Source organism: Flavobacterium sp., from assembly GCF_024710485.1.
GTDB lineage: Bacteria > Bacteroidota > Bacteroidia > Flavobacteriales > Flavobacteriaceae > Flavobacterium.
The window spans coordinates 1-57,671 of the sequence record NZ_JANJUQ010000016.1 but is presented as its reverse complement, the minus strand read 5'-3'; the positions used below and the strand labels follow the sequence as shown (position 1 = coordinate 57,671).

The window sequence follows — 57,671 nt, the reverse complement described above, 5'->3', positions numbered from 1 at the left end:
TAGTTTAATTAAGCTATTGGAAATGTTACCAAATGAAAATTTGAATAGGAATGACGCTTTTCTGTTGGCAGAAAACTTAAATTTTAATAACAATAACGTTGTAATTGATTTGAATGGAAGACTAACCAGTTGTAATGTTTTATTTTTGTCCAGTATAACCGTAGATTTTAAGTATGCCGTTATTTGATTACAGCTTTTTGAGCAAAATTTTACCCAAAGCCAAAATCAAGAAAGGATTTCGAAAAGCGAAAAAATCCTATTTGAACCGTGTGCGTTTGGCGACCTCATTATTCTTCTTCGGAATGGGATTTTGCTTTGCTACTTGGGCTAGTCGGATTCCGGATATCAAATCGGCTCTACAATTGAGCGAAGCGGATTTAGGCACTTTACTTTTTGTTATGCCTATCGGACAATTGTTTGCCATGCCTTTCTCGGGAAAAATTGTAACCCGTTATGGCAGTCGAGCCATTACAATTTTGGGATTGATTTTGTATGCGGCTTGCTTACCCTTAATTGGTTTGGCGGCGGAAAAATGGCAGTTGGCCGTTGGCTTGTTTCTATTCGGACTGTTTGGCAATTTTTGCAATATTGCGGTGAATACACAAGGGGTTTACACCCAACAATTGTTCGACAAACCTATAATTGGTTCCTTTCACGGATCCTGGAGTTTGGCCGGATTTTGCGGTGCGCTCACCGGTTTGCTGATGCTGGCTTTGGAGTTGAGTGTGTTCCAACACTTCGGAATAGCTTTCGTATTGGTTTTAATTATCATCGCTACCAATCAAAAGTTCATGATTAAAGCTAAGGTAAAACAAGAAACAGAAAATACAACCTATTCATTTTGGAAAAATCCCGATAAAAACTTGCTCTTGTTAGGTGTGATTTGTTTTTGCGGGATGGCCAGCGAGGGTATTATGTTTGACTGGAGCGGTGTGTATTTTAAAGAAATCATCAAAGCTCCGGGTGCGTTGGTTGTTTTGGGTTACACTACCTTTATGATTAGTATGGCTTTGGGACGATTTTTAAGCGATTTTTTAGTGGCCCGATACGGTGCCAGAAAAGTTTTGATGGTAAGCGGATTAGTAATCTCAGCCGGATTGTACAGCGCCGTTTTATGGCCTTATTTGATTCCGTGTACGATAGCTTTTATGTTGGTAGGATTTGGTGTTTCTAATGTGGTGCCGATTATTTTTAACGTAGCCGGAAATAATGAAAATGTGCCTACAGGTATTGCGCTGACCATAGTCACCAGTATCAGTTTCTTGGGATTTTTGATGGGACCACCGCTGATTGGTTACATAGCCGAATTGACCAGCTTGAAGCACTCTTTTGCGATTATCGGAATATTTGGGGTTTTGGTGTCGCTGTTGGTTTGGCGATTGAAAGTCATTAAATAACTTAGATACTCATTCGGAACTCCTCAATCACCGGATTGGCTTTGTGGAAGTCGGTTTCATGAATAAACAATTCTACCGGTTTGTCGGCCGAGATACTCGGCAATACATTCGACTGATTGTTGTTCCGAACTACCACATTGATGTTGGCTGCTTCGAGTTTGTCTTTTAAAATAACGGCTAGAATTTCGTTGCCGGAAAATATTTTGATTAATCCCATTTTTTTGAATTACGAATTTCGAATTATGAATTATGACAATTATTCTTCCATTTCGAAGAAAGTTGGTTCTATCATTACTTTATCGGCTAACACCTCTACCCTTTCGGTGATTTGTGAACAGAAGAACAAGCGTTGGGTTTTCTCGATACTTTGAGACAAACGCAAAACAACGGCATCCAAACGGTTTCGGAACAAAATATCGGCATCGTCAACCACAAACATCCTGATGGTATTGCTATTGAAGCCGGCAGAAGAAAACATGGCGTTGATTTTATTAGGGGTTCCGATTAAAATGTCTAAGCCCATCGAGACAATATTTTTGTCGTAATCGATGTCGCCTTTGTCGTGCACGCCGTAAATGCTCAAATCGTGGTAGGTGCCGAGTTTCAGAAACAATTCTTCCATTTCTTGTACACGCTCTTTGTTTTCTACCAATATCAAGGCTCGGGTACTTTCGCCCACCGATTTTTCCAAACGCTGGATCACATTCAGCACGATAGTCGTTGTTTTCCCGGTTCCCGCAGGCGATTGAATTACCGCATCAGCACCACTTTTAATAGTTGAGAAGGTTTCCTGCTGGATCTCATTGGCTTCGGTCAAACCGTTTTCGATGAGTGCTTTTTGGAGATTGGGGTTTATTTTTTTTAGGTTCATCGTTTTAGTTCTAGGTTGTAAGTTCTAAGTTCTAAGTTAAAACAACCTACAACTTAGAACGTATAACTATATTATTTACTGGCAAACAAGGTCACATCGGTTTCCGAAATTTCGTTGCCACCAAGGATAATCAATCGTTCGACAACGTTTCTTAATTCACGGATATTTCCGGTCCAATCGTATTCTTGTAATAATTTGATGGCGTCTTTGGAGAAGACTTTAGGCGCATTGCCTTGCTCTTCAGCAATCTTTACGGCGAAGTGTTCGATTAACAACGGAATATCGTCACGTCGGTCATTTAAGGCCGGCACTTTAATTAAGATAACCGCCAAACGATGGTACAAATCCTCACGGAAACGACCTTCGGCGATTTCTTTTTTCAAGTCTTTATTGGTTGCCGCGATGACACGCACATTGATTTTAATGTCTTTATCGGCGCCGACTCTTTGAATCAAACTTTCCTGTAAAGCACGTAATACTTTGGCTTGGGCCGATAAACTCATGTCGCCTATTTCATCTAAGAAAATGGTTCCGCCATCGGCTGCTTCGAATTTACCGGCGCGGTCTTTTACGGCCGAAGTAAAGGCGCCTTTCACGTGACCGAACAATTCGCTTTCGATTAATTCAGAGGGAATGGCGGCGCAGTTCACCTCAATCATAGGGGCAGCGGCGCGTTCGCTTTTTTCGTGCAATTGATGCGCAACCAATTCTTTTCCGGTTCCGTTAGGTCCGGTGATTAGGACACGAGCGTCGGTTTGGGCGACTTTTTCAATCATTTGTTTGATTTGATTGATGGGCTCGCTTTCGCCAATGATTTCGTAGTTTTTGGAAACTTTTTTCTTGAGGATTTTATTTTCCACCACCAATTGTTTTTTGTCTAGGGCATTGCGAACGGTATTGAGTAAGCGATTCAAATCGGGTGGTTTGGAGATGTAATCGAAAGCACCTAAACGCATAGTGTTGACTGCGGTTTCTAAATCGCCGTGGCCGGAAATCATGACCATCGGTATTTCGGGTTTGATTTTTTTAACGGCTTCGAGCAATTCTTCGCCACTCATTTTGGGCATTTTGATGTCGCACAACACCAAATCGTAATCTTCGCTTTTGATTTTTTCAAAACCTTGTTTACCGTCTTCGGCTTCTTCAACGGTGTACGTGTCGCTTTCCTCGGTGAGTATTTTGGTCAATACCCTACGGATGGCAGCTTCGTCTTCGATGATTAGTATTTTGGGCATATTCTTTTTATTTCGAGTTTCGGGTTTCGAGTTTCGGGTTGGTTTGCACCAATTAACTCGAATGTTTTTAAGTGGATTACCTTCTAGCCCTGATTGGAGTGGAAATCCTTTTTTAAATGCCTAAGCGATTTAAAAAAGATTGCAACGGAAAGCAGGAATACGGTTTACTTTTAGCCCGATCTTTTCGCTCCTAATCAGTTTCGACAAAAATAAGATAATTTCACATTTGGCGCTTCATAAAAATAGATTTAATACTTTTACAACTTCAAATTGAAGCATTATGTCTACAGCTAAAAAAGATTACAAAAGAATTACGACCAAGTCCTTGTTTGATATGAAGGCCAACGGCGAAAAGATATCGATGTTAACGGCTTATGATTACACGATGGCGAAGATAGTTGATTCGGCCGGCGTGGATGTGATTTTGGTAGGTGATTCGGCCAGTAATGTGATGGCAGGTCATGAAACTACTTTGCCGATAACGTTAGACCAAATGATTTACCATGCCTCATCGGTGGTACGTGCCATTGATCGTGCGTTGGTGGTAGTAGATTTACCTTTTGGAAGTTACCAAAGTGACCCTAAAGAAGCCTTGCGCTCTGCCATCAGAATTATGAAAGAGAGTGGCGGTCACGCAGTAAAGTTGGAAGGCGGTAGCGAAATAAAAGAAAGCATCAAACGTATTTTAAACGCAGGTATTCCGGTGATGGGCCATTTGGGTTTGACACCGCAATCGATATACAAATTCGGAACTTACACTGTAAGAGCTAAGGAAGAAGCTGAAGCCGAAAAACTCATTGAAGATGCTAAATTGCTGGAAAGAATCGGTTGTTTTGCCTTGGTTTTGGAAAAAATTCCGGCCGCCTTGGCAGAAAAAGTGGCCAAAACAATTTCCATACCGGTTATTGGTATTGGTGCCGGTGGTGGTGTTGACGGGCAGGTGTTGGTGATTCACGATATGTTGGGTATGAACAATGAATTCAGCCCGAGATTTTTACGTCGTTACATGAACTTGTACGAAGGCATGACCCAAGCCATCGGACAATATGTGGATGATGTGAAGTCGCAGGATTTTCCGAATTCAAGCGAACAATACTAAGTCTAAGTCTTAACTCCATTTAGTCAGCCACAAATTACACCAATGAACACGAATTAATTTGTGGGAATCTGTGTAATTCGTGGCTAAATATTTTTAAATAACTGCGCTATAATAACCTCCAAATGAAAGTAGTTTCCACCAAAGATAACTTACAAGTTCTTCACGAAGACAACCATCTGATTGTGGTAAACAAACGTGTGGGCGATATTGTGCAAGGTGATAAAACCGGAGACAAACCTTTGTCGGACGTCGTTAAAGAATACATCAAAAAGAAATACAACAAACCGGGCGAAGTGTTCTTGGGTGTAGTGCATCGGTTGGACCGACCTACAACAGGTCTGGTTGTTTTTGCTAGAACCAGCAAAGCTCTAACTCGGTTAAACGAAATGTTCAGCAACAGAACCACTCAGAAAACCTATTGGGCTGTGGTGAAAAACAAACCACCAAAAGCCGAAGATACTTTGGTGCATTTTCTGAAGCGAAATCCGCAAAACAACACTTCCAAAGCGCACTTAAAAGAAGTAACCGACAGCAAAAAAGCGAGTTTGGATTATAAAATCATCAAAACACTGGACAATTACTTTGTCTTGGAAATCAACTTACATACCGGAAGACACCATCAAATCAGAGCGCAACTAGCTGCGATCGGTTGCCCTATTAAAGGCGATTTGAAATACGGTTTTGACCGCAGCAACCCGGACGGCGGGATTCATTTACATGCGCGTAAACTAGTGATTATACATCCTGTTACTAAAGAAACTTTAGTCCTTACTGCACCAACACCCAACGATGCGATTTGGAATGCAATATAAACTAAAATGCCTATTTTTACGTTTATGCTTGTATTAGGGTTTTTGGAAAACCAACTGTTATAACCTAAATCAATCTTACCTATGAAGAAAATCATTGTAATTACAGGTCTGCTTATCGGACTGAACACGGTAGCCCAAGAACATTATTCGGGCATCAGTACTTCTAATCGTGTTGGTATTTTGAATGCCAACATCAATCCGGCCGAATTGGCTAATTTGTCTAAAAAATTTGAAGTCAACATTTACGGCTTGAGTTTTAATTTGTCTAATAATAAAATTGCATTCAGTGATATTTCTTCAGATGCCGATTTTGAAACCCTAATCTTCCAGGGAAACAGCCCGGTAAATGCGCGAATTAATGCAGAAATCAATGGTCCAGGTTTAGCTGTTCGTTGGCAAAAATGGGGATTTGCCGTTAGTACCAAAGCATATGCAAAATTCGACATGGTTGATGTTGATCCAACCATTGGGAATGCCATTACCGGTGACAACATCATCTTAAATACTACCGCCTTGAATTTTTCAGGCAACCAACGCTTAAGCGGCACTTCGTATGGTGAAGTAGGATTATCAGCAGCTCGCACCTTTTTTGAAAATGAAAAACACCGATTTAGTGCGGGTGTAACCCTAAAACTATTATTTCCGGGATCGTATTCCAACTTCGGTTTGAGTGACCTGAACGGAACAGTTACTGAGAATGCTACCGGAGCTTACTTAACCACCAGTTCTCCGGCTACATTAAACATAGCTTACTCGGGAAATTTAGCGGATAGCTTTACCAATTTTGAAGACTACAGTAAATCCATCTTTGGCGGATTGAATGGTTTTGCCGGCGACATTGGACTGAATTACCAATGGAAAAAAGGCAAAGACTATCGAATAAACGCCGGTTTGGCTATTAGAAACATCGGAAGTATGACTTTTAAAGACAACAACAACTCCTCGACAAACTATGTTTTCTCTACACAAAATGCCGGACCTTTGGACTTGAGTTTGTTTGAAAATGTTGATAATTTAGGTGATGTAGAACAAGTACTTTTAGATGGAGACTATTTAACAAAAACCAGCGGTCAAAACGATTTCAAAGTCAAATTGCCGACTGTACTCTCTACTTACGCCGATTTCCGAATTGTCCCTAAGTTGTATGTAACGGCTTATTTGCAACAAAAAGTCAATGAAGATTCAGGGAACGATCAAATTAGTGTGCCGAATATTTTCAGTATTACACCAAGAGTAAATTTAGGGTTCTTTGAAACCTATGTTCCGGTAAGCTTTAACGAAATCTCCGGAACCAATATCGGTTTAGGCTTTAGATTGGGCGGATTTTACGTAGGCACCAGTTCGTTAGTGAGTGCTTTAGTAAGCGACAGTAAACAAGGTGATTTTTACACCGGATTCCGCTGGGCATTTTTGTAAAGAACAAACAATATTCTGTTTAAAAATCATATCTTAGCCTTGCTAATACTATTTAGTTATGATTTTTAAAACGGATTTGAATTACCGAAAACAAGCGTTACTGAAATTACTGCTTACCGTTCAAAAAAAAGAAACGGAAATCATTCAAGCCTTGTATGACGATTTTAAAAAACCGGCTTTTGAAGCGGTAGCAACGGAAACCAGTTATATTGTTTCCGAATTAAAATACACTATAAAAAATTTGAATAATTGGGCAAAACCTCAACGGGTTTTGCCTTCTTTTTTGAATTTTCCGTCATCTGACTTCATTTACAAAGAGCCTTACGGTAAGGTTTTGATTATGGCGCCTTGGAATTATCCTTACCAACTGGCATTGGCCCCTTTAATTGCGGCTATTGCTGCCGGAAATCAAGTCGTAGTGAAACCTTCGGAATTGGCCGTTAATACGTCGAGAGTGATTGCGGAAATCATCGCTGAAAGTTTTGAGGAGCAACATGTGCAGTGTGTTTTAGGCGGTGTTGAAGTATCCCAAAACTTATTGTCACAACGTTGGGATTATATCTTTTTCACCGGAAGTGTGGCCGTAGGAAAAATTGTGGCCAAAGCCGCTGCAGTACATTTAACACCGGTTACATTGGAATTAGGCGGCAAAAATCCTTGTATTATTGATGAGACAGCCGACTTGAAATTGGCTGCCAAAAGGATTGTTTGGGGCAAGTTTTTGAATGCCGGACAAACGTGTATAGCGCCGGATTATCTACTAGCCCATGAACATATCAAACCAAAACTGATTGCATATCTGAAAGCAGAAATCACATTGGCTTATGGCGAAAACCCGCAGGATTCACCTGATTTTCCGAGAATCATCAATGAAAAAAACTGGAAGCGACAGTTGCAACTTTTAGAAAACCAAACTGTAATTTTTGGCGGACAATCGGCTATAAGCGATTTTTATTTGGCACCGACTTTACTGGATGAACCGCCTTTAGACAGTTTGGTAATGCAGGAAGAAATCTTTGGCCCGATTTTACCGATTTTAAGCTATGATTCGGAAGCAGACTTAGATAAAATCATCTCGAGATATGAAAAACCCTTGTCGCTATATATCTTCACGCAACAAAATTCGTTTGCCGAAAAAATCATCGACCGATTTTCTTTTGGTGGCGGTTGTGTCAATGATACTGTAATTCATTTTGCCAATAAGCGACTGCCTTTTGGCGGCGTTGGCCACAGTGGCATTGGTGCGTATCACGGCAAGCTAAATTTTCAATTATTCTCTCACCAAAAAGCGATTGTAAAGAAAGCCAATTGGCTTGACATCCCTTTAAAGTACGCTCCATACCAGGGAAAATTACAATCGCTGAAAAAAATGTTAAAATGGTTTTCTTAATCTAGCCATTATTAAAAAATAAAGAGTATTTTTATTTTTGTTTTGTGGGAATCTCTTAGAGAAAAAACAACATCTCTTATTTGTTTAATTTTGGTTAAAACTTTACTGTAAGTGGAAAATTTATTTTCATTTGGCAATACTGTTAACAGCTATATTGTCATAGCGTTGTTATTGATTGTGATGTGCTTATTTTACTTGGCCATCCAAAAGACTTTACAGAAAAAGTTAACTTTAACCCATTCTAATGGGGATGACTTCGAACCGAGGGAAGAGCAATTCCGGATTTATTCCTTGTTTTTCGGCATCACTTTACCGCTTATTGAAACTATAGTCAATTTTTTTGAAGTCAGAGCCAATAATCATTTGGCCATAAACTTCTCGGTTGGAGCATTGTTGCTTGCACTCTTTTTTTTAACCAAAAAATCTTCTCTACTTTATAAAAAAATCAAAATTATTTTTCCAGTAATATACCTTACTTATTTTTGTTTTATAACATATGCCGTTTTCTTTCAATCTTTTGAAATGACTTCTTATGTAACGTTGATTATATGTTTATTCCTATCTTATTTTGTACTCAAAAACATCCAGCAATATTGGATTTTTGTTGGTGCTGTTTTACTGTTTTTAATCAGCTGCTACAAACTTGAATTGGCAGACACTAAATTAATAGTTCTTCTCTCTTGCGCCTTGATTGCCATTGTTGCCATACACATTTCAAGACATTTAGCATTAATAGAAACCAAAAACAAATTTATCTTCTCCAATATAGTGGTCAACAATGGAAATTCTTTAATTATGACCACCAATAAAAAGGGAGAGGTGTCTTTTTGCAGTGAATCCGTGGAGGCTATTTTGGGATATAAAGCCGAGGAAGTTTTGGGAATGCGTTTTTGGCAATTAACTGAAGATTCAGAATTCATAGGGGAAGCTTATCATCAATCTTTTGTGGATGATCGCTCTTACACTCGCAAGTTAAAATGTAAAAACGGTGAGTATAAGTTTATTCAGTGGAAAGATAAAAAATATTCGGATGACATCATTATCGGAATCGGTCAAGACGTAACCGAGCAAGTTAAAATCAAAGATCAATACAGAAGCTTGATTGAATCGGCAGCGGATTTAATTTATGAAATTGACTTGGCAGCAACCGTTACCTATGTCAATCAATTTACCGGAAAAACATTAGGTTATGAGCGGGAAGAGATTCTCGGCAAACACTTTTCCAACTTTGTGCGAAACGACTATTTAGAGTATGTGACAGCCTTTTATAATGATACCCCAAAAGAAGCGGAAGAATTCAGTGATTTAGTCTTTCCGCTAATTAAAAAAGACGGTGATACTATTTGGGTATCTCAAAAAGTTACCTTGAAGAAAGATGAAACCGGTAGTATTCAAGGTTACTCGGCAATTGCACGTGATATTACCTTGGTAAAAAATCTGGAAATAGAACACTATAATCGCAGCAAAAAAGTACGCATTCATAACGAAACACTAAAGGTTTTAACTTCTCAAAGTTATTCCAACAAAGATACTTTCTACGGTATCTTGAAAAATATATTGAAAGTAGCTTCTACCAATTGCGGTATTGACCGAGTTAGCTATTGGTCAAGTTTACCCGAAGGCATCAAATGCGAAAGCATGTATTATTTGCAAAGCGATCGTTTCGAAAAGAATTTTTTTGTTGAAAACACCAGATATCCGATTTACTTTTCTCATTTAAATTCGGGCTTGCAGATAGTTGCCTCAAATGTTTATAACAATTCTATAACCCAAGAACTTTGCGTTGAGTATTTGCCAAAACATAAAATTATGTCGTTGTTAGATACTCCGATTTTCATTAACGGAAAAATCATAGGTATTCTTTGTTTTGAGAAAACCGATACCCCTATTGAATGGGATAACGAAGACATTAACTTCTCCCGCTCGATAGCCGATTTGATTGCCATCGCTATTGAATCACAATTGCTTCTAGAATCCGATAAAAAATTGTCTTACAAGAGTGAAATACTGACGGTAATTAGTAAAAACATTGATAAATTTTTATTAAACAAAGATACTGATGAAATTCTGAAAGGCATTGTTAAAGAAATCGGAAAGGTACTTAAAGTAGATAAAATATCTTTCTTTGCCAAAAAAGACAATGATACCGGTTTTTATCAAAGACACCGATGGATTGCCTCAGAATTTGGTTTTACTACTCCGAATGATGCCTTACAAAACATCACTCATGAACTAATTTCTCATGTACTGAAGCAAATGGAGGAAAATTTCTATTATGCTGCCGTAGTCCGAAAAATTAAAAATGAACCTACCAGAAACCTACTGGAAAGTTTAAATGTTAAATCAGTCCTTTTCTTACCCATTTTTGTTAAAAACAAACTACAAGGTTTTTTAGTTTTTGATGATTCAACTATTGAAAGAGAATGGTCTATAGATGAAATTACAATTCTACAATCTCTGGCCAATAATATCTCTTCTGCTTTCGAAAGAAATATCAACGAAGCAATAATTCACGAAAGCGAAGAAAAGTTCCGATTACTGGCGAACAATATTCCGGGAACCGTTCATTTATCCAAATACGATGAAAAATGGTCAAAGGTTTACCTCAACGACGAAATTGAAAAACTAACCGGTTATACCAAAGAAGATTTCTTGCAAAATAAGGTTTTTTACATCGATTTGGTCCATCCTGATGATTTGGACATAGTTAGGAAAAAGGCTAATGAACTCTTCAAGGAAAAACAAAAAATCCATTTAATCTACCGAATTATCAATAAATCGGGGCAATCTATATGGGTGGAAGAATTTGGCGAACCAATCTTTAAAGACGGGGAAATCGTTTATATCGTTGGGATTTTCATCGACATTACTCAAAGAATGGAAGCCGAAGAAGCTATCAAAGCTAAGAATTATGCTGAAGCCGCTAACCGAGCCAAGTCGGAATTCCTGGCCAACATGAGTCACGAAATCCGCACACCATTAAACGGCATTATTGGTTTCACCGAATTATTGATGAACACCAACTTGGAAAGCATCCAAAAAAAATACATGGACACCATCAATCAGTCGGCCAACTCATTAATGGAAGTCATCAATAACATCCTGGATTTCTCAAAAATAGAATCAGGTAAACTCGAACTCAACATAGAAAAAATAAACTTGTCTGAGCTGTTACATCAAGTTGTTGATTTAATTCAATACGAAGCCGAACATAAAAATTTAACCCTTCGATTGACCATAGACAAAGAAGTCCCGCAATTCGTATGGTTGGATTACATCCGAATCAAGCAAATCTTAATTAATTTGTTAAGTAACGCCATTAAATTTACCGAGAAAGGCAGTGTCGATTTAACCGTAAAATTGATAAAAAAAATTGACGAACGTAAAGTACAATTGCTGTTTGCTGTTGTAGATACCGGAATCGGAATTCATGAAAATAACCAACAAAAAATATTTGAAGCTTTTTCCCAAGAAGACAATTCAACTTCTAAAAAATTCGGCGGAACAGGCCTGGGTCTTACCATTTCCAACCAACTTTTAAGTCTAATGCACAGCCATTTAGATTTAAAAAGCGAACTTGGAAAAGGCAGTGAATTCAGTTTTATTTTAGAAGTTAATTATTCCAACGAAGCTGATGATAACAATAAAACAGCAGATAAAATAACCGCAAATCATGATAACAATACCGTAATCACTAACGAAAATAAATTGGTTTACATTGTAGAAGACAATAAAATCAATATGTTACTGGCCAAGACATTGGTGAAACAAATATTGCCAAATGCCGAAATCATTGAACTCCAAAACGGTAAGGAAGCATTGGAAAAAACAGAAAGTTTACGACCGGATTTGATTTTAATGGACATCCAAATGCCTATTATGAATGGTTATGAATCAACAGTAGCCATTCGAAAATTACCTCAGGCAGAGAGAATTCCGATTATAGCTTTGACAGCCGGAACGGTTTTAGGTGAGAAGGAAAAATGCATAGAATACGGTATGAATGATTATATTCCGAAGCCAATCGACAAAGAGGTTTTGGAAAAAATCATCCGAGAAGTCATGAAACTCAATTAAACCCTTTGCTTATGAAATGGGATAAAAAAGAAAGCGGCAATTTTGAAGACCGCAGAGGCATGTCGGGCGGCGGTAAAGCAGTGCTGGGCGGCGGAATCATCGGTATTATTGTTTTATTGCTGAATATGTTCGGTGGAGAAACCGGTCAAACTATCGGTACCATTATCGAACAAACCCAAGGCAGTCAAACACAAACCGAAGCTACCCAAACCCGAGAACTTTCGGCAGAAGAAAAAGAATTAGGAGAGTTTGCCAAAGCTTGTTTTGTGTATAACAATGAAACTTGGGCCACAATTTTTCAGGAAAACAACATCGATTTTGAAGAGCCTGGCATGGTGCTTTTTGACGATGGCGTAAATACCGCTTGCGGAAGCGCTACTTCGGCTGCCGGACCTTTTTACTGTCCGAGCGACAAGAAAATATATATGGATTTGCGATTTTTTGAAGAACTGAAAAACCGTTTTGGCGCTAAAGGCGGTGATTTTGCCATTGCTTATGTCATTGCGCACGAAATGGGACATCATTTGCAAACCATTTTGGGAACTTCCGGAAAAGTGCGACAATTACAACAAAGAAAAAGTGAAAAAGAGGCCAATAGACTTTCCGTTGGATTAGAGTTACAAGCCGACTTTTATGCCGGTGTTTGGGCACATTACAACAAGAATCTCTTAGAAGCAGGCGATATTGAAGAAGCATTAAGCGCTGCCAATGCGGTTGGCGACGATGCTATACAAAGTAGAATGCAAGGCCGTGTAACACCCGACAGTTTTACACACGGTACTTCGGAACAGCGCATGTATTGGTTCAAAAAAGGCTATCAGTCGGGCGACATTAAACAAGGTGATACTTTCTCAGCAGTATTAGATTGAAAATAAGCAATTATTTTAGGTAAAAATCACAATTCAAAAAATAAAGCTTTTGTTTTTTGCAATAATCACAAATCGTGTTTATAGACTCAATTTTAAAGACAATTTCAAAGTATTTTGAGCTTGTCTTTTTTAATTTTGTTTGGCAAAAAATTGAATAAAATGAAAGTAGGCATCCACAGTATTGCATTTGACATTCCACAACTATATTTACCGATAACCGCCTTAGCCGAAGCTAGAAATATTGAGGCCGACAAACTCATCAAAGGACTTGGATTACTAAAAATGAGTTTTCCTGATGTACACCAAGATGTAGTAACTATGGCTTCTAATGCGGCTTTGAAACTCATCCGTCAGGAAAATATTAAGCCCAATGAAATCAGCCGAATTTATGTGGGAACCGAAAGTGGCGTTGACAGTTCCAAACCAGTTGGCTCCTATGTTTTGTCTAATTTAGAAAGTGTTTTGGGCACAGGCAGTTTCAGAAATTGCGACGCAGTCGATTTGACTTTTGCGTGTATCGGTGCCGTAGACGCCTTGCAGAATTGTTTGGATTATATCCGCCTAAATCCAACCAAAAAAGCTATTGTTATTGCTTCTGATAATGCCAAATACGATTTGAACTCAACTGGAGAATACACCCAAGGTGCCGGTTCCATAGCGATGTTGATTACTTCAAATCCGAACATCCTGAGTTTTCCAAACGCTGTTGGAGTAGCCACTGAAGGCGTATTCGATTTTTTCAAACCAAGAAGAACCGTTAGTAAAGCAACTATAACGGCAACTGAAGAAAATCCGGAATGGCAAGGCGTATTGGAAAATGAAATTGCCATTTACAAAGAGCAACCGGTATTCGACGGACAATATTCCAACCAATGTTATATCAATCGTATTACAGAAGCCTACGAACACTTTAAAACAGAGAGTGAACAACAAGGAAAGATATACGAAAATTGGACCAACATCCTAATGCATCTTCCCTACTGTTTCCAAGGCAGAAGAACCTTTATTGAAATATTTGCTAAAGAAAATCCGGAGCTGTTGGCCGCACAAATTGGCGAAACAGTTAAGGATAAAGTAAAAGCGTTGGCTAAAAGTGAGGAATACCTCAGCTTGGTACAGGCAAAAATCCAACCTTCCGAAATAGCTTCCGGTCAAGTGGGCAACATCTACACCGGTTCGATTTTCTTGGGTATGCTGTCTACTTTGTGCTATCATTACCAACAGAAAACCGATTTAGCTCATCACAAATTAGGTTTCATTGCTTACGGCAGTGGTTCCAAATCCAAAGTGTTCGAAGCGGAAGTTGCACCTCAATGGCAATCGGCCATCGCAAAAGTAAAACTCTTTAAAACGCTGGAAACTTGTCAAGCGATAGATTTCTCAACTTACGAAAAACTGCATAAAAAGGAATTGAAAACCTCAGTGATTCAACCGAGGGAAGAATTCTATTTGGACAGAATCGAAAAAGAAAATCCGGTCTTGATTGGCGCGCGATACTACAATTACTGTGACTGAGACTGCAAACTAAATCATCCCAACCAACCGTCTCTGTCTAAACTGCGGTACTGAATGGCTTCGGCTATGTGGTTGGATTTTACTACTTCTGAGGCATCTAAATCAGCGATTGTTCTCGACACTTTTAAAATACGGTCATATGCCCTGGCCGACAAATTCAATCGCTCCATCGCAGTTTTTAATAATTGCAACGAACTATCATCCAACGCGCAGTAGGTTCGAATTTGTTTTGTCGTCATTTGCGCATTGTAGTGAATAGATGCATATTGCTCAAATCGCTTGGACTGAATTTCACGGGCTTTCGTTACTCGTTCCCTAATCAGAACACTGCCTTCAGCCGGACGGGTTTCGGTGAGTTTTTCAAACGGAACAGGCGTCACTTCAATATGAATGTCTATTCGGTCCAACAACGGTCCGGAAATCTTACTCAAATACCGTTGCATTTCTGCCGGAGAAGAGCTGACCGGCGCATCTGGATCGTTAAAATAACCACCCGGACTCGGATTCATGCTCGCTACCAACATAAAAGACGACGGATAAGTTATGGTGAATTTGGCTCGGGAAATCGTTACTTCACGGTCTTCTAATGGTTGCCGCATCACTTCCAACACTTCTCTTTTAAACTCAGGCAACTCATCTAAAAACAAGACGCCGTTGTGCGCTAAAGAAATTTCGCCCGGTTGCGGATAACTGCCACCGCCAACAAGTGAAACACTGCTCGCCGTATGGTGCGGACTCCGAAAAGGGCGTTGATTCAATAATCCGACATCTTTGATTTTTCCGGCTACACTATGGATTTTGGTAGTTTCCAAAGCTTCATGTAATGTCATTGGAGGTAAAATACTCGGTAATCGCTTGGCCAACATGGTTTTCCCGGAACCCGGAGGACCGATCAGAATGATGTTATGCCCACCGGCTGCTGCAATCTCCATACAGCGTTTGATGCTTTCTTGTCCTTTGACATCAGCAAAATCAAACTCGGGGAAATCTAAAGTCTTGTAAAACTCCTCGCGGGTGTCAATTTTGGTGGGTTCGAGCGTGCCTTTGCCTTCAAAAAAATCGATGACTTGCAAAACGTTTTCCACACCGTAAACACTTAAACCGTCTACGATAGCAGCTTCTTTTACGTTTTGAATTGGCAGAAAAAAACCTTTAAAACCTTCTTCTTTGGCTTTGATGGCAATGGATAACGCGCCTTTGATGGGTTGCAAACTTCCGTCTAACGACAACTCACCCATAATGACATATTGATCAACTTCTGCAGCATTAATTTGGTTAGAAGCTGATAAAATCCCAACCGCCAAGGTCAAATCGTAAGCTGAGCCTTCTTTTCGCAAGTCGGCAGGTGCTAGATTGATAGTAATCTTCTTTCCGGGAAATTCGTAACCGTTATTTTTCAGAGCTGCTGCTATACGATAACTACTTTCTTTGATGGCATTATCAGGCAAACCTACCAAATGGTAACCGATTCCTTTATCTATATTGACTTCTACCGTAATGGTTGTGGCTTCTACACCAAAAACAGCACTTCCAAAAACTTTTACCAACATATCTTACATTTTTTAGAATAAAAATAGTAAAATAATTACAATTAAAAATCTTTATGTAAGAATTAAGAAGTTTACGGCAAATTATCACTCATCAATTCGCTCTTGTTTTTAGCGTAGTTATAGCCTTTGTGCCACCAATCTTTCATTTTGTCTTTGTTAAAAATCAGCGCGTTATCAGTTAATTGCGTTGGCGTGTAGTACAAGTTGAGTTTGGCATCTTTGTTTTTGGCTGACAATTTACCAATGGTAATATCGTGTTTTTCGACTTGCGTCAGTAAGGTTTGAAATAAATCAATCATCAAAGAAAACGGATTGCGTCCAATTTTTCTCGGACTGGTTTGTACTTCGGTTTCTAATATGATTACATCAACTTCTGTAGCCCCGCGCTTAATCGCCTCTCGAATCGGCACCAAACTAGAAAATCCGCCATCTCCGTATTCAAAACCGTTTTTAGTCACCAAAGACATGAACGGAATATAATTACATGAAATCCATATCCACTCGCAAAACTCATCGTACTCAAAGTCTTTTATGGATTTGTACTCGACTTCATTCTTAGATAAATTCGTCACCGTTACCACCACTTCACAAGCTGTTGATTTAAGTAGCGAAAATTCGGCTAAAGTAAAATTCTCTTTGATGTATTCGAGCAATTTATGGCTTTCTCCAAAGGTTCTTTTGCCTTTAACAAATTGTTTGATGACATTCCAGTGATTAATGGAAACGGTTTCGTTGGGCGTATTTTTGTTTTTAACCACAAACGGACTAACATCAAAAATACTCCGCATATTCACATTAGAATAAATGTTATAAATCTTATTGACTTCACCCAGTGCCAAATGCGGAATCAGCAAACTTCCGGTAGAACTTCCGATAAGAATATCGTATTCACAACCATTCTCCTGCATCAGGTATTGCGCTACGCCGCCGGCAAATGCGCCTTTGCTTCCTCCTCCCGAAATCACTAACGCTCTCATGATTTTTCACTTAACAATTTTTGCAATTGAACCGCTTCGTTCTCCAGTAAAGAAGGGAGAATCGATTGAAACAAGTCGGCATAACCTTCTTTTTTGAGCAACTGTCGAATTTTATCCCGACCAAACTTGCTGAACTGCCATTTGTGATGTACCGTTGCATTGACCAGATTTTTCAACACTACTGAGTCTTTCGGATTGATTGATAAGGCATTAGTAATCGCATTTTGGCGGACCGAACTTTCGAAAGTCGGCGCTGTATAATCAACTAACTCTGCATACAAAGACTCATTGTTTTGATTGTCGGCTGAAAGCAAGGCAAAAGTCAGGTACATAATGCGTAAACTTTTGTCGTTCCCACCTATCCAATGTTTTGCTTTTTCCAGGTATTTGGCCTGATTTTCAGGAAATGTTTTCCAAAGTGTCATAAAGGCAATTTCTCGTGTATCATAAGACGCATCGTCTAATAAAGTTTCATACGCCGATTGAAATGAAAGCGGCATTTCTCCAACAAACTCCGCCACGGCCTGACGCACTTTGATGTCGTTGGTTTGTAAAGCCAAAGTCAACAACTCTGATTTCTCTGCAAAAGGAATGTCTTTAAGTTGGTATAAAATTTCGGTTTTAATCGGATAAAAAACATCTGAGGACATTATTTGAATGAACTTTGATTTGTTTTCTGCCAACGATTTTTTTCGGAATTGTTGGGTTTCGAAAAGTTGTTGCATGAACGGACTTTTTCGTAATAATTCGTTGGCTTCTTCAGTTTGAAAATGATAGTCTTCCAGCCAGTTTTTCTTGAACTTTTGAGTGTCGAAAGTCGGCGCTGCTTTTTTGATTTCTGCCAGAAAATCATCGGTTTCAACATTCTTAAATCGGTACTTCTTCAAATACGATTTCACCGCTTTCTGAAATAATTTCGGCCCGATAGCTTCTCGAATGGTGTGCAACGCCCAAGCGCCTTTTTGGTAAAACGACAACGAACTGGCTTTTTCGTTCATGACCGGAATAGTATCGGTCTTGGCAGCATTGCGCAATTGCAAAGACGTTCGGTACAGCTGGTGGTAAAAATAATTGTCTCCAAAAACCTCACGCTCGGCCAACAACGCATAATAGGTAGCAAATCCTTCCTGTAACCAATGATGCTTTCCTGATTTAGCGGTGACCACATCCCCAAACCATTGATGGGCCAACTCATGAGCATTGACGTTAACATAATTTCGATCGTTGAAACCTATATCGTCCACCACAAAATCTTGGGCAAAAATGGTACAGGAGGTGTTTTCCATCCCAGCATACAAAAAGTCTTCCACCGGAATTTGCTTGTATACTTGCCATGGGTATTTGAATCCGATTTCTTGCTCCAGAAAATCAAAAATTTTCTTGGAATGACGATAGGTAGCTTCAAACTTAGCGGTATCTTTCGGCTGAATGAAAAACTGCAAAGGGATTCCCGATTTGGAGGCGATAACTTTATTCCTAAAATCTCCGATAACTAGCGCCAACAAATAAGAACTCATCGGTTTTTGCATTTGGTATTTCCAAATCTCACGTCCATTGAAATGGAGTCGGTCTTTCAGAAAGCCATTGGAAATAATCACGTTATTTAATGCTTTGGTACTTTTCTCGAAAGATTCTATCGTAAGATTAAAAATCACTTTTTCATTCACATCATCAAAGCTCGGAAACCAATGACTGGTATATTTTCCTTGCCCTTGAGTCCAAACTTGTCTTCCTAAAACACCAATAAAATACATCGTTTGTTTTGGATAAGCTACATAGGTAAATGAGACTTTGTTTTTACCTTTCTTAAAACCTTCAAAAAGATTTAATGACTTCCCGGAATTAACAAATTGAACCGGTTGGTTATTTATTTTAACTTCTGTAAAAGTCATTATTTGTCCATCAATTTTAATCGTATCGATAGATTCTTTTACATCAAACTCATAGCTAACATTTCCTGTCACCTTGCGCTCTAATCCCCAAACCGTAATATTCGCGGAAGCTTTTTTAAAGTCAACTTTTGAGATTTGTTGTGACCACGAAAAAAAAGAAAAAAGCAGTAATAAATATTTCATAGTAAGCTGTTTATGTTCTTCTTAACTGATTTTATCTTTCCATTTGGCAATGGGCTTTTCAATGACTATCCAGGATAAATAACTCACCAAAATAACAAATGCTGTTTGGATAAAAAACTCTACATAAGAAAAGGCACCAACAGTAGCTGGCGTTTCAATTTGCAATCGTTTCAGTATTACCGTCCAATATCTTGGGACAACATTGTGGTATAAATATACTCCATAACTGATTAATCCAATAAAACTTAACATTTTGTTTTCTAAAATTCGGGTCACTAAAAAACTCTCTTGATGGTAACGACAATAGGCGATTAAAGCAACTGCCACAATGGAAACCAATAAACGATCTGAAAAAAAAGGCAATGTTGCAACAAAGTAATGCATCCACAGTAAAACCAACGAAACTATGGCCAAGACATTAACTGTTTTAACAAAGACAGATTGCCACTGTGGCCGCATCAGCTCAACATAAGCCAACAATGCGCCAATACCAAAAGCATTGATACACGAAATCGTTAAGACATAGGTAATTCCGTCTATAAAAAATGGCGTAACTGTGCCTACAACTATCGTCAACAGTAACAAAATTAGAATTCGATTTCTGAAAAATACCAAAACAAAAAAAGGCCAAACTAAATAAAACTGTTCTTCTACAGCCAATGACCACAAATGAGCCAAACAGCCGAACCACTTGCCTTCGTTATATACCAAATAGTTAGACGCATAGAAAAAATACCAAAGAAAGTTTTCCCGAAAACTGTTACCGATTATGCCGCCAGTTAGATATAAAACCAACAACAGCAAATAGTAGATTGGAAAAATGCGTAAGCTTCGACGTATTATAAAACTCTTAATCAGTTGAAAAGCTGTTGTGGTTTTGTTTTCAATTTTCATTACACCATTCAGCAATATTCTGGAAATCAAAAAACCGCTTAACACAAAGAAAATATCTACCCCAAAATGTCCGATAGGCATGACTCTCAAAAAATGATCAATAGGGAAACGATGCGAAACAATGACCATAAGTACCGCAATAGCCCTTAAACCGTTGAGCCCGGAGATGTGTTTTGTCATTTAAAAGAAATTCTGTTTTACTGTTGTAAATAACGAAAAATATTCCCCAAATTCATAATGAATCGAAAATGAAATTTCAGATAATGTATTTTTAAACTATCTTCGCTATGGCTTTTACTAATCAGAAAAAATTTCGGTGAATCTTCTTCAAACTCCCATAGAATACCTAAAAGGCGTCGGACCGCAACGAGGCGAATTGTTGCGCAAAGAGTTAGGCATTCATCGCTATGAAGATTTGCTGAATTTTTATCCGAATCGCTACATCGACAGAACGCGTTATTACCAAATTAATGAGTTGAATAACAATCCGGCCGAAGTGCAAATCATAGGTAAAGTTGTTCACCTTAAAACAGTCGAATTCGGCAAAGGCAAAAAACGATTGGTTGCCAGTTTTACAGACGGAACCGGTGTTCTGGAACTAAACTGGTTCCAAGGCCATAAGTGGATTAGAGATTCACTCAAACTTAATACGCCTTATGTCATTTTCGGTAAAGTGACTAATTTTAACGGGCAATACAGCATGGCACATCCGGAAATGGAATTGTATCAGGAACACCAACAAAGCCTGCGCTCGTCCATGCAACCCGTTTATCCTTCTACGGAAACCCTAACTAACAGAGGCGTTTCCAACAGGGTAATCAACAAAATGATGCAACAGGTTTTTTTGGAAACCCAAGGATTGTTTGTAGAAACCTTACCGCCGAGTCTTTTAGAAGAATTAAAGATGATTCCGAAAAGCACCGCGCTATTCAATATTCATTTTCCGAAAAGTCCTGAGCTGTTGGCCAAAGCCCAATTCCGTTTAAAATTTGAAGAACTGTTCTTCATCCAACTGCAACTCATTACCAAAAACCTGGTTCGCAAACACAAAATCAAAGGCCATCCGTTTACTGTGGTAGGCGAACATTTTAATGATTTCTATAAAAATCATTTGCCGTTTGAGTTGACCAATGCACAAAAAAAAGTGCTGAAAGAAATCAGAAACGACATGGGAACCAATGCCCAAATGAATCGCTTATTACAAGGCGATGTTGGCTCCGGTAAAACCATAGTGGCTTTAATGGCGATGCTGATTGCCTTGGACAACGGCTTTCAAAGCTGTTTGATGGCACCGACGGAAATTTTAGCAACCCAACACTTCAACGGATTAACCGAATTGGCTAAAGACCTCAACATCAACATCAAATTACTCACCGGTTCGACTAAAACTGCTGAGCGCAAAATCATACACGAAGAACTGGAAAACGGCAGTTTGCATATCATAATCGGAACGCACGCACTTTTGGAAGACAAAGTAAAGTTCCAAAATTTAGGTTTGGCTATCATCGATGAGCAACATCGTTTTGGTGTAGAACAACGCTCAAAATTGTGGCAGAAAAATGAAATTCCGCCGCACATCTTGGTCATGACCGCCACGCCTATTCCGCGTACCTTGGCCATGAGTTTGTATGGCGATTTGGACATTTCGGTTATCGACGAATTACCGCCGGGTCGAAAACCCATTCAAACTGTACATCGCTACGACAGCAATCGTTTGAAAGTTTGGAAATTCATTAAAGATGAAATCGCTAAAGGCCGCCAAATATATATAGTCTATCCTTTAATTCAAGAAAGTGAAACAATGGATTATAAAGATTTGATGGACGGCTACGAAAGTATATCACGCGATTTTCCGTTACCGCACTACAGCATTTCGATGGTACACGGCAAAATGAAACCTGCCGATAAAGATGCAGAAATGAAACGCTTCGCCGAAGGCAAAACCAACATTATGATTGCTACTACGGTAATTGAAGTTGGTGTAAATGTGCCCAATGCCAGCGTGATGATTATAGAAAGTGCCGAACGTTTCGGTTTATCGCAATTGCATCAGCTTAGAGGTCGCGTTGGTCGCGGAGCAGAACAGAGTTACTGTATCTTAATGACATCTTTCAAATTGTCTAACGACAGTAAAATTCGTTTAGAAACTATGTGCAAAACCAATGACGGCTTTGAGATAGCGGAAGTCGATTTAAAATTGCGAGGACCGGGAGACATCATGGGCAAACAACAAAGCGGTGTGCTGAATTTACAAATCGCCGATTTAGTTAAAGATAAAGAAATCTTATTACTGGCGCGTCATGAAGCCATGAAACTACTCAAAAAAGATCCTTCAATGTCCTTACCGGAACACCAAACAATACGAACAGTTTTCATCGAATTAACCAAAAAGAAAAACATCTGGAATTACATCAGCTAACTAATAGTTGTACCTACAACTGTTAAATAAATTCTAAGGCTACCGTGGTTTCCGTGTGTAAAAAGTAACTTTGCCGGCACAACTAACTTCAACAATTACCTTTCTTTTACATGAAAATAAAAAACTTAGTCATCGCCATTATAGTCATTGCCCTGGGCGGAATGATTGCATACAGAATCACCAAAAATAAAGCGGAAAGCGATAAAGGAAACGATAAAAGCGGCAAAAAACCTGCCACTCCGGTTACTTTCTATGTGGTTAAAGGGCAGGATTTCTCGAATACCATTTCCCTTTCCGGTTCTATTGAAGCCAACGAGCAAATTGACATCCGAAGTGAAGTATCCGGTATAGTGGAAACCATCGCTTTCACGGAAGGTAGTGCTGTTAATAAAGGACAAGTATTATTCAAAGTGAATGATATCGAACTTCGTGCACAACTCGCTCAAGCCAAAACCAAAGAAAGTCTGGCTTCCGAAAATGAGAGAAGAGCCAAATTATTGTTGCAAAAAGAAGCCATTAGTCAAGAAGAATACGACATCGCCAGCGCTGATTATCGCACGGCCAAAGCCCAAACACAATTGATTCAAGCGCAAATTGGGAAAACGACCGTACGCGCTCCGTTTTCAGGAAAAATTGGTCTTCGCAGTATTTCTCCCGGAACTTACGTTACGCCTACTACGCTCATCGCGAAGTTAGTCAGCACCAATCCGCTGAAAATTACTTTCTCCATACCGGAAAAATACGCTACAGAAATCAGTAAAAACAACACCATTACGTTTACGGTTCCGAATGTAAAAGAAACCTTTACTGCCAAAATTTATGCTTTAGAGCCTGCCATTGAAGCCACAACACGTACTTTACAAATCAGAGCGTTAACCGATAATTCGAACGGTAAATTATTGCCCGGCACTTTTGCCAACATCGAATTACCGCTCAAAAATATCAAAGATGCTATCATCATTCCTACGGAAGCAATTGTGCCGATTCAAGACGGTAAAAAAGTATTCATCGCTAACAATGGTAAAGCCAAAGAAGTAAAAGTCGAAACCTTAACCCGAACCGATAAAGCTGTAGTCATTACTTCCGGTCTGAAAATCGGAGATACGGTTTTGACATCCGGCGTAATGTCGTTAAAAGACGAAGCTGACATTAAAATAAAGGTCAAATAATTTTAGCATTTCAATTCCAAAATCTGAAATCTGAAATCTAAAATCTGAAATCAAATGAGTTTATCCACTATAAGTATTAAAAGACCGGTTTTTACCATTGTAATCAATTTGCTGATTATCCTTTTCGGTATCATCGGTTACAGCTATTTGGGCGTAAGAGAATTTCCTTCGATTGACCCGGCACAAATTTCCGTGCGAACCAATTACACAGGAGCTAACGCTGATATCATCGAATCACAAATTACCGAACCGCTCGAAAAAGCCATCAACTCTATCGACGGTATTCGAAATATTACGTCTTCCAGCAACCAAGGTTCGAGTAATATTACCATCGAATTCAAACTCGAAAAAAATCTGGAAGAAGCGGCGAATGATGTGCGCGACAAAGTATCACAAGCCATCCGAAGTTTACCGCAAGATATCGATGCGCCGCCGGTAGTTTCCAAAGCGGATGCCGATTCGGATGCGATTATTTCGATGACAGTGCAAAGCGACACCAAAAGCGTACTGGAACTGAGCGATTATGCCGAAAATGTTATAGCCGAACGTTTACAAACCATACCAGGCGTGAGCGGTGTGCAAATTTGGGGACAAAAGCGTTACGCCATGCGTCTTTGGCTCGATCCTGTTAAACTGAATGCCTACGGTGTTACAGTTTCTGATGTCAGAATGGCTTTGGAGAAACAAAACGTTGAATTACCTTCGGGGAAATTAACAGGTGCGAATACAGAACTTACGGTAAAAACGTTGGGGAATTTATCCAACGAAACCGAATTCAACAACATTATCATTTTAGCCAACAACGACAAAATTGTTCGTTTGAGTGATGTTGGTCGCGCCGAATTAGGTCCGGAAAACCTAGAAACCCAATTCAAAGCCAACGACCAATCGATGGTGGCTTTGGCCATTGTACCGCAACCGGGAACCAATTATTTGGCCATAGCTGAAGAGTTTTATAAACAGTACGAAGGTTTCCAAAAAGACTTGCCGAAAGACATCAAGCTTAATGTGGCTTTGGACAATACGGTTTTCATTAAAAAATCTATAGTTGAAGTTGCTGAGACATTACTGATTTCTGTGATTTTGGTGATTTTGATTATCTTTTTATTTTTCCGCGACTGGTCGATTGCTTTCCGTCCGCTAATTGACATTCCTGTATCGTTGATTGCGACGTTCTTCATCATGTATTTGTGTGGCTTTTCAGTAAACGTATTGACGCTTCTAGCCATTGTTTTAGCCACCGGTTTGGTAGTAGATGACGGAATTGTAGTGACCGAAAACATCTTCAAAAAGGTCGAAGAAGGTATGTCGCCTATAGAAGCTGCCATCAAAGGTTCCAACGAAATTTTCTTCGCCGTAATCTCAATCTCCATCACCTTGGCTGCAGTTTTTTTACCGATTATCTTTTTGGAAGGATTCGTGGGTAGATTGTTCCGAGAATTCGGCGTCGTCATTGGTGCGGCAGTGTTGGTTTCGGCCTTTGTATCGCTTACCTTAACACCCATGTTGAACGCTTATTTGATGAAGGGCGGTGAACAAAAGAAAACCAAATTCTACACCTTTACTGAACCGTATTTTCAGAGTTTAAATAAAGGCTATGCTGCGGCTTTGGAACGCTTTATGCAGAGAAAGTGGTTGAGTTTTCCCATCGTAATCATTTGTTTCGGATTGATAGGATTATTCTTTAGCATTTTGCCGAAAGAAACTGCTCCGTACGACGACCGAAGTTTGGTGATTGTGGGTGTTACTACTCCGGAAGGCGCGACTTTCGACTACACCGACCGATTTATGGAAGACATGTCGAAATTGATGAATGATAGTATACCGGAGAAAAAAATTGCTCTGGTAATTACTTCACCCGGGTTTTTATCATCATCGGTTAATACCGGTAGAATTCGTCTGGCACTCGAAAATCCGGAAGACCGTGAACGTTCTCAAAAAGAAATCGCTGACGATTTTTCGAAATGGACGAAGAAATATACGGAAGCTAAAGTAACCGTTTCTGAACAACCTACTATAGCCGTGAACCGTCGTGGCGGATTGCCGATACAATACATTATTCAGGCACCAAACTTCGAGAAATTGCGGGAAAAAATTCCGCAGTTCATGGAAGAAGCCAATAAAAGTGATGTATTCTCTGTAGTGGATGTGAACCTGAAATTCAACAAACCGGAAATCAATGTAACCATCGATCGTGAAAAAGCGGAGAGCTTGGGCATATCCGTTTTAGATGTGGCCCAAACCTTGCAATTGTCGTTGAGTGGACAACGTTTCGGCTATTACATGCAAAACGGGAAACAATACCAAGTGATTGGTCAATTTGACGAAAAAGATCGCGATGAACCTTTGGATTTGACTTCGATGTTTGTTAAAAACAATAAAGGAGAACTGATCCAACTCGACAATGTCGTTACTGTAGAAGAACAAAGCAATCCGCCGCAGTTATTCCACAACAACCGATACATGTCGGCCACTGTTTCTGCAGGTTTGGCTCCGGGCAAAAGTATGGGAGACGGCATTGAAGCCATGGATGCCATTAAGGCCAAAGTGTTAGACGATAGTTTCACCACCGATTTGGGCGGAGAATCGCGCGATTTTGTGGAAAGTAGTTCGAATACCTCTTTTGCCTTCGGCTTGGCATTATTACTAATTTATTTAATTTTAGCAGCTCAGTTTGAAAGTTTTGTTGATCCATTCATTATCATTTTAACGGTGCCGTTGGCAGTCGCCGGTGCGTTATTTTCCTTGTGGTTGTTTGGGCAGACTTGGAACATCTTTAGCCAAATCGGAACCGTGATGTTGATTGGATTGGTTACGAAAAACGGAATTCTAATCGTAGAATTTGCCAACCAACTCCGAGAACAAGGTTTGCCGAAATACGAGGCCATCATCCAAGCCTCGGAAGCACGTTTGCGACCAATTTTAATGACGAGTTTGGCCATTGCATTAGGTGCGTTACCGATTGCTTTATCGCTTGGTGCCGCTTCTACAAGCCGAATCGGAATGGGTGTTGTGATTGTAGGCGGAACCATTTTTTCTTTAATTCTGACTTTGTTCGTTATTCCGGCCTTTTATTTAATGTGGTCGAGAGCCAAAAAACACCGTCCGGAGTTTGATAATTTAGAAGCTTTAGAGAAATAATTATGAAAATCAAATCGATATATATCATCACTTTGGTCTTGGCTTTTTTGCCAAAAATGCAAGCACAAGAATTGTTGCTCTTAGAAGATGCAGTTAAAATAGCCTTAGAAAATAACTACGACATTAAGTTGGCCAAAAACGAGCTCAAAATTGATGAGCTCAACAACAGCGCCGGAAATGCCGGTATGTTGCCAACCATCAACGCCTTGGTAACCGACAACAACAGTATTACCAACACCAAACAAACCCAAGCCGATGGTTCGGAAAGAACTTTAGACGGCGCGCGAAATATGAACCTGACTTACGGCATAGGTTTGGATTGGACAGTTTTCGATGGATTACGCATGTTTGCCAGAAAAGAGCAACTCAATATTTTACAAAAACAAGGTGAAGCCGAATTGAAATTGGCCATACTAACCAAAATCAGTGAAGTGTATTTGAACTATTTTGATTTAGTGCAACAGCAACAACAATTGGCTGCGATTGATACGGCGATTGTCATTTCACAAGAAAGAGTAACCACGGCACAAAATCGATTCAGTATCGGGAAAGCGTCTAAATTGGAAGTTTTGAATGCGCAAGTCGATTTGAATACCGATAAAAGTTTGCAACTCAAACAACTGGAAACCCTGAAAAATGCTAAGATACGTTTGAACGAAATTTTAGCACGCGATGTGCAAACTGAGTTTGTAGTGGCCAACGAAATTTCGGTAGATGAGCAACTAAAATACGACGAATTGAAATCGGCTGCCGACAGTCAGAATCCGCAATTGCAAGCCCAAATGCTCACCAAAAACAGCGCAGAACAGCAGCTGAAGCAAGTGAAAGCCGGACGATATCCGACGATTCGCATTACATCCGGCTATAATTTTACACGTTCCGAAGCTTCGTTAGGTTTCATCACGCAATCGTCCAATCGCGGATTTGCTTATGGTTTTAACGCATCGATGCCTATCTTTAACGGTAACCTGCAAAACCGAAATGAGCGCATCGCTAAAGTACAACTGGAGAACGCAAACGTCACTTTGGAACAACAAAAAAGAAGTCTGGAAAGCCAATTAAATGCCGCTTTTGCCAGTTACACCACCAATTTGAAATTGACCAAAGTAGAAGCGCAAAACCTTAAAATTGCTGAGCAAAATTTAGACATCACGATGGCTAAGTTCAAAATCGGAACCATTACACCCATTGAATTCAGAACCGCACAGCAGAATTTTTTAGAGGCTAAGGTGCGTTACAGCAATGCTTTGTATCTGACTAAAATTCACGAAATCACCCTAAAAGAATTGGCGGGAAGTTTGAGTTTTTAATGTATTTTTGAGCTCAAATCAACTAAACCAATGGTAAAATACAACCCTAAAGACTGGATTACCTTTATTTTCCGATTTCACAAAGCCGACACTTTCCGACAATTGTTTCCGATGATGATTTTTATCGGATTGTATTCGGCCGCCATTTGCTATTTGGAAGTCGAATATTGGAAACTGTCGGATACCAGCCATGTGAAAAACATTTCCATTATGCACGGGATGTTGGGTTTTGTGATTTCCTTGCTTTTGGCTTACCGAACCAATACGGCTTACGACCGCTGGTGGGAAGGCCGAAAACTCTGGGGTTCGTTGGTAAATAACAGTCGGAATTTAGCCATCAAACTCTCTGCTATTTTAAAAGACGAACACGATAAAAAATACTTGCGTTTTCTTATTCCGACTTACGCTTCTATCCTATCCAAGCATTTGAGTAATGAAGAAGTCGGGCAAATTTTATTTGAAGATGTCGAGTTACAAATCAACTTGCAAAAACACAAACCCAATCAGGTGGCGCAAGTGTTGTTTCAAAAGATAAACGACTTGCACCAAAGCGGAAAAATTTCGGGTGAACAGTTGATTATTCTGAATGCCGAATTGCAATCGTTTACCGAAGTTTGCGGTGCTTGCGAACGCATTAAAAACACACCGATTCCTTATTCCTACAGTGCTTTTATCAAGAAGTTTATATTTTTTTATGTAATGACTTTGCCTTTTGGCTATGTATTCAATTTAGGCTATTACGTAGTTCCAGTAGTCGTATTTATTTTCTATGTTTTGGCTTCTTTGGAATTGATTGCCGAAGAAATTGAAGATCCGTTCGGGAATGATGAAAACGATTTACCTACAGCCAAATTGGCGGAAAACATCAAGCGACACGTAGAAGAAATCCTCTAAGTATACTTATTTAGCAAGAAAATAGTCTTGGTATAAAAATGCAATCACTTTAAGTCTTATCTTAGTAGTTCGATTGTTTTTTTATGGCGTCTAAAATTTTACTCAACAAACCGGCACTCACCCATGAAAAGTCGCTCAAGACTCTGGTGGAAAACCGAACTATTTTTTCGTTAGACCATTGCGAACTCAATATATTTGAAACCTATCAAAAATCGGATTTGGTGCCGCTTAAGTTTAACGATTTGGTAGTGACGAGTATGTTGCGCGGTAAAAAAATCATGCATCTTTTTGAAGAACCGAAGTTTGAGTATTTGCCCGGAGAAACCGTGATTGTGCCGTCGAACGTGGAAATGAAGATTGATTTTCCAGAAGCTTCCAAAGAAAACCCAACCCAGTGTATTGCTTTGGCTATCGACAACAAAATCATCACCGATACTTTGGATTTTTTGAACGAAAAATATCCCAAGGAAGGCAAAACCAATTTGTGGAAATTAGACCACGAAAACTACTTCTTTTACAATAATGTAGAATTAGCAGGTACCATCAATAAGCTGATTAAGGAATGTATGGGCGATTCTATTACCAAAGATGCGATAGCCGATTTGACTTTACAAGAATTAATCATCCGCATCATTCAAACCCAAACAGTAAAGCGATTTGAAGATGAAAAGTTCATCGACAGCAGCAGTCCGATTTCCCCTTCAATAGATTTCATCAAAAAGAACATTCGCGAAAGCATTAGTTTAAAAGATTTAAGTGATAAAGCTTGTATGAGCACGACCTCTTTTTATCGCTATTTCAAAAGAGAATTGGGCATGAGTCCGATTGAATACATCTTAAACGAAAAAATAAAACACGCCAAAAAACTCCTGAGCAATCCGAACGTTCACGTTAATGAAGTTTCGTATGCCAGCGGTTTTGAAGATTGCAATTACTTTATCAGACTATTTAAAAAATACGAAGGCGTTACCCCGAAACAATACCAATTGATGAATTTTACGTCACACTAATCGTAAGTGTTGTACTTGACCGGTTCGAGTTGGGCCAGTTCTTCCTCGGTAAATAATCGATAATTGATGATAAATGTTTTGCCGTAAGGTGTTTCCAATGAAAAGCCACCGGCGCCTATGCCATCCATCACATCTAAAGTAAAATGCGCATTTTTCCAGTATTCGAATAAATCTTTGTCGAGCCAAAACTCGCATTCGGCTATTTCGCCTATACAAACATCTCCTGTTCGGATGTAAAAACCACCTTTTTCAAAACATTGTGGCTGTGTGCCTTCGCAACAACCACCGGCTTGGTAAAACATCAAATCGCCGAACTTTTCTTGAAGCATTTGTACTAAGGCTAATGCGTTTTCGGTTATTGCTAATCGTTTCATCTTTTTGAATTTTTAGTATAAACAAACCGCAAACCGACTCCAAAAAGTCGATTTGCGGTACTAACCAGTACATTGTAACTACTAAAAGAACCCTAATTTATTTTTGTTATAAGAAATCAACATATTCTTGGTTTGACGGTAATGCGCCAACATCATTTTGTGGTTTTCTCTACCAATACCTGATTGTTTATAACCACCAAACGGAGCTCCCGCCGGATAAGCGTGATAGCTGTTTACCCATACTCTTCCCGCGTGAATCGCTCTTGGTACTTGGTACAATTCGTGTGCGTCGCGTGTCCAAACTCCGGCGCCCAAACCGTACAAAGTATCGTTGGCAATATCAATAGCTTCTTCGGTGGTTTTAAAAGTGGTCACTGCCAATACCGGTCCGAAAATCTCTTCTTGGAAAATACGCATTTTGTTGGTGCCTTTAAAAACGGTTGGTTTGATGTAATAACCATTGTCTAAATCACCGCCTAATTTATTCTCGTCTCCACCAATTAACAACTCAGCGCCTTCCTCTTTTCCTAAATTGATGTAGGACATAATTTTATCTCTTTGTACTTTAGAAGCTTGCGCACCCATCATTACTGTTGGGTCTAACGGATTTCCGGTTTTTACGGCAGCTACTCTGGCTAATACACGTTCCATGAATTGGTCGTAAATGGATTCGTGTACCAATAAACGTGACGGACAAGTACAAACTTCTCCTTGGTTTAAGCAATACAATACGGCGCCTTCTACAGCTTTATCTAAGAACTCATCATCAGCTTCCATGACAGACGGGAAGAAAATGTTAGGCGATTTTCCACCCAATTCTAAAGTTACCGGAACTATATTTTCGGTAGCGTATTGCATCACCATTCTACCAGTAGCCGTTGAACCGGTGAACGCAGCTTTGGCTACTTTAGGGTTGGTTACTAAAGCCCTACCCAATTCGGAGCCGAAACCATTAACCACATTAACTACTCCGGCCGGAATCACAGAACCTATTAACTCCATCAAAACCATAATCGAAATAGGTGTATTTTCAGCCGGTTTCAATACGACACAATTTCCGGCAGCCAAAGCCGGTGCCAATTTCCAAACGGCCATAAGCAACGGGAAATTCCACGGAATGATTTGGGCAATAACGCCTATAGGTTCGTGAACTATTAAGGAAACAGTTGTATCATCTAACTCGCTCACCGAACCTTCTTCGGCACGAATTACACCGGCAAAATAGCGGAAGTGATCAATCGCCAAAGGCAAATCGGCTGCCAAAGTTTCGCGAACCGCTTTTCCATTATCAATGGTTTCAACCGCCGCCAAATACTCGAGGTTGTCTTCCATTACTTGTGCGATTTTAATCAACATATTGCTTCGGTCTGTAACCGACACTTTACTCCAAGTTTTAAAGGCTTCGTGCGCTGTATCTACCGCTAAGTTTAAATCTTCTTTGTTAGAATGGGCGGCTTTGGTAAACACTTTTCCGTCTACCGGCGACACTACGTCGAAGTACTGACCAGAAGCCGGTGCCACAAATTTACCGCCTATAAAATTGTCGTACTTATCTTTGAATGTGGGTCTTTGAATTAAATTACTCATAATTATATTTTTTTTGATTCATTCAAAAGTACTGTCATTCCAAAATTCCAAATAGCACAATTCGGGCAATTTATAGCACAATTTTACAGATATGAAAATTTTAACAAACGATAATTACAATTTTTCTAAAAATATACCTAAATAACAATCAATACAGCAACACTTACCCAAGCATCTCAGCACGCTTTAGACTGAAAATATATTTTAATCTGAAAACTGTAATTCCTATATTTGCAGCCTTAAAATACGATACATGAGAATCTCATACAATTGGTTAAAACAATTCATTAAAATAGATTTAAAATCAGAAGATACTGCGGCTATACTAACTGATTTAGGTTTGGAAGTAGAAGTAGTGGAAAAATACCAATCGGTTCGTGGCGGATTGGAAGGTGTGGTTGTTGGTCATGTATTGACTTGTGAAAAACACCCTGATGCCGACAGGTTAAAAATTACTACTGTTGATCTAGGCGATGGCGCTCCGGTGCAAATTGTATGCGGTGCCGCTAATGTGGCAGCCGGACAAAAAGTACCTGTAGCTACTATCGGAACCAAATTGTTTGACAAAGACGGCAATGAGTTTGAGATTAAAAAAGGAAAAATCCGCGGACAAGAGAGTCACGGCATGATTTGCGCCGAAGACGAATTAGGTCTTGGTACCAGCCACGACGGGATTATGATTTTAGAGGACAAGTTAAAACCTGGAACGCCATGCGCTCAAGTGTTCAGTATAGAAAATGATGAAGTATTTGAAATCGGTTTAACACCTAACCGTGCCGATGCTATGTCACACATGGGTGTTGCTCGTGATTTGCGCGCCAGTTTGTTGCAAAAAAACAGCAATATCGAATTAATTACACCATCCGTAAGTACGTTTCGCATCGACAAAAGAACCTTAAAAATTGACGTTGACGTTAAAGACAGTAAGTTGGCGCCAAGATATTGCGGTGTAACTATTTCAGGTGTAACTGTAAAAGAATCACCGGAGTGGTTGAAAAACCGTTTGAAAGCTATAGGTCTGACTCCGAAAAACAATATCGTCGACGTTACTAATTACATTTTACACGACTTAGGACAACCGTTACATGCGTTTGATGCTGCTAAAATCAGCGGTAAAATCATTGTGAAAACGGTGGCGGCCGGAACCAAGTTTACCACTTTAGACGATGTGGAAAGAACTTTACACGAGGAAGATTTGATGATATGTGACGAAAAAGGTCCGTTGTGTTTGGCAGGTGTTTTCGGTGGAAAATCTTCGGGTGTTACTGAAACCACCAATGCTATTTTCCTGGAAAGTGCTTACTTCAATCCGGTTTCCATCCGAAAATCGGCTAAAAGACACAGTTTGAATACCGACTCATCTTTCCGTTTTGAAAGAGGCATTGATCCCAATATTACTGAATTTGCCTTGAAACGTGCAGCGCTGCTAATTAAAGAAGTAGCCGGCGGTGAAGTGACCTCGGACATCATAGACCTGTATCCGAAGAAAATTGAAGATTTCCCGGTATTCCTTCATTTTGAAAAAGCCAATAAATTGATTGGTCAGGAATTGCCTAAGGAAACCATCAAAAAAATCTTAGCTTCGTTAGACATCAAAGTAACGACGGTTTCCGATGCCGGTTTGGGTTTAATCATTCCGTCTTACCGTGTTGACGTGCAAAGAGAAATTGATGTGATTGAAGAAATTTTACGTGTTTACGGCTACAACAACATCAACTTCACTAAGAAATTAAATGCAACGGTGTCAAATTCGGCCCGTACCGAAGATTATAAAGTACAAAACATCGTTGCTGCACAGTTGAACGGTTTGGGTTTTCACGAAATGATGGCCAACTCATTGACTACGCCGGATTACGTTGGTTTGTCGGATATGTTGAAAGAGGAATACAATGTAATGATGTTGAATCCGTTGAGTAACGACTTATCGGCTATGCGTCAGTCATTATTGTTCTCAGGATTAGAAGCTGTATCGTACAACATCAACCGTAGAAACGGAGATTTGAAATTATTCGAATTTGGAAAAACGTACCACAAATTGCCTTCGGGTTACGATGAACCAAAACACCTGACTTTGTTTGTTTCCGGAAATAGAAATGCGGAAAGCTGGACCAATCCGCAAAAACCTTCCGATTTCTTTTTATTCAAAGGCTATGTGAGATCGGTTTTAGAACGATTGGGTATTCATAAAATCCAAAATAAACCGGCTGCTTCGGATGTATTTGCCGAAGGAATTGCTATCGCATCCGGGAATGATACTTTAGTAGAATTCGGAACCGTAAAAAAATCTATTTTAAAACACTTCGACATCAAACAGGAAGTATTTTATGCCGATTTCAATTGGAATCTGATTTTAAAACTGATTGGTAGCAAAATCAAATTCACCGACATCCCAAAATATCCTGAAGTACGCAGAGATTTAGCACTATTGGTAGATGAAACCATTGCTTTTGATGCGATTTACAACATCGCCCGTCAAACCGAAAAATCGTTGTTAAAAGACGTGAATTTGTTTGATGTGTACCAAGGCAAAAACCTACCGGAAGGGAAAAAATCGTATGCCGTAAGTTTTACACTGCAAGACAATACAAAAACCTTAACCGACGAGCAAATTGATAAAATCATGAGCAAGTTGTTGAAGAATATGGAAAACGAATTAGGAGCGAGTTTGAGATAATCCGTTCAAAAACATTGTCATTTCGACCGAAGAGAGAAATCACATCACGACAATACTTGTATAAAACCAAGATAACGCCCGAATTAATTTGGGCGTTTTTTTTGCGATTGTATAATTTTATTGGATTTGAATTTTTCAAAACTTTAACAACTGTAGAAAAGCAATTTCGAAGCTTACTGTAAAAGTTTAAAAAAAATATTTTGTAAATTTCGATTGTGTAATTTTCAAGTTATCAACTGTTTAAAACGTTTACATTATGTTGCTCCACAAAGTAAACCTTCAAGAAGAATTACTTTCCGAAAGAAAAAAACGCCAATCGGAAGCTGCCATTTTAGCGCAAGTACAATCCATTCTAACGGAAAACGAGCGGGAACGGGAAATGGTTACTGACAAGTTGCAGCGTAAAAGTTCAACAATTTCTAATGCTTTGCAATTTCATTTGTTGGAAACCGATAAAATTTTCCACATCGACCAAATCCGAAAAATTTGCGTGGATTATCGCTTGAGATTCTTAGACAGCAGTATTTTTAAAAACAAGATACCGGAAGAAGCCATCACCAAAATCAGATGTCTCGAAAAACAGCACCAGACTTCATTAGACGGCTTTAAAATCATAGCACCGAGTAAGGCTTTCCATTTGCTCAACTACGATGATCCGTTGCTTTTTGTACCCATCGGAAACGACTATTATTACTTGATTCACCAATGGGGAACCGAAATTAATCCGTGGCGCAAACTAATGGTTTTGCCTTTTAAAAATTTAGGCTATTTTACCGTAACGGCTATTCTTTTCAGTGCTTTACTGGCCATGTTGGTTCCGGAGAATAATTTGAGTAAATCGGTACCGATGGCTTCCTTTATTGTATTCCTTTTTGCTTTTAAATCGATTTTCGCAGTATTTGCCTATTACTTTTTTATGATGGGTAAAAACTTTAATGAAGAAATCTGGAAGCGGAAATATTACAATAACTAAAATAAAAAAAGCCCCGATTTCTCGGGGCTTTTCTATGTAATCAAAAGGGAAAATTATTTTTTCTCTTTCTTTTCCATTTCAGCTTTTAAGCCGGCTAAGATATCATTGTTATCTCCTAAAGTTTGAGCCGGAGCATTGTTAGTAGAAGCTACAGTTTCGTTAGAAGCTTTTACGTTTTTCTCCTCTTCTTCTCTGAAGATTGCGGTATGAGAAGCTACTACTCTTTTGAATTCTTTGTTGAACTCAATTACTTTGAATTGTGCTTCTTCACCTTTTTTCAATTTTTTACCGTCTTCTTTTTCTAAGTGACGAGTTGGAATAAATGCAACTACATCATCTCCGAAATCTACAGTAGCACCTTTATCAACAATCTCAGCGATAGTTCCGGTGTGGATAGTTCCTACAGCGAAAGCATCTTCATGTTTGTCCCAAGGGTTTTCAGTAGTTTGTTTGTGACCTAAAGATAACTTACGGCCTTCAACATCCAACTCTAATACTACTACGTCTAATTTGTCTCCTACGTTAACAAATTCAGATGGGTGTTTGATTTTCTTAGTCCAAGACAAGTCAGAGATGTACACTAAACCGTCGATTCCTTCTTCTAACTCAACGAAAATACCGAAGTTAGTAAAGTTTCTAACGATACCAGTGTGTTTAGAACCTACAGGATATTTAGAAGTAATGTCTGTCCATGGATCTTGAGTCAATTGTTTGATACCCAATGACATTTTGCGATCGTCTCTGTCTAAAGTTAAGATAACTGCTTCAACAACATCGCCTACTTTTACGAAATCTTGAGCACTTCTTAAGTGAGTTGACCAAGACATTTCAGAAACGTGGATCAAACCTTCAACACCTTCAGCTACTTCAATGAAAGCACCGTAGTCAGCAATAACTACTACTTTACCTTTCACTTTGTCACCCACTTGTAAGTTAGCATCTAAAGCATCCCAAGGGTGAGCGTTTAATTGTTTTAAACCTAATTGGATTCTTGTTTTCTCATCATCAAAATCTAAGATAACCACGTTCAATTTTTGGTCTAATTCCAATACTTCACTTGGGTGATTAATTCTTGACCAAGACAAGTCAGTGATGTGGATTAATCCGTCAACACCTCCTAAATCGATGAACACACCGTAAGAAGTGATGTTTTTAACAACACCTTCTAATACTTGACCTTTTTCTAATTGACCGATGATTTCTTTTTTCTGAACTTCAATATCCGCTTCGATCAACGCTTTGTGTGATACTACAACGTTTTTGAATTCGTGGTTGATTTTTACCACTTTGAATTCCATCATTTTGTTCACGTATACATCGTAATCACGGATTGGTTTCACATCAATTTGTGAACCCGGTAAGAACGCCTCGATTCCGAATACGTCAACGATCATTCCACCTTTAGTTCTGCATTTAACAAAACCTTGAACGATTTCACCGCTTTCGTTAGCAGCGATCACACGATCCCATGATTTGATAGTTCTTGCTTTTCTGTGTGACAATACCAATTGACCTGTTTTGTCCTCACGAACGTCAATTAATACCTCAACTTTGTCTCCTACTTTTAAGTTAGGATTGTAACGGAACTCATTCAAAGAAATAACTCCTTCAGATTTCGCGTTAATGTCAACAATAGCGTCTCTTTCAGTAATTCTTACTACTACACCTTCTACTACTTCTTCTTGGTCAGTTGAGATGAAAGTTTTAGTTACTAAATCTTCAAACTCTTGCAAGTTTTTCTCATCTACCGCGTCAATACCTTCGGCATAGTTGTGCCAGTTAAATTCATTTAAAAACGCTTCTTGTTCTTTGTTTAATACAGCCATGCTGATAAAAAATTTGTATGCTATGTTGCCAGAGTTTCTTGATGCGAACACAAACACAGCAGTGTTAGTTTTTAATTGGTAATCCCTAATGGAAACTCTACTCCGCCAAAAGGTGTGCAAAATTAAGCATAATTTCTTAATTACAAAACAATTACCTCGGAAAAAACAACTGATGCTCGTTTGATTTTCAGGAGCAAATGGCTCGGGCTTTCTTGGTTTCCGTTTTCCTGCCATCCGCGCTACATGGTAGCTCGCTCCTGCCAGGGCTAGACGGAATTCGCATCGCATTCTTGGCTACAAAAAACCCTGTCAGCGTTTGAAACGCTGACAGGGTTAAGAAGGTATAATGATTTTAATGACTCACATTCGCCACCGCATTCGGATCGTGTTTGTGTTTGAATAGCACTGCAAACAATAAGGCAATCACTAATGAGTAAGCCGCAAAAGCCAACCAGATGTTGTGCCAATCTCTGGCACCATCATGGGTAAAGAATTTGTCTATTGCCCAACCCGAAGTAAAACTTCCCAAAACAGCTCCAAAGCCATTGGTCATCATCATAAACAACCCTTGGGCCGAAGAACGAATCTTGGCATTGGTAGACGTTTCCACGAATAACGACCCGGAAATATTGAAGAAATCAAACGCCATACCGTAAACAATACACGACATGATAATCATCCACAAACCATCGGTTGGATTTCCGTAAGCAAACAAGCCAAAACGTAACACCCAAGCCAACATCGAAATCAACATCACTTGCTTGATGCCGAATCGTTTCAAGAAAAACGGAATTGCCAAAATGAACAGGGTTTCAGATACCTGAGAAATCGACATTATAATAGTAGAATATTTCACCACAAACGAATCGGCATATTCCGGTACGTTTTTAAACTCATCTAAAAACACATCGCCATAGGCGTTGGTCAACTGCAAAGCACCACCCAAAAACATCGAGAAGATGAAAAACAATGCCATTTTATAAGTTCCGAACAATTTAAAGGCTTCCAATCCTAAAGATTCCACAAACGAAGCTTTCTCGCTTTTAGTGTGCTGTGGCTTACATTGTGGTAAAGTAAAAGCGTACAATCCCAACAATACAGCGGCGATTCCAGCTATGTAAAACTGATAAGCTGTTGCTTTGTTTCCGGTCAAATTCGTCAGCCACATGGCCGCAATAAAACCAATGGTTCCCCAAACGCGAATAGGCGGAAAATCTTTCACCACATCGCTGTCGGCACTATTTTTCAAAGCCGTGTATGAAATGGAATTAGAAAGTGCAATGGTTGGCATATAGCAACACATCGCTACCAACATCACGTAAATAAAGTTTTCCGGTGTAGTAACTTGCGGCAAATAAAATAAAACTAAAGCGTAAAGTATATGTAAAATCCCGTAAAGTCGTTCCGCATTCACCCAACGATCGGCTATGATCCCGGTTAGAGTCGGCATAAACAAAGAGGCAATTCCCATCGTTCCGAATACCAATCCGAATTGGGTTCCATCCCATTGTTTAGTGCCAAACCAAAAGTTGGCAATGGTAATAAGCCAAGCACCCCAAACAAAGAACTGAAAGAAGTTCATGGCGATTAATCTGTTTTTTATACTCATCATAAATAGTTGGTTTTGGTTGTAAAAAAATAACCCGTAAATCTACTATTTAAATTGAGAAAACCAAAAAAATGCTGTGAAATGATGTGTCATTTCGAGGTACGAGAAATCACATCCTGTTGATTTGAGTCGTTTAATGAGATTTCTCCCTATGGTCGAAATGACAATATTACGATCAATCAGGATTTTATCTCTTTCGCCACTAATTCGAGAACCGCTTCAAATTGTTCCTCTCGGGTAAGTGCGGAATTGTCAATCTCGATAGCACCATCAGCCATTACCAAAGGAGAATCTTCGCGGTGGGTATCAATGTGGTCGCGTTCTTCCACGTTTTTCAGTACAGCTTCAAAAGATACGTCTTGTCCCTTAGCTTGTAATTCGTCGTAGCGGCGACGGGCTCTGGTTTCAGGACTGGCCGTCATGAATACTTTAAGTTCGGCATCGGGAAATACCACTGTTCCAATGTCGCGGCCGTCCATTACAATGCCTTTGTCTTTGCCCATTTGTTGTTGTTGTTCGACCAATTTGGCTCTGACTTCCGATACCTCAGCAATCTTGCTGACATATCCGGAAACTTCTATGGTACGGATTTCCTTTTCGACATTCACGCCATTCAAATACATTTCTGCAAAACCCAAATCGGGATTGAACTCAAAATGTAATTTGATAAACGGCAAACTGTTGATTAAGGTTTGTTTGTCGAAAAAATCGGGACCAATGCAACCGTTCTGCATAGCAAAATAAGTCACCGCACGGTACATTGCTCCTGAATCAACATAAACATATCCTAAGTGTTTGGCCAATTGTTTGGCTAAAGTGCTTTTTCCGGTGGAGGAAAATCCGTCGATGGCTATGGTAATTTTTTTACTCACTGTTTTATTTTTTTTGCTGTTCGTGAACCTCAATTTTTAATATCGGTTCCCCGAAAAATCTATCGTCAATCCAAATAAGCTGGTATTGGCCGCCAATGTATATCTCGAATACGAATAATTAAATTTCAAGTTATTGATTTTTAAGCCAAAACCTACCGACAAACCGGAAAAATTTCGCTGCTCTAAAATACGCAATTCTTCAGCTCTACGGAAATTATACCCTAAGCGAATGTTGAACCCTTTGTCTGGAAACAATTCGGCACCCACAATCACATGGCGTAATGCGTTGTTAAAGAACGATACTTTTTCAGGTGTTGAACCGCCGTCCAAATTCCCTTCTGCTCTATTCGGATTGGCAAAAGCAATTTGCCATTGTTGCATGTTTTCTAAGGTCAAATGCCAACGAATCGGGACATTTTCCATCAACTGAGAAACTCCGATTAACACTTCCAAAGGCAACTTTTCTCGTGTTTCGGCATAAGGTGTAATTTGGGTTCCGATATTTCTGATGGCTATAGCCCAATTGACATCGTTACGGGTATCAATAAATAAAGCACCAATATCGACAGCTGCTCCAAACGAATTGTAGCTTTCCAAAGACGAAGAAATCAGCTTGGCATTGGCACCAATATAAAAATCAGTAAATGGTATATTATAGGCATAACCAAAACTTAGCGCGATTTCGCTACCGGTAAAGCTGGACGTTTGTTGGCCATTCTCGTCGTAGCCGTCAAACTTACCATAATTCACATAGTTCACACCGCCGAAAAAAGTTTGCACATGACGGTCGTAAGTATAGGCATAAGAAGCCGTTCCGTAAGTCACTTCGCCAAAATAACTTCCGTAATTAAGCGACAATTTGTTGTCCATTTCCGCATTAATACAAGCCGGATTAAAATGCGCTTGGTTAACATCTTGGTCGTAAAATGTAATCACTTTACCACCAATAGCGGCTTGACGTGGCGAAGTAACCAAGTTTAGAAATTGGTATACCGATTGACCGCCAACTTGTCCGAAACCGACCAAACCGACGAGGCAAAAAGCAATACAAATTGTGTTTCTAAACATTCAAATTAACTTAAGGCAATTACTATAACGGAGATGCGAAGATATTATTTTATCTCGGAGGAAAAAAGTTAATAAAAAAGGCATGAGCGTTGGTAAAACTCATGCCTTATAATAATCTAAAAATGACTTACAGCTTTTTGGCATTTTTGACCTTTTGTTGGGTCAAGGCAATGGCAACAACCTCTTTCATTTCTTTAACGTAATGGAATGTCAAGCCTTCTAAATATTCCGATTTAATTTCCTCAATATCACTTTTGTTTTCGTGGCAAAGGATAATCTCTTTGATGTTTGCTCTTTTGGCGGCCAAAATCTTTTCTTTGATTCCGCCCACTGGTAAGACTTTACCGCGCAGGGTAATTTCTCCTGTCATGGCCAAGTCTTTTTTAACTTTTCGTTGCGTATACAAAGAAACTAATGACGTCAGCATTGCAATTCCGGCACTTGGTCCATCTTTCGGGGTTGCTCCTTCCGGCACGTGCAAGTGAATATTGTATTTGCCGATAATCTCTGGATCGATTCCGAAAAGTTCTGCATTGGCCTTAATGTATTCCATAGCAATCGTAGCCGATTCTTTCATGACCGTTCCGAGATTTCCGGTAAGTGTTAAAGCTCCTTTACCCGGAGAAATTAAGGACTCGATAAATAAAATATCACCACCAACTGAAGTCCATGCCAAACCGGTAACTACTCCGGCCACATCATTATTTTCCGACTTGTCACGGGTTAACTTTGGTGCGCCTAAAATGGCTACTATATCTTCATCGGTTACTTTTTTATTATACTCTTCTTCCATGGCGACCGATTTGGCTGCATTTCGAATAACTTGTGCTATTTTAGCTTCCAAGCTACGAACGCCTGATTCACGGGTATAACCTTCTACAATTTTCTCCAACTGTTTTTTACCAATGGATAAATCTTTAGTGGTTAATCCGTGCTCTTTTAATTGTTTCGGCAATAAGTGTTGGCGAGCAATTTCAATTTTTTCTTCGATGGTATAACCTGTCATTTTAATCACTTCCATACGGTCTTTCAAAGCCGGCTGTATGGTAGCCATATTATTGGAAGTAGCGATAAACATGACCTTCGACAAGTCGTAACCCATTTCCAAAAAGTTATCGTAGAACTCTTTGTTTTGTTCCGGATCCAATACTTCCAATAAAGCCGATGACGGATCGCCTTGGTGACTGCTCGACAATTTATCGATTTCATCCAACACAAATACCGGATTGGACGTACCGGCTTTTTTCAAACTTTGGATAATTCTGCCCGGCATGGCACCGATATAGGTTTTACGATGACCACGAATTTCTGCTTCGTCTCTCAATCCTCCTAACGAAATACGCACGTATTCTCTGCCCAAAGCTTCTGCTATCGATTTACCGATGGAGGTTTTACCCACGCCCGGAGGTCCGGTTAAGCAAATGATAGGCGATTTCATATCGTTGCGCAATTTGAGTACGGCCAAATGTTCGATGATGCGTTTTTTGACATCTTCCAAGCCAAAATGATCGCGGTCTAATATTTTTTGAGCCCGTTTTAAGTCGAAATTGTCTTGAGAATATTCGTTCCAAGGCAATTCTAAAAACAACTCTAAATAGTTTCTTTGAATACCAAAATCGGGAGCTTGCGGATTCATGCGTTGCAACTTCGAGACTTCTTTCTCGAAATGCTTACCTGTCTTTTCGTCCCATTTTTTGGTCTTGGCCTTCTGACGCATTTCTTCGATTTCCTGTTCATAGGAAACGCCACCCAATTCTTCCTGAATGGTTTTCATTTGTTGGTGGAGGAAATATTCGCGTTGTTGCTGGTCGAGGTCGAATCGAACTTTCGATTGGATATCGTTTTTCAATTCTAACTTTTGCAACTCTATGTTCATATAACGCAAGGTTTCCATCGCTCTGTCCTTCAATACGTTTATTGTCAGCAAATCTTGTTTCTCCTTCACAGTAAGATTCATATTGGAAGAAACAAAATTGATTAGGAACGATTGGCTTTCGATGTTTTTGATGGCGAAAGTCGCTTCAGTCGGAATGTTCGGGCTTTCCTTTATAATTTCGATGGCCAATTCTCGGATAGAATCAACTATAGCTTGGAATTCTGAATCATTTTTTTTGGGACGTTTTTCTTCAACTTCTTTGATAACAGCTTTCAAGTAAGGTGTTTCGGCTGTTACGGTGTCGATTTCAAAGCGCTTTTTGCCTTGCAGAATAACCGTTACATTACCATCAGGCATTTTTAAAACACGTAGAATTTGTGCTACTGTTCCGATGGTATGAATATCATTTTTGGTTGGATCTTCGACCTCTTCATTTTTTTGCGCTACCACACCGATAATTTTGTTTCCGGCATTGGCGTCGTTGATGAGTTTAATCGATTTATCTCTTCCTGCTGTAATCGGAATTACAACACCCGGAAATAAAACGGTATTACGCAAGGGCAAAATAGGCAGTGAGTTGGGCAACTCTTCTTTATTCATTTCCTCTTCGTCTTCCGGTGTTAGTAACGGAATCAAATCGGTTTCGGCATCGAACTCCTGCAATGACAGATTGTCTAGTGTTAAAATATTGTGATTTCGCATGTGGCGTTTAATTTAGTCAAATTGACATTAAAAAAATAATGATACACAAAGGTAAAACATCTTTAAGTAGCTGAAAATTAATCATTATTCATTAACATATCATTAATACCAAAAACGATTAATTAACAAGACAGATACTCTACTGCTGTGACAAGTCAATGACTATGCCACAAAAAAAATCCGCCAAATTGACGGATTTGATATCAGTAAAGAAGTAAAATTAATTATATTCTACATCAAAGGAACCTTGACTGATTGTTTTGGTTTCAGAGGTAGTGAAATTTTGCACAACCATAGAGAAAGTACCCGATATTCTGGTGGCTGTTTTTGTAGTAATTGTAACCGAACCGGATTGTGCGGTATACAATACATCATTAATCACAGAACTACCATTTACTTGTTCCCCAAAAGGGCCAGTAATCTGATAAGTTCCAACAGACAAGCTACTCACAATGTTTAATCCGACAGTATCACCATTGTCTTTAGAGCCTACTACACTAATTTGATTCGGCATACCGGTAACTTGAGTAATTAATGCTCCATCTATTTGGTCTTCTACAAACTCTACACCGTCAACTTTAGCATAAAAAGTATCGCCGCTTGGGGCAGGACCATCAGTTGTAAAAGGAATATTTTCAAACACTCCGTTGTTAAAAACAGTAGGAAGGATATTGGTAACAGTAGTATCTGACCAATAACCCGTAAAATTGAAAGTTCCTGAAATGGTATTGTTTTGAGTATTAATTTCTGTTATAGTAATGGATCCTGTATCGGTTGAACCATTATTGATATCTAAACTCCAGTAACCGTATTCCGAGTTGGCCGGTGTATAAGCTAAAATATTTTCGTTTGCAGGATAAGTTCCGGTTGTAGTGCCTAATATTTGAAAAGCAAAAGCTTCACCACTTGTTCCTCTGGTACCTATTATAGTAATTAAACCGTTACTGATGTTGGCTTGAGCGGCCGAAGCATTCCATGTACTCCCACTAAAATCAGCTTTAAAAACAATTGGTCCGCCATTGTTACCACCACCACCAAAATTATCCAAATCGAGAGCCGGATCAATAGGCTCATTGTCACAAGAAGTAAAGGTGAAAGCGGCTAGGATAAAGAATATCCCGGTTAAAAATTTTATATTTTTCATTTTGATTGGGTAAATTTTTTCCAAATATAATTGATTTATTTATTTCTCAAGGCATTTTTAGGAACTCTAAACAACAGAATTAAGCCAATGATAAAAAAAGCGCCCAAAAACACTATGGCATTTCGCATACTGCCGGTGATTTGGTCTATGATTCCGTAAATCGACATTCCGATTACAATACCGACTTTCTCAGTAACATCATAAAAACTAAAGAACGAAGTAGTGTCTTTGGTGTCGGGCAATAGTTTCGAATAAGTAGAGCGAGCTAGCGATTGAATACCACCCATAACTAAACCAACAAAACCGGCCGTAGTGTAAAATTCTACCGGTGTCTCCACAAAGTAAGCAAAAGCACAAAGCACCGCCCAAAAAGCATTGAGAAAAATTAAAACATTTAAATTTCCGAATTTAGCGGAAGCTCTGGAAGTTAAAAAAGCACCCAAAACTGCTACCAACTGAATGACTAAAATACTAATGATTAAACCCATGGTTTTTTGACCCGGCGATTCCCAAGCAATCTCGGTAGCTCCGAAATAAGTGGCTACCAACATCACGGTTTGCACGGCCATAATGAAAACAAAATAGCTGTACAAATAGCGTTTCAAAGCCAAGTTTTCCTGTAATTGGTGCCAAACCAACTTCAACTCGCGAAACCCCTTGAAGATAAAATCTTTGGTTAATTTTACATTATTACGCGTTCCTTTCGGCAGATAATAATAAGTAATATGGCTGAAGCCAATCCACCAAACGCCTACGGTTAAAAATGAAATACGCATCGCCATCATACTGGCTTCTTCATCACTACCGCTGATACCAAATGTATGAGGAAACATAACCATGGCCAAATTGAAAATAAGCAATAAGGTACTTCCGATATAACCCATAGAAAATCCGCGTGCACTTACTTTATCTTGTTGTTCCGGATAGGCAATATCAGGCAAATAGGAATTGTAAAACACCAAACTCGACCAAAAGCCAATCAATCCGAAAAAATAAAATGTGTAACTCAAGAATAACTTATCCAAATCAAACCAATACAATCCGATACAAGACAAAGCGCCTAAATAACAAAAAAAGCGCAAAAATGCCTTCTTATTCCCAATATAATCGGCTATACCGGACAAAAACGGCGAAAAGAGCGCCACTATCAAAAAGGCAAAAGCCGTCACGAAACTAATCATAGCGGTATCTTTGCATTGCCAACCTAAAAAGGTCACATAATTTTTGCCGCTTTGCTTGAATATCATTTCATAAAAAATGGGAAAAACAGCCGAAGCGATAACCAAACTGTAAACAGAATTAGCCCAATCGTAAAATGCCCAAGCATTCAGTAATTTCGGATGACCTTTAGGAAGTGCTGTCATAATCTTGTTTTAAATAAAAAATCCTGTCTCATACAATTGAGACAGGATTCAAATATAAACTAATTTTATTATTTAAAGGTTACGCCGAATTTGGCGGCTTCCGCTTTAGCTTTCGGAATCAACTTTTTCAAATTGGCAATTCTGGTGGCATCCGAAGGGTGAGTGCTTAACAACTCGGCAGGTGCTGCACCTCCAGACTTGGCCGACATTCTTTCCCAAAAAGCCACCGAAGTTTCAGGATTGTAACCTGCAATAGCCATTAAAGTCAAACCAATTTCATCGGCTTCGGTTTCATGACTTCTGCTAAAAGGTAACATACCGCCTACTGTAGTTCCGATACCGTAAGCTTGCATTACTAAGGCTTGTGTTTCAGCACTTTTTCCGCCCACAGCCGCTTGTGCCACTCCGGCTCCTAATTGTTGGGCTAATCCGGCACTCATTCGCTGTTGACCGTGATTGGCTAAGGCATGGGCTACTTCATGTCCCATAACCGTTGCCATACCGGCTTCATCTTTACAAATAGGTAAAATGCCTGAATAGAAAACAATTTTTCCGCCTGGCATACACCATGCATTTACTTCTTTGTTATCAACCAGTTTGTATTCCCAAGCATAACCTTCCAATTCTCCTTGGGTACCTCTCGATTTCAAAAGTTTTTCGGCAGCGGCTCTGATTTTCATTCCAACGGTTTCTACTCGCTTGGCATCGGCTGTACCGGTAATTACCTTGTTCGTCTTTAAAAACTCGCCATACTGGCTAAAAGAAGAGGCGAAAATTTCAGAATTCGGCACTAAGGCCAAGGTTTTCTTCCCCGTTACCGGATTGGTAGCACAGGCAATTGCTATCAACACCAACAGCAAAAAGCCAAAAAAAAGTCCTTTTTTCATGTTTTAAATTTTGGTTTCACAAAGGTAAGAAAACCTACTTAACCTATAAGATGTAACACGGTAAAATCTTTATCAATTAAAAGGGAATTTTCACCGCTTAGAGACACTTTGTCGAGCGCAATTTTCTCGTTATCAACTTCCACTTTCTTGATTTTAAATGGTAGTCCTTTTAGATTAATTTTGAATTTAGTGTAAGTCGTTTCAAAAGTTCCTTCTTGGTGTTGCTGAATGATAAGTTCTTTTTCTTTACCGTTCAAATTGAAAGTTCGCAAGGAGAAACGACCTTTATTGTAATCATAACCGTCTTGTGCATCTTCGTAAACTGTCGATTTTTCTTTGCCTAGTTTATAGTAAACGTCCAAAATCAGTTCTTCAATTTGCTTTTCGCCTACATATTGTTGTACGGGATATTTAGGGATAATAGCGCCTTCTTTCACAAAAATCGGAATTTCATCGAATTGGGTATTCACCCATAACTCTTTTTTACCTTCCATCACTTCATTGGTCCAGAAGTTATACCAATTGCCTTTTGGCAAATACATACGACGCCCTAAAGCATTAGGTTCCAAAATCGGACACACTAAAATTTGGTTCCCGAAAATAAACTCATCGGTTCTGTAGTGCGTTTGAAAATCGTCCTGATCATAATACACTAAAGGCTTCAACATAGGAACACCTTCATTCACATACTGCCAAAACATGGTATACAAATAAGGTAACAACTGATAACGCAATTCCACAAATTTCCGAGTGATATCAATTACTTCATCGCCAAACGACCAAGGTTCTTGCTCACCGTGATCTCCGGATGAATGCGTTCTGCAAAACGGATGAAATACACCTAACTGTATCCAACGGGCATACAATTCGCCCGAAGGTTGTTCGGCAAAACCACCAATATCCGAGCCGGTAAAGCCCATACCGGAAATGGACATGCGTTGCATTTGAATGTTGGCAATCCACAAATGTTCCCAACTGGCCACATTGTCGCCGGTCCAAGAAGAAGTATAACGTTGCGCACCGGAATAAGCCGAACGCGTAATGATAAACGGTCGTTTCGGATAGGCAAATCGCTTCACGCCTTCATAAGTGGCACGTGCCATTTGGGTACCGTAAATATTATGCGCTTTGCGGTGACTGCAAGGATTGCCATCGTAATCATGACGCACGTCATTAGGGAAAGTTTTTCCCGGCACATCCATAACAGCAGGTTCGTTCATATCGTTCCAAACGCCTTTTACGCCTATTTCCGAAATTAATTCTTTGAATAAACCGGCCCACCATTCGCGGACTTCCGGGTTGGTATAATCCGGAAAATTACATTCGCCGGGCCAAACTTTGCCTTTCATAAACGGACCATCAGCTCGTTTACAGAAATAGTCGTTCTTCAACGCTTCTTGGTATACCCAATAGTCTTTATCAATTTTGATTCCCGGATCGATGATGACTACCGTTTTAAAACCGTCTTTAGCCAATTCGGCCACCATGCGTTTGGGTTCCGGAAAATACTCTTTGCTCCAAGTGAAGCAACGGAAACCTTCCATATAATCGATGTCCAAATATATGGCATCACATGGTATGCGCAACTCTCTGAATTTTCCGGTGATTTCTTTCACCTTACTTTCCGGATAATAACTCCATTTGCATTGGTGATAACCCAAAGTCCACATCGGCGGTAACTCAGGTTTTCCGGTTAAGTGCGTGTAATTCACAACCACATCACTCATTTTCGGACCGTAGAAAAAATAGTAGTTCATTTCACCACCTTCTGCCCAAAAACTGGTAACATTGCGACGCTCGTGACAAAAATCAAAAAACGTTCTGAAAGTATTGTCAAAGAAAATACCGTAAGCTTTGTGATGGTGTAAACCGATATAAAAAGGCACTACTTTGTAAAGCGGCTCTTGGTCTTTGTGGAAAGCATATTGGTCGGTAGCCCAATTCTCGACCCGTTTTCCCTTTAAGTTCAAGTGAGTAGCTTTGTCTCCTAATCCGTAGAAACTTTCGCCGTCTTTGGACACTTTACTCATCTTCACTATGTTGCCGCCGTGTTCGTAGCATTCTTCCCAATGGAAACCGAGTTCATCTTCCAAAATCGGAAAACCGTCAATGTCGTAAATCGAAATCTTCAAGTCTTTCTTTTGTACTCTGCAAAAAACTTTACTGGTTTTGATTTGATAAAACTCGGATTCTTCCGTAACCTCTAATTGGTTGTAACCATGCGATTGCGTTTTATCTATAGCATACGAAAAATCGTTGCTGAAATAACCTTTAGTGGTATATCTAAATCGAATTAAGCTATCGCGAAGTATGGTGATTTTTAAAATTACATTATTGTCCGTGTTGAAATAAATACTGTCAACATCTTGTTCGAAAGATACGATTTGCGATGGAAATTGGTCGCCTTTGTATTCCAGTTCTGTATTGGTAATCATAATGATTTTTTAGAGTCGAGTGCCAAATTTACAAAGATGATACTCAAATTTTTACAACAGTTTCAAGTAGTTTTTAACTACAACGTTTGCGGATAATAATAAAAAAGAAGTACCACGAATTACACGAATTTTATCCCATAAAATTGAGCCAATTCGTGTAATTCGTGGTCTAAAATAAATCTAAGAAATCTTAAAAACCGATACCCCTAAAGGCGGCAAAGTCAACTCCGCTGAAAACTCACGGAAATTCCAAGCTTGTTTATCAATTTTAATTGGTTTGACAGACATTACGCCACTTCCGCCGTATTCGGTGTTATCCGAATTGAAGACTTCAACTAACTTTCCTTGAGTAGGTAAGCCGATACGATAATTGTCATGTACGACCGGCGTAAAGTTGGCCACTACGATTAAATCGTTTTTCGGATTTACACCTTTTCGAATGTAAGCCAACACCGAGTTCTCGTTATCGGAATAATTAATCCATTCAAAACCATCGGCGTGGAATTGTTGCTCATACAAGGCCGGATGATTTTTGTACAACGCATTCAAATCGGTGATGCATTTTTTGATGCCTTGATGATAGCCAAACTGCAACAAATGCCAATCCAAACTGTTTTCAAAATTCCACTCACCACTTTGCCCGAATTCGGCGCCCATAAACAAAAGTTTTGTTCCCGGATGCGTAAACATATAGCCGTACAACAAGCGTAAATTAGCAAAACGTTGCCATTCATCTCCAGGCATTCTGCCCAAAATGGAATGTTTTCCATACACCACTTCATCATGCGAGAGCGGCAACATAAAATTTTCGGTAAACGCGTAGGTCATGGAAAACGTAATGTCGTTTTGGTGGTAACGTCGGTAAATCGGTTCTTTTTTAAAATACTGCAAGGTGTCGTGCATCCAACCCATCATCCATTTCATACCAAATCCGAGTCCGCCTATATACGTGGGACGAGAAACCATCGGGAAACTGGTACTTTCCTCTGCTATGGTTTGCACATCCGGAAATGCCGCATATACGGCTTCATTAAAATCTTTTAAGAAACTAATGGTATCCAAGTTTTCACGACCGCCATAAATGTTGGGTTCCCATTCGCCGTCTTTGCGGGAATAGTCTAAGTACAACATTGAAGCCACAGCATCTACGCGCAACCCATCGACATGGTATTGGTGCAACCAAAAAATAGCGTTGCTGATTAAGAATGAACGCACTTCATTGCGTCCGTAATTGAACACCAAACTCTTCCAATCGGGATGAAATCCTTTTCTTCTGTCGGGATGTTCGTATAAGTTGGAACCGTCAAAAAAGCCCAGTCCATGTGCATCTTCCGGAAAATGCGACGGCACCCAATCAAGGATAACGCCCACGCCAGCTTGGTGCAATTGATCCACCAACAACATAAAATCCTGTGGCTTCCCGAAACGGGAAGTAGGTGCAAAATAACCCACCAATTGGTAACCCCATGACGGATCATACGGGTATTCCATTACCGGCATAAACTCGACATGCGTAAAACCGGTTTCTTTGACGTAAGCCACTAATTCGTCTGCCATTTCTACATACGTCAGGAATTTGCCTTCGGCATTGCGGCGCCACGAGCCCAAATGGACTTCATACACCGAAAACGGCTTATCCAAACCATTTTTGTCTTTGCGGGTATCCATCCATTTTTTGTCCTTCCATTTGTACTCTAAGTCCCAAATAACTGAAGCAGTTTGCGGCGGATGCTCGCAAAACAAAGCAAACGGATCGGCTTTTTCGGTAATAATACCACCGTTGTTGGATTGGATTTTGTATTTGTAGCGTGTGCCTCTGTCGATACCGGGAATAAATCCTTCCCAAATGCCCGAGCCGTCCCAACGCACGTTGAGTTGGTGTTCGCCTTGTATCCAGTAATTAAAATCGCCTACTACCGAAACCGATCGCGCGGCCGGTGCCCAAACGGCAAAATACACGCCTTTCACACCATTGACTTCCGTTAGGTGTGCGCCCAGTTTTTCATATAATCGAAAATGCTTTCCGGCTTTGAACAAATCGATGTCGAAATCGGTAAAAAGCGAGTGTACTTGTACTTGGTTCATGTTGTTATTTTTATAGTTAATGGCACTTTTGCCGCTAATATCTACAGTGTCACCCTGAGCTTGTCGAAGGGTTTGAAGCGATTGGTCATCGCTTCCTTGTTATCCATATTCCCGCTTTCTGTGCTACGCGGTAGCACTGCCAATCGGGGCTAAATGGGTTTTGTATTGTATATCTTATGTTCTCGTTTACTCTGTACTGTCACCCTGAGCGCAGTCGAAGGGCTCTATTATTTGAACTTAAATCTAAATCCTCTAAAAAAATCAAGGTTTGTATTTATGATGTGTAGCGTTTCTACACTCGGCTAATGTTTCTATCATATCAAAGTCTCCTTTTATTAGGGCTTCCTTTTTTGCTTTAGACCATTTTTTCAACTTCTTTTCAAAATATATAGCTTGATTAGGTTCTGTAAAATCTTGATACCTTTCTAAATCCACAGGTCTTCGTTTAAAAGTATAAGCATTGGTTAATTTCCCATCATTGTGTTCATTTACTCTTTTTTCCAAATTATTTGTAATCCCAACATAAAGGGAATTATCACTACATCTGAGTATGTAAACATAATAAAATTTCATACTGTTTCACTTCAAGTTCCCTCGACTGCGCTCGGGATGACAAACCCTGCTTCTAATTGCAATATTCTTTTATCATATCTGCAGTTTTGCAGTTCTCAATAGTCAATATTTAATACTTAACAAAACTGTCTTCCGAACGTAATCGAAGATACTCAGCCCAATTCAAAACCCTAATAATTCATGATACTCTGTATGCCGCGCAACGGAATCACCGCCCAACGCGGACGAGAATTGAGTTCATAGCCGAGTTCGTACACCGCTTTTTCCAGCAGGCAGTACTTGAGTAAAAACTCAATTTCATGCGTATAACCTATATTCAAATTGCCCGATTGCGCTTTGTCGATATAGGTTTCCAAAAACGCACCAACAAAATAATGGAACAAGATTTCGGCCGCTTGGAACAACTGGTCTTGGTCGTACGGATATTTGTCTTTGTTATTGAAAATCGTGGCGTAAATGGCGTAATGGAACGAGCGGAACAAACCGGCTACATCTTTGAGCGGCGGTTGTTTCACTTTACGATCACGTATAGTGCTTTCGGGTTCGCCTTCAAAATCGAGGATGTAAAAATCGTCGCCGTTCACCAAAATTTGCCCCAAGTGATAATCGCCGTGGATGCGAATGCGCTCTGATTTCATTTTGGTCCAATCGAAATCGACAAAGTGTTTGCGGACGATTTTTTTGTTTTCCATAAACTGATGCGCGAGTTCGAGTGCCAGTCCGTCGAGTTTGTGCAAACTGTTTTCGATGATGTTCAATCGGTTTTGGAACTGATACAACATACGGTTTTTGAGCCAAACGGTGTAATCGCCGTTGTAAGTGGTTGGTGTGAATGCCGTGTCGTGTATATCGCCGCCTAACGCGATGTGCATTTCAGCCGTACGCTTGGCCAAGGTTTGCAAACGCAGGAACAAACTCAATCCAACCCAATCGATAATTTCCGGTGGAATATCATTAATCCTCATGCGTTTGAACATCGGAATATCAGGGAGTTTTTCAATCTTGATTTTTTTGTTTTTTAAGTTAGAAAAAACACCGTCGATTTCCTCAAGCATGAATTTCCAGGCATCGCCTTGATTCGGTACCAATTCCTGCATTAAACCTAAAGTAATGTTCCCTTCGGGCAATGCCAAATTGATACTTCCGGTATAAGCCGGTGAACTTTTAAAATGCATACGCTCGGTTAGGAAACGACTGATTTCGTAATCGGGGTTGGTACTCACATAAATGCGGCGGAAAATTTTGAGCACAAAAGCGTCATTGAAAATAATAGATGTATTGCTTTGTTCCAAGCCCATGAATTTGGACGACTTGTATTCTTTATCGTTAAACTGTGTGCCTTTGTGGAAAATCAACTTCAGTTCCGGATTTTCGGTGGCTTGCACGATGTTATCGAACAATAGTTTGCGGAAATCTTCCTGGTGCAAAGCATCCACCAAATAGCCTTCGATAGGGCCAAATTTAGCCGGCGAGATGATGGTACTCGTATCCAATTCGTCCGACGTCATGAAGGCCAACGGCATAAAATAATGTTGGTAAAACGCTTCCTTGAAATTCACTTCGAGCAAAACCCCGTAATAGGTATTTTTCTTAGACGTGATTTTAAAATGATCTACGACTTCGATATACTTTAACGTACTGGCTTTACCGCCATACCAACGTTTGTTGATGATGTAATTCTCGAGGATATCAGAAGCAAAGACTTTGATAAACTCCTCGTCGGTAAAGGCATTTTTCCACTCCGATTTGAACTTAAACGGATTGGCGAAGGTGTCTTGGTTAGCGTTTTCCATACGACTATTTGTAAATTTTAAACAAATGGAATGGCAAGGCCGGATGCAATTCCACGAAATTCCATTCTTTATCCCAATGGTAGCTGTTGCCGGTAATTAAATCGACCACTTTTACCGTTTGTCCGGAATGAATGCCCAACGAAGCCAACGGCAATTGTACCCAGGCTTGTTTAGCGTAATAAGGATCAAGGCTGCAAATCATTAGCGTTTCATCCTGTTTGGTATCGTCAAACTTGTAATAGGCTAAAATTTGGTCGTTGTCGGTAGCACAAAACTGGATGTTGTTGGTTTGTTGCAATGACGGTTGTTCACGGCGGATTTTATTGATTTTGGTAATAATGGCAATCAACTTATTTTGAATGCTCCAGTCCCAGTGGTAAAATTCGTATTTCTCGGAGTTGAAATATTCTTCTTTGCCCGGCATGGCTTCCGACACCATATACTCATAGACCGGTCCGTAAATCCCAACGCTGGAACTTAAGGTAGCCGCTAAGAAATATTTGTGCAAATAGATGCTCTCGTTACCGCTTTGGAGTGCGTATGGAAGAATATCCGGCGTGTTAGGCCAGAAATTAGGTCGGTAAAAATCGGCTTGCTCGGTTTTGGTTAATTCTTCTACATATTCGATTAATTCCGCTTTGGTGTTGCGCCAAGTAAAATAAGTATAGGATTGTGAGAAACCTTGCTTGGCCAACTCGTGCATGATTTTCGGACGTGTAAAGGCTTCGGCTAAGAAGAGTACATCAGGATATTTCTTTTTGACTTCGGCGATGAGCCAACCCCAAAAATAAAACGGTTTGGTATGCGGATTGTCCACACGGAAGACACGAATATCACATTCTTCTACCCAAAACAGTGCAACATCCAACAATTCTTTCCAGAGGTTTTTCCAATCGCCGGTTTCGAAGTAAATCGGCATAATGTCTTGGTATTTCTTGGGCGGATTTTCAGCATATTGTACCGTTCCGTCCGGGCGCCATTTGAACCATTGCGGAAACTCTTTCACATACGGATGATCCGGCGCAGCTTGAAGCGCATAATCCATAGCGACTTCAATCCCCAAACTTTTAGCGGTTTTCACTAATGATTTGAAATCATCTATCGTTCCCAATTCGGGATGCGTGGCTTTGTGTCCGCCATATTGAGAACCGATACCCCAAGGTGAACCCACATCTCCGGGCGCGGCGGTAGTCGCATTGTTTTTCCCTTTGCGATTGACTTCTCCTATCGGATGAATCGGCGGAAAATATAAGGTATCAAAACCCATAGCGGCTACTCTTGGTAATAACTTTTCACAATCCTTAAACGTACCGTGTTTTCCTTTTTCAGGCGAAGAAGAACGTGGGAAAAATTCGTACCAAGTACTGAACAAGGCTTTGGGACGATCGACATACACTTGCAGTTCGTGTGATTTATTAGCTAAAGTTCGCGTGGGATAAGCTTCAAAAATATGGTGTAACTCTTTGGATAATGCGATTTGAATAGCCTTGTCGTATAACTTCTCGTCTTGAAAAGCTTTGATGGCTTCGTTTAGGTATTTTTTTTCTGTAGCGGTTACTTCTTTTAGAATAGCTTCGCAATATTCAGCGCCTTCAAGCAATTCTGATTTGACATATTGATTGTCTTGGATTTTTCGCTCGGTACCGTGTTGCCAATTTAAGGCATAATCCACCCAAGCTTCTACGAAATACGAAAAGTGACCTTGTTTGTCGACTTTAAACTCGGCTTGCCACTCATCATTCCCTAATTCGGTCATGCGCACTTCTTGCCATTTTTTGGCTGATTCGTGTTTGAATTTGACGCAAGCCGCGATTACATCGTGACCATCGGCAAAGACATGGGCTTTCACCACCACCGATTGTCCAACAATTCGCTTGATATAAAAAGCACCCCCATCAAGCTGTGGCGTAACATTTTCAATAATTATCCGGGTTTGATTTTGCATTTTGACGTATATTTATGATGTTGAAATTTAACAAAATTTAAGTTAAGTTTTTAACCGTCCAAAAAATTATTGAAATGACAAAAAAGGCCCAAAAATCTAATCCATCATTGCAAATTCCGAAGTCAATTTTGTTTACTGCTAAAATATTAGAGAGAATTTCACCAAAATTAACCACTCTTTTTGCTGCCCGACTTTTTACCACACCAATCAAATACAAAATTCCGAAGCGCGAATGGCAGATGGAAGAACAAAGTCGGAAAACGAAGCTTTACATTCCTACCATACAAAAGAAAATTCAAGTGTATCACTATGGAGAAAGTAATAAAAAAGTACTGCTTGTTCATGGCTGGTCGGGACGCGGAACCCAATTGGTGAAAATTGCCGATGAGTTAGTAAAAATGGGTTACCAAACGGTGAGTTTTGATGCGCCGGCACATGGAAAGTCAGAAGGAAAAACGACCATTATGACCGAGTTTATTGCTTCCATTTTGGAATTGGAAAAACAATTCGGCCCTTTTGAGTTTGCTGTAGGTCACTCCTTGGGTGGCATGTCGATTTTAAATGCCATAAAGCAAAATCTTCAAGTAAAAAAAGCAGTGATTATTGGTAGTGGTGATATTATTCAAGACATCTTAGAAGATTTTGTCAAAAAATTAAAATTACCTATTAAATATGCTTCACTGTTGAAAGCTCATTTCGAAAAAAAATTCGGAGAACCGATGGAGCATTATTCTGCACACTTTGCAGCCCAGGAGGTTAAAATTCCGGTATTGGTCATACACGATCAAAACGATGCTGATGTTTCCGTCAAAGCAGCACATAACATCCATAAATATTTGGGAAAAAGTGAACTCATGATTACAGAACATTTAGGACATCGCAAAATTTTAGGAAATGAAGCCGTAATCCATAACATTACCACCTTTTTAAATTCTTAGAAGATGAATTTATTTGATTCGAATAGTTGGAACACAAAACTACAACCGGTCATTGATTTGTATCAAGGTAAAAAACACCCATTGGCCTATGAAAACTTATACCAATTGTTAGTTAACCCCACAAGCAAACTCACAACACCATGGAAGAAATTCCGCTATACTCATTAGTCATTTTTCCTAATTCTGAACAATCAGAACTGGTAAAATCGTACAAGCAATTGCTTAAAAATCATATTGGTTGGTTTGGTAGTGCCAATGCGAAAGCACATATAACCGTAATACAATTTGACAATGAATTCATGCTGAATCTTTATCTTGAACAAATAAGAGCATTTTGCAAAACAGTTATAGCTCAAAATGTGACTTTAAATGCATGGAATTCTTTTAGCGAAAAAACTTTTTTCATAGCTCCGGATAAAATTTCTCAGCAATATCTTGATAATCTTATCCTGAATTTACATCAATACTTAGGTTTCAAAGCTAAATCGGTAAACGCACATTTAAGTATAGCACGCGGACTTGATGCCGAAAAAATGAAGACAGCTTATGAATTGTTTCAAAATACTAAGGTGAATTTAGAATTTAATTGTGATGCTATTTACTTGAGAAGGTTTAACGAAGTAACTAAACAATATTCTGATATTATAGAAAAAATTAGTTTCGGAAAATAATCTAAACAAAAAATCCCATTCGTTAGAACAGGTTTTTACTTCGTCAGTTCGCTGCGCTCGGGTCAAAAAAGGCGGTGGCCCGAGGGCTTTGCCCGAACTGGCGAAGCACACCAGTCTACGACTGTGCGCCGCTCCGCTTAAAAACAAAAAACCCT

The 57,671-nt window shown here is 39.6% G+C and carries 40 protein-coding genes; 18 read left to right on the top strand and 22 right to left on the bottom strand.

The window, feature by feature from the left end; genetic code table 11:
• Positions 1–173 precede the first annotated feature (173 nt).
• Positions 174–1,397 carry an MFS transporter gene (locus Q0M21_RS03525; protein ID WP_295334789.1) on the top strand — a complete coding sequence of 408 codons (1,224 nt, stop codon included), beginning with the start codon at positions 174–176 and terminating at the stop codon, positions 1,395–1,397.
• Position 1,398: 1 nt separating this feature from the next.
• On the opposite strand, the gene Q0M21_RS03520 is transcribed toward Q0M21_RS03525, so the two are convergent.
• The 3 genes from Q0M21_RS03520 to Q0M21_RS03510 all read right to left on the bottom strand — a co-directional run bounded on the left by Q0M21_RS03520 (position 1,399) and on the right by Q0M21_RS03510 (position 3,503).
• Positions 1,399–1,614 (bottom strand): DUF2007 domain-containing protein, encoded by a 216-nt coding sequence (locus Q0M21_RS03520; RefSeq protein WP_295334787.1) that lies wholly within the window; start codon positions 1,612–1,614, stop codon positions 1,399–1,401.
• A gap of 39 nt (positions 1,615–1,653) precedes the next feature.
• Positions 1,654–2,268, bottom strand: a complete 615-nt coding sequence (locus tag Q0M21_RS03515) for a DEAD/DEAH box helicase (protein WP_295334785.1) — start codon at positions 2,266–2,268, stop codon at positions 1,654–1,656.
• A gap of 71 nt (positions 2,269–2,339) precedes the next feature.
• On the bottom strand, positions 2,340–3,503 hold the full coding sequence (locus Q0M21_RS03510; protein ID WP_295334783.1) for a sigma-54 dependent transcriptional regulator: 1,164 nt from the start codon (positions 3,501–3,503) through the stop codon (positions 2,340–2,342).
• Between the two features lie 280 nt (positions 3,504–3,783).
• Between Q0M21_RS03510 and panB the strand changes: the two genes are divergently transcribed.
• From panB to Q0M21_RS03475, 7 genes are all read left to right on the top strand, one after another.
• Positions 3,784–4,602, top strand: coding sequence for a 3-methyl-2-oxobutanoate hydroxymethyltransferase (gene panB, locus Q0M21_RS03505; protein WP_295334781.1), 819 nt, complete (start codon positions 3,784–3,786; stop codon positions 4,600–4,602).
• A 122-nt stretch (positions 4,603–4,724) separates the two neighbouring features.
• The gene (locus tag Q0M21_RS03500; RefSeq protein WP_295334780.1) at positions 4,725–5,414 is read left to right on the top strand and encodes an RluA family pseudouridine synthase; all 690 of its coding nucleotides are present in this window, start codon (positions 4,725–4,727) and stop codon (positions 5,412–5,414) included.
• A gap of 81 nt (positions 5,415–5,495) precedes the next feature.
• Positions 5,496–6,830 carry a hypothetical protein gene (locus Q0M21_RS03495; protein WP_295334779.1) on the top strand — a complete coding sequence of 445 codons (1,335 nt, stop codon included), beginning with the start codon at positions 5,496–5,498 and terminating at the stop codon, positions 6,828–6,830.
• A 58-nt stretch (positions 6,831–6,888) separates the two neighbouring features.
• Complete coding sequence (locus tag Q0M21_RS03490; RefSeq protein ID WP_295334777.1) at positions 6,889–8,220, top strand: aldehyde dehydrogenase; 1,332 nt, start codon at positions 6,889–6,891, stop codon at positions 8,218–8,220.
• A gap of 111 nt (positions 8,221–8,331) precedes the next feature.
• The gene (locus Q0M21_RS03485; RefSeq protein WP_295334775.1) at positions 8,332–12,297 is read left to right on the top strand and encodes a PAS domain S-box protein; all 3,966 of its coding nucleotides are present in this window, start codon (positions 8,332–8,334) and stop codon (positions 12,295–12,297) included.
• A gap of 11 nt (positions 12,298–12,308) precedes the next feature.
• Entirely contained in the window at positions 12,309–13,166 is an 858-nt protein-coding gene (locus Q0M21_RS03480; RefSeq protein ID WP_295334773.1) for a neutral zinc metallopeptidase, read from the top strand.
• Between the two features lie 159 nt (positions 13,167–13,325).
• Positions 13,326–14,681: a hydroxymethylglutaryl-CoA synthase gene (locus Q0M21_RS03475; RefSeq protein WP_295334771.1), complete on the top strand. Its 1,356-nt coding sequence runs from the start codon at positions 13,326–13,328 to the stop codon at positions 14,679–14,681.
• A gap of 14 nt (positions 14,682–14,695) precedes the next feature.
• On the opposite strand, the gene Q0M21_RS03470 is transcribed toward Q0M21_RS03475, so the two are convergent.
• The 4 genes from Q0M21_RS03470 to Q0M21_RS03455 all read right to left on the bottom strand — a co-directional run bounded on the left by Q0M21_RS03470 (position 14,696) and on the right by Q0M21_RS03455 (position 20,357).
• Positions 14,696–16,231 (bottom strand): YifB family Mg chelatase-like AAA ATPase, encoded by a 1,536-nt coding sequence (locus Q0M21_RS03470; RefSeq protein ID WP_295334770.1) that lies wholly within the window; start codon positions 16,229–16,231, stop codon positions 14,696–14,698.
• A 71-nt stretch (positions 16,232–16,302) separates the two neighbouring features.
• Positions 16,303–17,208, bottom strand: a complete 906-nt coding sequence (locus Q0M21_RS03465) for a patatin-like phospholipase family protein (RefSeq protein ID WP_295334768.1) — start codon at positions 17,206–17,208, stop codon at positions 16,303–16,305.
• Complete coding sequence (locus Q0M21_RS03460; RefSeq protein WP_295334767.1) at positions 17,205–19,283, bottom strand: M1 family metallopeptidase; 2,079 nt, start codon at positions 19,281–19,283, stop codon at positions 17,205–17,207. Before Q0M21_RS03460 ends, Q0M21_RS03465 begins: the two co-directional genes overlap by 4 nt.
• Before the next feature lie 21 nt (positions 19,284–19,304).
• Positions 19,305–20,357, bottom strand: a complete 1,053-nt coding sequence (locus tag Q0M21_RS03455; RefSeq protein ID WP_295334766.1) for an acyltransferase — start codon at positions 20,355–20,357, stop codon at positions 19,305–19,307.
• 130 nt (positions 20,358–20,487) lie between these two features.
• Between Q0M21_RS03455 and recG the strand changes: the two genes are divergently transcribed.
• The 6 genes from recG to Q0M21_RS03425 all read left to right on the top strand — a co-directional run bounded on the left by recG (position 20,488) and on the right by Q0M21_RS03425 (position 30,120).
• Positions 20,488–22,596: an ATP-dependent DNA helicase RecG gene (recG, locus tag Q0M21_RS03450; RefSeq protein WP_295334815.1), complete on the top strand. Its 2,109-nt coding sequence runs from the start codon at positions 20,488–20,490 to the stop codon at positions 22,594–22,596.
• A 110-nt stretch (positions 22,597–22,706) separates the two neighbouring features.
• Positions 22,707–23,765, top strand: coding sequence for an efflux RND transporter periplasmic adaptor subunit (locus Q0M21_RS03445; RefSeq protein ID WP_295334765.1), 1,059 nt, complete (start codon positions 22,707–22,709; stop codon positions 23,763–23,765).
• Positions 23,766–23,819: 54 nt separating this feature from the next.
• On the top strand, positions 23,820–26,906 hold the full coding sequence (locus Q0M21_RS03440; RefSeq protein ID WP_295334764.1) for an efflux RND transporter permease subunit: 3,087 nt from the start codon (positions 23,820–23,822) through the stop codon (positions 26,904–26,906).
• A 2-nt stretch (positions 26,907–26,908) separates the two neighbouring features.
• Entirely contained in the window at positions 26,909–28,216 is a 1,308-nt protein-coding gene (locus tag Q0M21_RS03435) for a TolC family protein (RefSeq protein ID WP_295334763.1), read from the top strand.
• 30 nt (positions 28,217–28,246) lie between these two features.
• Positions 28,247–29,110 carry a bestrophin family protein gene (locus tag Q0M21_RS03430; protein ID WP_295334761.1) on the top strand — a complete coding sequence of 288 codons (864 nt, stop codon included), beginning with the start codon at positions 28,247–28,249 and terminating at the stop codon, positions 29,108–29,110.
• A gap of 83 nt (positions 29,111–29,193) precedes the next feature.
• Complete coding sequence (locus Q0M21_RS03425; protein ID WP_295334759.1) at positions 29,194–30,120, top strand: AraC family transcriptional regulator N-terminal domain-containing protein; 927 nt, start codon at positions 29,194–29,196, stop codon at positions 30,118–30,120.
• On the opposite strand, the gene Q0M21_RS03420 is transcribed toward Q0M21_RS03425, so the two are convergent.
• Entirely contained in the window at positions 30,117–30,494 is a 378-nt protein-coding gene (locus tag Q0M21_RS03420) for a DUF779 domain-containing protein (protein ID WP_295334757.1), read from the bottom strand. The two genes, Q0M21_RS03425 and Q0M21_RS03420, sit on opposite strands and share 4 nt — an antisense overlap.
• An 81-nt stretch (positions 30,495–30,575) precedes the next feature.
• Positions 30,576–32,081: an aldehyde dehydrogenase family protein gene (locus Q0M21_RS03415; protein ID WP_295334755.1), complete on the bottom strand. Its 1,506-nt coding sequence runs from the start codon at positions 32,079–32,081 to the stop codon at positions 30,576–30,578.
• Positions 32,082–32,334: 253 nt separating this feature from the next.
• Here Q0M21_RS03415 and pheT point away from each other — a divergent pair, with 253 nt between their 5' ends.
• Positions 32,335–34,755, top strand: coding sequence for a phenylalanine--tRNA ligase subunit beta (gene pheT / locus Q0M21_RS03410; protein ID WP_295334753.1), 2,421 nt, complete (start codon positions 32,335–32,337; stop codon positions 34,753–34,755).
• Between the two features lie 256 nt (positions 34,756–35,011).
• On the top strand, positions 35,012–35,728 hold the full coding sequence (locus tag Q0M21_RS03405; RefSeq protein ID WP_295334751.1) for a hypothetical protein: 717 nt from the start codon (positions 35,012–35,014) through the stop codon (positions 35,726–35,728).
• A gap of 53 nt (positions 35,729–35,781) precedes the next feature.
• Here the strand turns inward: Q0M21_RS03405 and rpsA are convergent, their stop codons facing one another.
• From rpsA to Q0M21_RS03340, 13 genes are all read right to left on the bottom strand, one after another.
• Positions 35,782–37,554 carry a 30S ribosomal protein S1 gene (gene rpsA / locus Q0M21_RS03400; RefSeq protein ID WP_295334749.1) on the bottom strand — a complete coding sequence of 591 codons (1,773 nt, stop codon included), beginning with the start codon at positions 37,552–37,554 and terminating at the stop codon, positions 35,782–35,784.
• 352 nt (positions 37,555–37,906) lie between these two features.
• Complete coding sequence (locus Q0M21_RS03395) at positions 37,907–39,163, bottom strand: nucleoside permease (protein WP_295334813.1); 1,257 nt, start codon at positions 39,161–39,163, stop codon at positions 37,907–37,909.
• Between the two features lie 179 nt (positions 39,164–39,342).
• Positions 39,343–40,035, bottom strand: coding sequence for a (d)CMP kinase (gene cmk / locus Q0M21_RS03390; RefSeq protein WP_295334747.1), 693 nt, complete (start codon positions 40,033–40,035; stop codon positions 39,343–39,345).
• Positions 40,036–40,071: 36 nt separating this feature from the next.
• On the bottom strand, positions 40,072–41,103 hold the full coding sequence (gene porQ / locus Q0M21_RS03385; protein WP_295334745.1) for a type IX secretion system protein PorQ: 1,032 nt from the start codon (positions 41,101–41,103) through the stop codon (positions 40,072–40,074).
• A gap of 127 nt (positions 41,104–41,230) precedes the next feature.
• On the bottom strand, positions 41,231–43,681 hold the full coding sequence (lon, locus tag Q0M21_RS03380) for an endopeptidase La (RefSeq protein WP_295334743.1): 2,451 nt from the start codon (positions 43,679–43,681) through the stop codon (positions 41,231–41,233).
• A gap of 220 nt (positions 43,682–43,901) precedes the next feature.
• Positions 43,902–44,825, bottom strand: a complete 924-nt coding sequence (locus Q0M21_RS03375; RefSeq protein WP_295334741.1) for a DUF6252 family protein — start codon at positions 44,823–44,825, stop codon at positions 43,902–43,904.
• 35 nt (positions 44,826–44,860) lie between these two features.
• Entirely contained in the window at positions 44,861–46,189 is a 1,329-nt protein-coding gene (locus tag Q0M21_RS03370) for an MFS transporter (protein WP_295334739.1), read from the bottom strand.
• A gap of 68 nt (positions 46,190–46,257) precedes the next feature.
• On the bottom strand, positions 46,258–47,076 hold the full coding sequence (locus Q0M21_RS03365; protein WP_295334736.1) for a M48 family metallopeptidase: 819 nt from the start codon (positions 47,074–47,076) through the stop codon (positions 46,258–46,260).
• 38 nt (positions 47,077–47,114) lie between these two features.
• A complete protein-coding gene (locus Q0M21_RS03360) occupies positions 47,115–49,511 on the bottom strand; it encodes a glycoside hydrolase family 31 protein (protein WP_295334735.1) in 2,397 nt (798 codons plus the stop codon).
• A gap of 180 nt (positions 49,512–49,691) precedes the next feature.
• Complete coding sequence (gene glgB, locus Q0M21_RS03355; RefSeq protein ID WP_295334733.1) at positions 49,692–51,596, bottom strand: 1,4-alpha-glucan branching protein GlgB; 1,905 nt, start codon at positions 51,594–51,596, stop codon at positions 49,692–49,694.
• A gap of 261 nt (positions 51,597–51,857) precedes the next feature.
• Entirely contained in the window at positions 51,858–52,169 is a 312-nt protein-coding gene (locus Q0M21_RS03350) for a GIY-YIG nuclease family protein (protein ID WP_295334731.1), read from the bottom strand.
• A 170-nt stretch (positions 52,170–52,339) separates the two neighbouring features.
• Positions 52,340–53,962, bottom strand: a complete 1,623-nt coding sequence (locus Q0M21_RS03345) for a trehalose synthase (RefSeq protein WP_295334729.1) — start codon at positions 53,960–53,962, stop codon at positions 52,340–52,342.
• 4 nt (positions 53,963–53,966) lie between these two features.
• Complete coding sequence (locus tag Q0M21_RS03340; RefSeq protein WP_295334727.1) at positions 53,967–55,907, bottom strand: alpha-1,4-glucan--maltose-1-phosphate maltosyltransferase; 1,941 nt, start codon at positions 55,905–55,907, stop codon at positions 53,967–53,969.
• Positions 55,908–55,981: 74 nt separating this feature from the next.
• Between Q0M21_RS03340 and Q0M21_RS03335 the strand changes: the two genes are divergently transcribed.
• Positions 55,982–56,845, top strand: coding sequence for an alpha/beta hydrolase (locus Q0M21_RS03335; protein WP_295334724.1), 864 nt, complete (start codon positions 55,982–55,984; stop codon positions 56,843–56,845).
• A 140-nt stretch (positions 56,846–56,985) separates the two neighbouring features.
• Complete coding sequence (locus Q0M21_RS03330; protein WP_295334717.1) at positions 56,986–57,516, top strand: 2'-5' RNA ligase family protein; 531 nt, start codon at positions 56,986–56,988, stop codon at positions 57,514–57,516.
• Positions 57,517–57,671 lie beyond the last annotated feature (155 nt).

What these genes read in the sequence shown, in the direction of transcription:
- Q0M21_RS03420 (WP_295334757.1), bottom strand. Translation starts at nt 30,494, where the DNA reads ATGAAACGATTAGCAATAACCGAAAACGCATTAGCCTTAGTACAAATG.
- Q0M21_RS03415 (WP_295334755.1), bottom strand. Translation starts at nt 32,081, where the DNA reads ATGAGTAATTTAATTCAAAGACCCACATTCAAAGATAAGTACGACAAT.
- Q0M21_RS03510 (WP_295334783.1), bottom strand. Translation starts at nt 3,503, where the DNA reads ATGCCCAAAATACTAATCATCGAAGACGAAGCTGCCATCCGTAGGGTA.
- Q0M21_RS03440 (WP_295334764.1), top strand. Translation starts at nt 23,820, where the DNA reads ATGAGTTTATCCACTATAAGTATTAAAAGACCGGTTTTTACCATTGTA.
- Q0M21_RS03430 (WP_295334761.1), top strand. Translation starts at nt 28,247, where the DNA reads ATGGTAAAATACAACCCTAAAGACTGGATTACCTTTATTTTCCGATTT.
- Q0M21_RS03330 (WP_295334717.1), top strand. Translation starts at nt 56,986, where the DNA reads ATGGAAGAAATTCCGCTATACTCATTAGTCATTTTTCCTAATTCTGAA.
- Q0M21_RS03395 (WP_295334813.1), bottom strand. Translation starts at nt 39,163, where the DNA reads ATGAGTATAAAAAACAGATTAATCGCCATGAACTTCTTTCAGTTCTTT.
- Q0M21_RS03500 (WP_295334780.1), top strand. Translation starts at nt 4,725, where the DNA reads ATGAAAGTAGTTTCCACCAAAGATAACTTACAAGTTCTTCACGAAGAC.
- rpsA (WP_295334749.1), bottom strand. Translation starts at nt 37,554, where the DNA reads ATGGCTGTATTAAACAAAGAACAAGAAGCGTTTTTAAATGAATTTAAC.
- Q0M21_RS03515 (WP_295334785.1), bottom strand. Translation starts at nt 2,268, where the DNA reads ATGAACCTAAAAAAAATAAACCCCAATCTCCAAAAAGCACTCATCGAA.
- Q0M21_RS03445 (WP_295334765.1), top strand. Translation starts at nt 22,707, where the DNA reads ATGAAAATAAAAAACTTAGTCATCGCCATTATAGTCATTGCCCTGGGC.
- Q0M21_RS03460 (WP_295334767.1), bottom strand. Translation starts at nt 19,283, where the DNA reads ATGAAATATTTATTACTGCTTTTTTCTTTTTTTTCGTGGTCACAACAA.
- Q0M21_RS03480 (WP_295334773.1), top strand. Translation starts at nt 12,309, where the DNA reads ATGAAATGGGATAAAAAAGAAAGCGGCAATTTTGAAGACCGCAGAGGC.
- Q0M21_RS03360 (WP_295334735.1), bottom strand. Translation starts at nt 49,511, where the DNA reads ATGATTACCAATACAGAACTGGAATACAAAGGCGACCAATTTCCATCG.
- Q0M21_RS03365 (WP_295334736.1), bottom strand. Translation starts at nt 47,076, where the DNA reads ATGAAAAAAGGACTTTTTTTTGGCTTTTTGCTGTTGGTGTTGATAGCA.
- Q0M21_RS03335 (WP_295334724.1), top strand. Translation starts at nt 55,982, where the DNA reads ATGACAAAAAAGGCCCAAAAATCTAATCCATCATTGCAAATTCCGAAG.
- lon (WP_295334743.1), bottom strand. Translation starts at nt 43,681, where the DNA reads ATGCGAAATCACAATATTTTAACACTAGACAATCTGTCATTGCAGGAG.
- Q0M21_RS03455 (WP_295334766.1), bottom strand. Translation starts at nt 20,357, where the DNA reads ATGACAAAACACATCTCCGGGCTCAACGGTTTAAGGGCTATTGCGGTA.
- Q0M21_RS03350 (WP_295334731.1), bottom strand. Translation starts at nt 52,169, where the DNA reads ATGAAATTTTATTATGTTTACATACTCAGATGTAGTGATAATTCCCTT.
- Q0M21_RS03340 (WP_295334727.1), bottom strand. Translation starts at nt 55,907, where the DNA reads ATGCAAAATCAAACCCGGATAATTATTGAAAATGTTACGCCACAGCTT.
- Q0M21_RS03490 (WP_295334777.1), top strand. Translation starts at nt 6,889, where the DNA reads ATGATTTTTAAAACGGATTTGAATTACCGAAAACAAGCGTTACTGAAA.
- Q0M21_RS03425 (WP_295334759.1), top strand. Translation starts at nt 29,194, where the DNA reads ATGGCGTCTAAAATTTTACTCAACAAACCGGCACTCACCCATGAAAAG.
- Q0M21_RS03520 (WP_295334787.1), bottom strand. Translation starts at nt 1,614, where the DNA reads ATGGGATTAATCAAAATATTTTCCGGCAACGAAATTCTAGCCGTTATT.
- glgB (WP_295334733.1), bottom strand. Translation starts at nt 51,596, where the DNA reads ATGAACCAAGTACAAGTACACTCGCTTTTTACCGATTTCGACATCGAT.
- Q0M21_RS03375 (WP_295334741.1), bottom strand. Translation starts at nt 44,825, where the DNA reads ATGAAAAATATAAAATTTTTAACCGGGATATTCTTTATCCTAGCCGCT.
- pheT (WP_295334753.1), top strand. Translation starts at nt 32,335, where the DNA reads ATGAGAATCTCATACAATTGGTTAAAACAATTCATTAAAATAGATTTA.
- Q0M21_RS03495 (WP_295334779.1), top strand. Translation starts at nt 5,496, where the DNA reads ATGAAGAAAATCATTGTAATTACAGGTCTGCTTATCGGACTGAACACG.
- Q0M21_RS03475 (WP_295334771.1), top strand. Translation starts at nt 13,326, where the DNA reads ATGAAAGTAGGCATCCACAGTATTGCATTTGACATTCCACAACTATAT.
- Q0M21_RS03405 (WP_295334751.1), top strand. Translation starts at nt 35,012, where the DNA reads ATGTTGCTCCACAAAGTAAACCTTCAAGAAGAATTACTTTCCGAAAGA.
- panB (WP_295334781.1), top strand. Translation starts at nt 3,784, where the DNA reads ATGTCTACAGCTAAAAAAGATTACAAAAGAATTACGACCAAGTCCTTG.
- Q0M21_RS03470 (WP_295334770.1), bottom strand. Translation starts at nt 16,231, where the DNA reads ATGTTGGTAAAAGTTTTTGGAAGTGCTGTTTTTGGTGTAGAAGCCACA.
- Q0M21_RS03525 (WP_295334789.1), top strand. Translation starts at nt 174, where the DNA reads ATGCCGTTATTTGATTACAGCTTTTTGAGCAAAATTTTACCCAAAGCC.
- porQ (WP_295334745.1), bottom strand. Translation starts at nt 41,103, where the DNA reads ATGTTTAGAAACACAATTTGTATTGCTTTTTGCCTCGTCGGTTTGGTC.
- Q0M21_RS03370 (WP_295334739.1), bottom strand. Translation starts at nt 46,189, where the DNA reads ATGACAGCACTTCCTAAAGGTCATCCGAAATTACTGAATGCTTGGGCA.
- Q0M21_RS03345 (WP_295334729.1), bottom strand. Translation starts at nt 53,962, where the DNA reads ATGGAAAACGCTAACCAAGACACCTTCGCCAATCCGTTTAAGTTCAAA.
- Q0M21_RS03465 (WP_295334768.1), bottom strand. Translation starts at nt 17,208, where the DNA reads ATGAGAGCGTTAGTGATTTCGGGAGGAGGAAGCAAAGGCGCATTTGCC.
- Q0M21_RS03435 (WP_295334763.1), top strand. Translation starts at nt 26,909, where the DNA reads ATGAAAATCAAATCGATATATATCATCACTTTGGTCTTGGCTTTTTTG.